Below are 56,592 nucleotides of genomic sequence, written 5' to 3'. Positions count from 1 at the left end.
TAGAAACCAGCATAGAGGTGCGTCGGACGGTGATAAACGAGCTAAAAATCGCTGATAGGTAGAACAAAACTCTTCTTAGGCGACGCCAGCTTCATTGTTTGATCGCCGAAACCAGCGTCAGACAGCGCTCCACGATTGGGCTGATATCGCCCGTACGCCGGCTGAGGATGATCGGTGAGACCGCCTCGGGTTCCTCGATCGCCGCATAAGCGATATCGGCACGGTGCTGTTGCTGAACACAGGCCGGCACCAGTGTTACGCCTAAACCCGCCGCCACCAGACCTATCGCCGTCTGCAATTCATTGGCCCATTGCGACACCTGAATACCCATGCCGTGGTTGGCGAACAACGCCAGCACATGATCGGCATAACTGGGCCTGGGGTTGGCGGGGTACAACACGAAGGGCTCGCGAGACAGCCGTTCAAGCGTCACAGGCTCTTTCAATAACGGATGCCCTACGGGCACTACCGCCACCAATCGATCTTCACTCAATACCTGCTGGTGAATGGCCGGATCGTCGAAATGGATGCGGCCGAAGCCGATATCGATGCGGCCGTTTTTCAGCGCTTCGATCTGCTGCAGGGTGGTCATCTCGTGCAGTCCCAGCTCCAGGTCTGCATCGCTGCGCAGCTGGCGGATCAGCTCCGGCAATGCCGCGTAGAGCGTGGATGGCGCAAAGCCGATCCCCAGCCATTGCCGTTGGCCTTCGCCTATACGGCGTGTGTTTTCGCTGACCTGCTGTAGCTGGCGCAACAGCATGCCGCTCTGCTCGTAGAAATAACGCCCCGCCTCGGTCAGTTGAAGCGGGCGGCTGCGCTCAAGCAATTCAGTGCCGAGAAACTCCTCCAACTGCTGAATCTGTCGGCTCAGCGGCGGCTGGGCGATGTTCAGGCGCTCCGCTGCGCGAGTGAAGTTCAGGGTTTCTGCCACCGCCTGAAAATAACGGACATGCCGAAGCTCCATGATACCTCCTGAGTATGGTGCGAGATAAAAACGATATTGGACCCCGTGAATACGCTAGCGGGATTCTTATCAGCCTGAAACAAGATTTTAGAGGTATCAAGCACCGCTGTGCTTGTGCCGTGTTTTTACTGCGTAAACGGAAGCCAAAATGAATTCAGCCCGGATCGTGAGCCTGGAGTCGATCATCGTCGACCTGCCGACCATTCGCCCGCACAAACTGGCCATGCACACCATGCGCAAGCAGACGCTGGTGATCCTTCGCCTGCGTTGCAGTGACGACATCGAGGGCCTGGGGGAGGCCACCACCATCGGTGGTCTTGCCTATGGCAACGAAAGCCCGGAGAGCATCAAAAGCAACCTGGATCACCACTTCGCGCCGCTGCTGATTGGCCAGGATGCGAACAACATCAACGCAGCGATGCAGCGTCTGGACAAAGCCATCAAGGGCAACACCTTTGCGCGCTCGGCGGTTGAAACCGCACTGCTGGACGCACAGGGCAAACGCCTTGGGCTGGCAGTCAGCGAGCTACTCGGCGGACGCGTGCGCGACTCGTTGGAAGTGGCCTGGACTCTGGCCAGCGGCGATACCGGCAAGGACATTGACGAAGCCGTGCAAATGCTGGAGCAGCGACGTCACCGCATCTTCAAAGTGAAGATCGGCGCCAACCCGCTGGAGCAAGACCTTAGCCATGTCGTGGCGATCAAAAAGGCCTTGGGTGCGCAAGCCAGCGTACGCGTAGATGTCAACCAGTACTGGAGCGAATCCCAGGCTATCCGCGGCTGTCAGGTGCTTGGCGAGAATGGCATCGACCTGATTGAACAACCGATTTCGCGGATCAATCGCGGCGGGCAGATCCGCCTTAACCAGCGCAGCCCGGCGCCGATCATGGCTGACGAATCCATTGAAAGTGTGGAAGACGCCTTCAGTCTGGCCGCCGACGGCGCGGCCAGCATCTTTGCTCTGAAGATCGCCAAAAACGGCGGCCCGCGCGCCGTGCTACGCACCGCGCAAATTGCCGAGGCAGCGGGCATCGCGCTGTACGGCGGCACCATGTTGGAAGGCACCATCGGCACGATGGCCTCGGCTCACGCCTTTCTCACCCTTAACCAGTTGGTCTGGCACACCGAGTTGTTCGGGCCCTTGCTGCTCACTGAAGAAATCGTGCAGCAAGCGCCTGAATACCGCGATTTCGAACTGCACGTACCCAACACGCCGGGCCTTGGCTTGGCCCTGGATGAAGAGCGCCTAGCGCGTTTTCGCCGTCCGTGAACCGAGTTGATCAGGAGAGAACACCATGCTTTTCCACGTAAAGATGACCGTAAAACTGCCCGCCGACTTGGACCCGCAAGTGGCTGCCCGGCTGAAGGCTGACGAAAAAGAGCTCGCCCAGCGTCTGCAGCAAGAGGGCAAGTGGCGCCACCTGTGGCGCATTGCCGGGCATTACGCCAACTACAGCGTGTTTGACGTGGCCAGCGTTGAAGCACTGCACGACACGCTGATGCAACTGCCGTTGTTTCCCTACATGGACATCGAGATTAACGGCCTTTGCCGTCACCCCTCATCGATTCATGCCGACGACCGTTGAAACCTGACTGACTTTGCGCCCCATAAAAACAAGATAAGGACCCAACCATGACCGTACGCATTTCCCACCAGCCCGCTATTCAGCTCTTTTTCGAACAAGCCGCAGGCTACGACAACGACCAAGGTAGCCCGCGGGTAAAACGCATTCTGCTGCGCGTTCTGCAGGACACCGCCAAACTTATCGAAGACCTGGAAGTCACCGACGACGAGTTCTGGAGCACCATCGATTACCTCAACCGTCTTGGCAGTCGCAGCGAGGCGGCGTTATTGATCGCCGGGCTGGGCGTCGAACACTTCCTCGATATGCTTAACGATGCCAAAGATGCTGAGGTTGGCTTGGTCGGCGGCACACCGCGCACCATCGAAGGCCCCCTTTATGTGGCTGGAGCGCCACTGTCTGAAGGTGAGGCGCGGATGGACGATGGCAGCGAAGACGGCGTTGCCACGCCGTTCTTTGTCGAAGGCCAAGTGCTGGATCTGGAGGGCAAACCTATTGCCGGCGCCACTGTCGATCTGTGGCAGGCCGATTCGAAGGGCAACTACTCCTACTTCGACAAAAGCCAGTCTGACTACAACCTGCGCCGGCGGATTATTACCGACGCTGAGGGGCGTTACCGTGCACGCAGCATCGTACCGTCCGGTTATGGCTGCGACCCGCAAGGGCCAACGCAGGAGTGCCTGAATTTGCTCGGCCGCCACGGCCAGCGTCCGGCGCATATTCACTACTTCATCTCCGCTCCGGGCTACCGCCATCTGACTACACAGATCAATTTGTCCGGCGACAAATACCTGTGGGATGACTTCGCCTATGCCACCCGTGACGGTTTGATTGGCGAGGTGACCTTTGTCGAAGACGCGGCGCGGGCTGCCGAACGCGGCGTAGCAGGGCGCTTTGCCGAACTGTCGTTTAACTTCCAACTGCAGAAGGCCGATGACACCACTGACGAGCAACGTAGCCTTCGTCCAAGGGCGCTTCAGGACTAACAGCGCGCGCAGCAAGCAAGCCGCGTAACCCAGCTGTGTTTTCCAGGAGTCGAGGCTGAAGCCTCTCCCACAGTCGATTACCGGTCCTGTGGGAGAGGCTTCAGCCTCGAGTTTTTTACGTCGTATGTGGCACGCACGTCGTTGTATATCGACTCGCGATTACAAACAAAACGACCCAACTGTGCCGCCGATTCGCGCCCTAATCACAGCGCGCCCTCAGGAATAAACTCCCCCCCAGTACTTTTCGAGGGTCAAACCATGCCGCATTCACCTGCTGAGAAAAAACGCGTACTTGGCCGTGTGCGCCGCGTAAGAGGGCAGTTGGATGCGCTAGAGGCGGCACTTGAACAAGGGGCTGATTGCGCGCCAGTGCTTCAGCAGATTGCCGCCATTCGCGGCGCCGTAAACGGCTTGATGGCCGGTGTGCTGGAGAGCCATCTCCGTGAAGAATTCACCGGTCTTGGCGACGTTAGCGAAGCGCAACGCGCGTCCATAGATGACGTCGTGTCCTTAGTCCGCACTTATCTACGTTAGGCGCTGGGAAGCGCCGCGAACCTTTTATTCATTTGGAGAATGCTTATGAAATCTCGTGCTGCTGTGGCTTTCGAGGCTGGCAAACCGCTGCAAATTGTTGAGATCGACGTGGCGCCACCGCGCGCCGGCGAAGTGCTGATCCGCATCACCGACACCGGTGTTTGCCACACAGACGCCTTCACTCTGTCTGGTGACGACCCAGAGGGCCTTTTCCCGGTAGTACTGGGCCATGAAGGTGCTGGCATCGTTGTAGAAGTGGGCGAGGGCGTTACCAGCCTGAAGCCGGGCGACCACGTTATTCCGCTGTACACCGCCGAGTGCGGCGAGTGCCTGTTCTGCAAGTCGGGCAAAACCAACCTGTGCGTGGCAGTACGCGCCACCCAGGGCAAAGGCGTGATGCCCGATGGCACCAGCCGTTTCTCCTACAACGGCCAGCCGCTGTATCACTACATGGGCTGCTCTACATTCAGCGAATACACCGTGGTGGCGGAAGTGTCGGTGGCCAAGATCAATCCGGACGCCAACCCGGAGCACGTCTGCCTGCTCGGTTGCGGCGTAACCACCGGCATCGGTGCCGTGCACAACACTGCCAAGGTTCAGGAAGGCGACACCGTTGCCGTTTTCGGTTTGGGTGGTATTGGCCTGGCCGTCATCCAGGGTGCACGTCAGGCCAAAGCCGGGCGAATTATTGCGGTTGACACCAACCCGTCCAAGTTCGACCTGGCGCGCTCGTTTGGCGCTACCGATTGCATCAACCCCAAAGACCACGAGCAGCCCATCCAGCAGGTGATCATCGAGGCCACCGGCTGGGGCGTGGATCACTCGTTCGAATGCATCGGCAACGTCAATGTGATGCGCTCGGCTCTGGAATGCGCCCATCGTGGTTGGGGTCAATCCATCGTAATCGGCGTGGCCGGCGCCGGTCAGGAAATCTCCACCCGTCCTTTCCAATTGGTCACCGGCCGCACCTGGAAGGGCTCGGCATTCGGTGGCGTGAAGGGCCGTACTCAACTGCCGAAAATGGTGGAAGACGCCATGAGCGGCGAGATTGATCTGGCTCCGTTCGTGACTCACACCATGCCGCTGGAACGCATCAACGAAGCGTTCGACCTGATGCACGAAGGCAAGTCAATCCGCACCGTCATCAAATACTGATCGGCAGCCGGGGCCTTATGCTCCGGCTATTCGGCGGTTTTATAGCCCTGTAACGGAGACTCACTGTGAGCAACGTAAAACTTCATCCAACACTGGATAACGGCTTCGAACAAGGCGCTGAAAACTTTGCAGGCGGCACGCTGCAATGCCTGTGTTCGGCCGATAAGGTCGAAGTCAAAATCGACGCGCAAACGTTGCACAACCATGCCTGTGGTTGCAGCAAATGCTGGAAACCCAAAGGTGCCAAATTCGCCGTCATTGCTGTGGTGCCGCGTGACAAGGTGAGCGTTACCGCCAACGCCGCCAAGCTCGCCATTATCGATGAGAAAGCCGTGATCCAGCGCCACGCCTGCAAGGACTGCGGCGCCCATCTGTTCGGCCGTATCGAGAATAAAGACCATGCGTTCTATGGCCTGGATTTCGTGCACACCGAGCTGTCAGCGCAAAAAGGCTGGTCGGCGCCGGCCTTCGCGGCCTTTGTGTCGTCCATCATCGAAACCGGTACACCACCGGCTGAAATGAAGGCTATTCGTGGGCAACTGCGTTCGCTGAATCTGCAACCCTATGACTGCTTGTCCCCAGACCTGATGGACGCGTTGGCGACCCAAGTGGCCAAGCTGAATGGCGTAAGCGCCGCGAGCTAACACGAGCAAGAAAAAAGCCCGCCATCCGTTTGCATCACGGGTGGCGGGCTTACCTTTATGTGCAGAACGGGCCCATACGAAGGCTTGTTACGTAACCGGATTGACCAGGAAGTAACGGTATGAAAGGAAACGACGTCGGCTATACCGGCATTGCAAAGCTACTGCACTGGGGAATGGCGCTGATCTGGCTCACCAGTTGGGTGATCGGCATTCTTGCCACCCATTGGCGTGACGAGCTGAACCCACAACACGGCCTGACTTTCGCGCACAAGGCGCTCGCCAGCACGTTGGTATTTCTTATTGTTGTGCGAATTGCCTGGCGCCTGATGCACCCGGTGCCAGCTATGCCCAGCACCATGAGCCCGCTTATGCAACGCGGTGCAAAAGTGGGGCACCTGCTGCTTTACGGCATCGCACTGGTCGCGCTGCCCTTGTCAGGTTGGTATTGGAGCTCGGTTGCGGACAAACCGATTCTGGTGGCCACGCTTTTCACCTTGCCGCCTCTGGTTGAGCCCAATAAGGAGCTCTATGACCTGGCCAAAACCATCCACACCTGGACAGCCTGGTTCTGCGGCGCATTGGTGGGCGGCCATGTATTGATCGCACTCAAGCACCACTTCATCGATAAAGACGACATCTTGCTCGGCATGTTACCCAAGCGCCGCGGCTAAGCGAGGCGCAGCCTGTTCAAACCCTTCAATACACGCAATCCAACCTGAGGAAGCACAGACATGACACCGATCAATGGAACCATGGTCACCTTCAACCGGCCCGACGGTGGTGCGCTGCAAGGCTACCTGGCCACGCCAGCGCAGAGCGAAAACGCCCCAGCCGTTGTGGTCATCCAGGAATGGTGGGGCTTGAACGATCAAATTCGCGGGGTGGCTGACCGCCTGGCCGAGTGCGGCTATCTGGCATTGGTGCCGGATCTGTACCGTGGGCAATCTACCGTCGAGCAAGAGGAAGCGCACCACTTGATGGAAGGGCTCGACTTTGGCGACGCGGCTTCACAAGACATCAAAGGGGCGGTGAATTTCCTTTTGAAAAAAACTGCCAACATCGCTGTTACCGGCTTCTGCATGGGCGGCGCGTTGACACTGCTCAGCCTCACCCAATGCCCGGAACTGAAAGCCGGCGTGGTGTGGTACGGCTTCCCGCCGCTGGACTATATCGACGCATCCGCGATTAAAGGTGAAGTGCTGGCCCACTGGGCTACCCAGGATGCCTTCTTCCCGATCGCCACCGTCGATGAGTTGGAAACCAAGCTGAACGGCGCCGGTGTAAAAACCGAGTTTCACCAGTACCTGGCGCACCATGCATTTGCCAACGAAACGGCTGTGGGGCAGGGGAGAATTGAAGGCACCCAATTTGATCCAGTCTGGTCGCAGCTGGCCTGGGACCGTACGCTGACGTTCCTCGGTCGCGTGCTTTGGGCCAAGTGATGCGCACCTGACGCCATGCAGACAGACCTTTTTCTGGCCCAGCCAGAGGACCTGAATCTGCTTCCCATAGACGGCGCCGTGCATAACTACGGCGTCGTCTTGACGGCCAGCGAGGCAGATAGTTTTTTTGCGCGCTTGAAACGGGAAATCGCCTGGGCGCCGGACACCGCCATGGTCAATGGCGAACTGATTCAGAGTGCGCGCCAGGTGGCCTGGCATGCCGACTCACCGCTTAGTTACACACACTCAGGTGTCCAGCGGCAGTCACTACCGTGGGATAAAACCGTACTGAGCGAACTGAGAAACGTGGTCCAGCGAGCCACTGCAACGCGATTCAACTCCTGCGTGCTCAACCTTTACCAGAATGGCTCGCAAGGCATGGGCTGGCACAGTGACCCTGAGGCGCAGGGGCTGCATGACGTGATTGCGTCATTGAGCTTCGGCGCCACCCGCAAGTTTGCGTTCAAGCACAAGGCGTCAGGTGAACGGCGGGATTTAGCACTACATCATGGTCAACTCATTGTGATGCGCGGAGAAACCCAGAAGTACTGGCTACACGCACTACAAAGAACATCGCTGGAGGTTGGGCCACGTGTGAGTCTGACGTTTCGCCAATTCCCAGACGTAAGTTCCGTCTCAAGTTCTGCCACCGCACTCGGAAGTTAAATATCATGCGATCACATTGAGAGGCGGTTGATTAGCTCTCTAAATGCTTGAAAGAGAAATTCAATTAGAGACTAGAGCTTTAAAGACCGCGAAGTTTCGAGTTGGACACGGTCGCGGCAGAAAATTTCTCTAGCAAAGTGAGCAGTACGGTAGATTCTTCTTCGGTAAGCCCTTCAAGTACAAGTCCAGCAGAATCACTGATTTGCGTCATGGCTTGCTCAATCTTTGATTTACCTTCTTCGGTTAACGTCAATAACGTCACACGACCATCCGAAGGCGAGGCTACTTTGGAAATAAGTCCGTCTTTTTCCAAGGTGATTGCGATACCCGAAACACTAGCCCGACTGGCCCCCATGAGACGCGCGGCCATAATCCCTTCAATTGGACCAGTCAACCATATAACCCACATAAGATAGTGGCCCGCGCCTGTCAGCCCGAGAGGTCGCAATATCTTTACCATATGATCATATGTAATAAGATCGCCCACTCGCAACAGCATCAATATCATACGATGTGCTTTCGAGTTCATATGCGGCAGTCGTTTAGAACCTTCTCTAACTGCAACATCTACAAACCCTGCAACGTTATTATCATCCATGAGTTGCAATAACTCATGCTTAGCGTCCTTGATCGAGTTCACTTCTCTGTTTCCCGCAAATAAATGTGGCAGTGATTAAGGTCGCGCAGTGATGTCGTTGGATTGAGCATCTTAAAAAGCGCCTCTACGCCAGATTATCCTGTTCTGGGTACCCACGTGCAAGCTTCCCGAAAGCTTCACGCCCTCTGGAATGCGCCTGCGAGGGCCGAAAAACTTATAGGTAAGACTTGTCCAGCCTGGACCAATGTATCAATTTTCAGCTCTTTGTAAAGGCCTTGACAATAATTGAGTGTTTCGGCAGTCTGCATCTGGCGAATTTCCATCCCGGAGCAGCGAAGAAATGAACACACAACCATTAAGGGTCGTCGCTCTGTCCGCGAACACACGTCGCCCCTCAAGAACAAGATCACTAGTCAATGCCATCGCTATGCGCCTTGCTGAATCGAACAGTGTGCAAGTGCTGCTATACGACTTTGTGGACATCGGCATTGAGTTCGGTATGGCTACGTCACTTGACGAACTCAGCGCTAAAGCAAAAAGCATATTCGATCAGGTTTGCCAGGCAGACGCGCTCATTGTAGGAACCCCTGTATATAAAGGTGCCTATTCCGGACACTTCAAACACTTCTTTGACCTACTTAACCCGGAGTGTCTGATCCATAAACCCGTCTGCCTTGCGGCTAATGGGGGAGGGTCGAAGCATGCATTGGTTGTGGAGCACTCGTTACGTCCGTTGTTTGGGTTCTTTAGCGCAGCAACTACCCCGACGGCTGTTTATGCCTGTGAAGCAGACTTTTTGAATGGTGAGCCGGCAGATGAAGCGCTCATCTCGAGAATAGACCGGGCAGTGTATGAACTAAGAACAGCCTGCAATTTAACCGCAGTATCCAAAATGGTGGTTTAGGAGAGGGTCGATGACAAGCCACAACTTCATGAAGCTGGCAGTTCTATGCAATAACCATCCAGGCTCGATGGGGTGGACATATCCTGGAAATTATTGCGAAGGCGATATGAACTTCGCGATGTACTCTTCGCTGGCCAAGACGTGTGAAAGAGGCAAGTTAGATGTGATGTTCTTGGCGGACGGCGTGGGTGTTCAAACTGCAGGCATCCGTGAAGGCCATTTTGGGCGGGGTGGTACGCATGTTCACTTCGAGCCGACCACGTTGCTTGCGGCGTTGAGTCAGGTAACTTCTCAGTTGGGGCTCGTCGGTACCGTCTCCGCGACCTACCATCACCCCTACACGATCGCACGCCAGATTGCCTCGCTCGACTTTTTGACCAAAGGGCGTAGCGGCTTCAATCTGGTCACTTCGGGTTCTCCGGAAGAAGCTAAAAACTTTGGCCACACCAGTGAGCTTTCCTCGGAAGTCAGATATCGTCGTGCCAACGAATTCATCGACGCAGTCATGGGGCTATGGGACAGTTTCGAGGACGATGCTTTTCTGCGAGATAAAGTGTCGGGCCAGTATTTCGACCCACGCAAGATGCACAAGCTGAACCATGAGGGGGAGTTTTTCCGCATTGAAGGCCCTCTCAACATTCCCCGCCCACCTCAGGGCTATCCCCTTATCTCCCAAGCCGGCATGTCGGATGCAGGTCACGATCTCGCCGCTCGGACCGCAGACATCATGTACGCGAAGTACGGCACGCTAGAAGGCGGCCGAGCTTTCAAAGCCAAAATGCATGAAGCAATGAAGAAGCACGGTCGAGCCGCGGGCGAGCTCGCGATTCTCCCTGGATTTTTCCCCGTAATAGGCGCGACGGAAGAAGACGCGCAAAGAAAATTCAGAGAGCGCCAGACTTACCTTGATGATGGTGGCGGCTTAGCAATGATCAAGGGGCTATGGAAAGTCGACTTGTCTGGCTATGACCTAGACGGCCCGATTCCAGATCTGCCCGAACTGCGAAAGCTCGCGCACGGACAGCAGATTGATTTCAGCCGAGCAGGACGCCGGATGACAATACGTGAGGCCTTTCACTGGTTGGCGAGCGCTTATGCTCACCTGTCAGTCATCGGCACCCCGGAACAGGTGGCAGATGCTATGCAGCTTTGGTATCAGGAAGGTGGGGCTGATGGGTTCAATCTCTACCTGCACGCGATGCCTAACAGCCTGGATGATTTTGTCGACCATGTCGTACCGATCCTCCAGCAACGAGGGGTGATGAAGAAAGAGTATTGCGGTGGAACACTGCGCGAGAACCTGGGGTTGCCCCGGCCAATGTGGCAGTCCCCTACTCGATAAGCGCCATTTGTAAGTGAGGCTCGTACGCCGACGGCGTCGGCGTATGAGTCAACCCGTAGAGCAGTGTTGCTGGTACCTGTCTTCGACGGTCGCTGTCGCCGCTGAGTGGCGCTTATGCGCCGGTGTTAGCGGGGCTGATGTCTCTGAATAATGTCGTCGATCTCTGCTTGCCACAGTCCTCGCAGCCGTGCCTTCTCAGGCTCAGGCATCCATGACGCATCGAGACTATTGAGCGCAAGTTGAGCGAGGGCTCCCAGGGGGAGTCCGAGGGCGAGATATTCTTTGGTCAAATCTGTCTGGAAAAACCCGGGGTCATCGGTGTTGATTGTGACATTCAGACCCGCTGCTATCATTTGATGGATTGCATGCTCGCTAGAGGTCAGCTCCCTCCAGACAGTCGTATGCTTAGTCGTCGTTGGGCAGCAAGTGAACCAGACACCCTGGTCTTTGCAATAAGCCATCAGATCGCTGTCATCAATGACGTGGTAACCATGATCGATACGATCGCAAGATAAACGCTTGAGGCAGGTTTCGACATAGGCTGCCGGACCATCCTCGCCAGCGTGGGCCGTAAGTCGAAGCCCTGTCTTTTTTGCGGTGGCGAACAGTGCGAGGTACAGCTCAGGAGGGTAGTTGCGCTCAGCAAACTCCAAACCTACTCCTACCACTTCAGGAGCAGGGCAGGTCTCCACCAACTTCATGAAGTCAATACCCGCCTCAGCGCCGAGCATTCGGTTGTGCGATGGAATAATCAGGGATGTAACGCCAAAGCGCTCCTCAGCAAGGCGCATTCCGATGCAAATCGCTTCTAGCATCTGCGAATACACTAAGTGCTTGTGCGAACTCGGACTAAAAAAGAACTCCACATGTCTTGCTCCATGTTCGGCGCAGTGTGACAGCATTTCGAAGGTAACTCGGGTGAAGTCTTCTGAGTTGAGCATTACCTGGAAAGCAAACATGGACACTTCTATAAACTCATCAAGGTCACGATATTCCAGCACAGCCTCAGCATGCAGCTTCGAAGGCAATGCCACTTGATGCTTATCAGCCAGTTCAATGAGTGTTGTAAGTGAAATAGAGCCCTCAAGATGCAGGTGGAGCTCGGCCTTGGGTAAGAGCCGAACAGCTTCGGCAGTAGTGAGTGGATTACGGTTACTTCTCATGTGGTGTGTTCTCTTTCTGGTTAGGGCGCGGCGGATTTTGATATATCCGTCATTATTAAAAACATGAACGCCAGCCAAAATCCGCGCGCCACAAGCCCCGACAACTATCTTGTCAAAAGTGTGAATTCAATCAGCTAGGGGAATACAAGGCTGCTTGAGCCAGCAGCAATTGCGGTATTAGAAGTTGTAGCGAGCGACGAACTGCAGCACGCTTTGGTCGGCATCAATGCCAAAGTCCCCGTCTTTAACGCCGTATTTGTTTTTGGCGTAGTCGTAGCCCAACCCGACATAGAGCTTGCGCGGCTCAAACTCCACAAAGCGACCGATGTCATATTTCAGCTGGGTTGCAAGGTGAAAATTTGCGTGAAACGTTTCGTCGTTGTCGGGAATCCAGTCGATATATCCGTCGAACAAAAGTTCAGATCCGGCGAACGGGAAAGTGGCGCCCCATGCAGGCGTTATCTGCCACGTATCGCCGTCTCGATCGCCACTTGGATCACGATGGTAGATATTCAGTTGAAAGAAGTCGAAACCCGGAACAGCCAAGTCTACGCCAACGCCCAGCAGTGCGGTTTCTACTTGTCCTTCGCCAAACTCCTGTGTAGCGGCCAGTAGTACATCGGTAATAGGTCCGAAGCTGAACTTCTTATCGAAAATCTTGTTGAAGCTCAACCTGGGCGAAAACTCGGCGTAATAGGTGAAATGCCCAGCTATGGGATCGCTTGCCCCGTTGAAATAGCTGTTGTCCACAAACCAATAAAGGTCGCCGAAGGACCAACCGCTTGACTGTTCGATGGTGAAAACCTGTTCGATTTCCGGGGTTACCTTGTTGGTTTTTCCGTATCGATAGGCGGCATCGGTTTGCTGCCACTGCAGCAAATCCTCAGCTGATGCTGCCGCTGATAGGAGAGCTAGACCGAGCGTGAACGCAATGCTGTACGCAGATTTCATCTTCCTTCCTTTTTGTTGGTTTAGTGCCACCCGCAAAATCGGGCAAGGAGGCCTACAGCAACGACAGTGCCATTTTTGTAAATGCCTTGACAAAAAGATCTTAAGTTCATTATTTCAATAGGTTAGGAGTGTAAATGATGCTTTAGTCCAGGCCGATTGGGCGCCTTCGATCGCTTTCTAAAATTGACCCAGCGCACAGGTTTTGTGCAAAAGACAGGATGGAGTGAGTCATTGCAGTGCACTTCAAAGAGGTCACAGGGCGAGCTCAAAATAAGCTTTGTAAAGGCCTTGACTATCATCGTTTAGGCACCCTTATAATCGTTCCGGTTCGGTTAAAAACGTAGTGAGGAAAAGTGATGGTTGTGGCTAAGTCAGTAGAGGGCTCCACGCGATACCAGGATTCAGAGACAGCGGTAAAACTTGACGGTATTTCCATGTCTTATCGCGGTAAGGGTGGCGTATCGTCCACTGTACTGGCGGGTATTGATCTTGAAATTAGTCCGGGGGAATTCGTCGCGCTGATTGGGCCTTCAGGGTGTGGCAAGAGCACATTGCTTAAACTTATTGCAGCACTGGAGATACCTACTCAGGGGCGTGTAACTATTTGCGGAGAGGAACCGCGAGAACTGGCGAAAAAGCACCGGCTCGGGGTCGCGTTCCAAGACCATGCATTGCTTCCTTGGTTGTCTATAAAAGAAAATGTAGGTTTGCCTTTTAAACTGGCGCGTCAGGCAGTCGACAATGAAAGAGTTGAACAACTTCTGGAGCTTGTTGGACTGGCGCACTTTGCCAATTCAAAACCATCTCAGGTTTCGGGCGGCATGAAACAGCGTGCATCAATCGCTCGGTCCTTGATGCTTAATCCATCCCTTCTTCTGTTAGATGAGCCCTTTGGTGCACTTGATGCGGTAACCCGCAAGCAGCTTAATATCGAACTTCAGTCGATTTGGACTGAGCAAAAAATCACCACGGTATTGGTCACTCACGGCGTTGATGAGGCCATATTTCTAGCTGATCGGATTATTGTTTTAGAGGCCAACCCAGGGCGAGTTCGAGAGGTGATTAACGTTCCTTTCGAACGTCCTCGTTCATCGAATCTGATGCGTACTGCCGAGTTTCATAAGTTAACGGATTACCTCACCGAACTGTTGGAGCCCGCGAACAATGTCACTTGATATAAAGATGGCCCAGCGCCTCTATGCTGCTCTCGGAATTCTTGTCTTTATCGGCTCAATCCAACTGGTTGGAACGTTTCAGCTCGCCGGCCCGGCGTGGCCTCCACTGTCAACAGTGGTTGAGTACATATTTCAACGGCGAGTAGCGCAAACATTACTTCTGGCCACGGGCAAAACGTCCAAAGTCATCCTCTACGCATACGCAGTCGGAGTGACGCTGGCGATCGTGATCAGCAGCCTCGTTCACCTGTTCCCACTCTATCGGTCAGGTGCCGACAGATTCGTCACCTTCGTGAATGCGATTCCAGCTGTGGCCATTGCGCCCATCCTAATTATCCTCGTGGGCGGGCAGCTGTCTGGCCTAATTCTGGCCGCCATCTATGTATTTTTCGTGGTGTACATGGCTTCGTTATCTGGGCTTGGGCGTCTTAACGCCACGCACGTGGATCTATTTCAAGTTTACGGCGCGTCGAAGTACCAGCGCTTCTTCGCTTACGACATCCTTTATGCAGCGCCTATGGTTCTCAATGGTATGAAACAAGCCGTTCCTGCTGCAGTTGTCGGCGCGGTCTTGGCGGAGTGGTTCAGTGGTCAAGGCGGACTTGGGCTGATGATGCTGAGCGCTATGCGCAATTTTCAGATCCCACTTCTATGGAGTGCGATGCTCTTCGTGGCGTGCTTTGCCTTGGCATTTTATGGCGTTGTCGGGTCTCTTGAAGCATATGCTCGAAAGAGGATCATGCTATGACGACGCGATTTGCTAAAGCTTGGCTTCTGACCAATTTGCCCGTAGCGCTAGTCTTCATCGCTTGGGCGCTGGTGGCACAGGTACTACCCGTCAACGCGATAATCTTCCCGTCACCAGGTTCTGTGCTACAGGACGTGATCGACCATCCTTATGTGTACCTGCATGAAGGCGGTGTCACCTTCAGAGCGTCTGTTTATGGATTGCTACTGGGCGTGCTCATGGGTACCGGCATGGCATTGTTGTCGTGGTGCAGCTTCGTTTTGAAATCGATGCTGCTTCCGGTGAGCTTACTGCTCGCGACGATACCCGTGGTCGCCATCATCCCAATCATCACCCGAATTTTCGGCCCAGGAATGTCTTCGGTGCTGTGTGTAGTGACTGTGGTGACGTTTCTGCCGACATTTGTCGCGGTGAGCTCTGGTTTGCATGCAGTCGAGCACTCTCACGAAAGCCTTTTCAAGGTTTTCGGCGCCAGAAAATGGCAACAACTCCGCTACCTGGCCATACCGGCAGCAGTGCCGCATTTCATGATGGCGCTCGGTATTTCGGCACCTTCATCCGTTATCGGCGCGATGACCGCTGAGTATTTGATTGGATCGGAGGGCCTGGGGTATCAACTGCGTTCGGCTATGGCCAACTTCGCAACTGACAGGGTTGTCGGTGGTGCGCTCCTTTCAACAGTCATGTCCATTTTCTTCCTTTCCCTTGCCCAAAGTGCCTGCACAAGGATCCTTGCGAGGTGGGGGTAGGGTAGGGATCAGAATCGCCCGCAACGCTCGAAGCTGCGCTAGACAGCACACGAGAATTTTTCTATCGACTGCCCTCATGAATCGATCTGGATACTTACCCTATGCGTGAGCAAACCAAACTCTCTCGCCGGACATTCTTGTCGGCAACGTCGATGGCAGCCCTTGCTGCCTGCGTACCGATGTCGTTTTCAAAGACGGCATTCGCAGCTTCAGCCTTTCCACTGACCGTTGCCCTGGACTGGGTTGCAGATGTGGAGTTCTCCAACATTTTTGTCGCCCGGGCGAATGGCTATTTCGCCAAGCATGGGATAGATGTTTCTTATATTCCCGGCGGGCCCTCAGCACCAGATCCCTTGGTTTCACTCGCGGCCAACAGGGCTCAGATTGGACAATGCATCTGGACGCCGTTCTTGAATGCCGTTCAAAAGCAAAATGACTTTGTCATTCTCGGGGCGGCTTTTCCGGTCAATCCTGGTTGCATCATTTCGTTGCCCGGAAAGCCTATCCGTACTGCCGCTGACATCGTCGGCAAAACGCTTTTGATCCAATTCCCGTCCTTGGAAGAAGAGCTGAAAGGGCTTCTCGCGTACAACCAGATTCAAGGCGAATTCACTGTTCGCCCTACCGGATTTACTGCTGATTCGTTGTTCGCCGGCGATGGGGAAGGGTACTTGGCCTACATCACAAACCAACCTCTAGAGCTTGAAGCCAGGGGTATGGTCCGGGGTAAAGACTTCATCGTGACCATGCTATCCGAGATGAACTACCCGTTACCTTCTTCGATCTTTACCGTTAAGCGAGACGTCTTGGAGCGCAACCGTCCTCAACTCGTGTCGTTCTTCAAGGGCGTACTGGAGGGGCAAGCGTTCTCTGCCGAGAACCCCGACAAAGCTGTACTGCAGGTAGTCGAGAATGACGGAAGCGATCTTGGCCTCGACGCCGCAAACCAAAAGCAAGTGCTGGCTGAAAACCTGAAGCTCGCCAAGGCTGGTAATACCGGTGTTCCGTTTCTCATAACCCCAGATCAGCAAGCGGCAATGATCAAGTTTGCCCAGGCTATCGGAGTTTCAGGGCTCAATGCTCCCGAAAGGTTCTTCGACTCAAGCGTGCTAGCAGAGGCTGCGAAGTCACTCGGATACGTTGGCTAGGACATACCTTTACTTTACTTGTCGTTCCAATCGATCAATGAAGCTCCCAGGTTTTGATCGAGATTAGCGAGGCACCCCGGAAGGGGTGTTTTTTTTTGCCGCTACAGCCATCTCCTAGCCGTGCATCAAGCAATGATCGACCGGGTAAGATCAAACCGCGAGCGATTCTCCTTGAGCCATCGGGACCTGAGTACAGGCTTGATCTCACATAGAGCAGTGAATTCCCGATTTTCCCCCGCGATTCGACCCGCTGGCTATAGTTCCTGCGTTCTCGACGCAGCGACTTCAAGTGATCAAATTCGCTGCTTCTTATGGCGCTTGTTCAGCACGATTATTTAAAGGCTTATCGAGTGAGTGAAGGCTTTGGCAAAGACCACGACAAAAACCGGAGACGGCTTGTTATCGAGTTCTTGGAGGACCGGCCAGCCAGCCTGTTGGTTCGAAATCTCTACCTGCTTTAGCTGCTACCTCAAACATGCGCGCTTGCTGCTTACTTCCACGCCCCATCAACGCACGAGCTTGAGCCTCGTACGACGCCATCAAAAAGGTTTCGTGCGTCAACGCATCACGCTGATTCTTCATTTGAAATCCCGCCTGTCTAGGGCCGCTAAATCATTTGGATCGGTCGCTACCGAATAATCAACGCGGCTACTTCATGCTAAAAAGTCTATAACAACGCTGCCTTTATCGCTGAGGCTAGACGTAGACCCCGTATTTTATTTGCTCGAGATATGTAAGCACGGCGTCCAATCCATCTTTGCGCAGCACGAGATCGATTGGTTTCTGGCGATTCAAGCCCCGCGCAGGTCGATGCATCCATGTCCAAGCTAACTCTCGGTCGCCTAGGACTTCGGTTGCCTTCACCATAGCTTTCACGACTCGAAAGGTTGTCTGGGCTTCGCTAATCCAGTAGTCCGTTTCTTTAGTCATTGCGTTACAGCCTCTTTGGAGAGTGTAAGGCCACCTCCAGGATCCCGTTCCGTCGATTTCTCCATTGCGCACCATAGCTGCAATGCGCCAAATATGCTCAATTTGCAGACCTGAAGTCCCTTCGCCCGAACGACGTTGCCGATGATTGTGGAATGACCCGCTCGGCTAGGCTCCTTGTCGCCCTATCGGTTAGCGTGGCCGCTCAGTCCCCACCTTTTTCTAGATATATGAGGCGCCGCTTAGTTAATTCAGAAAGGCCGGTTTCCGGGGACTCTACGTACACGTCCCCATTGAGGACTCGATAGATGCCGCACAGATAGTCGTCGTCTTCAGCAGACCCTTCACTCACCTCGACAAGCGGCTCCATCATCCAGTCAGTGCTTTTGTTCACGTACGGCGGCGTGAGTAGCTGGGTGGACCTGATTCGGCCTCGCAACGCGACCTCTTTGACGACTCTCTCAAACTCCTCAAGCGACCCAATAAGGCAGCGCCTGCTGCGAGTATCATTGCCGGATCCTTCACTCCACTCGACGAAAAAAAGCGGGCAAGCACCCGATATTTCTACCGAGTTCCAATGCTGTGGGCCTTCACGCCCTAGCAACGCCCTGATCGGGATTTCAGCACTCTGATGGGTAAGAAACATGGAGAAGGCTCTCAAAAACGACTCCTTTAGATTGTAGCCCTATAGATTGCAAAAAGGCTTCATCTTTCCTTTTGCCGGATTAGCAAAATGGAATTGAAGAAGGCTGTCGGAGCTACGTTGAAGCAATTTCGCTTGAGCAAAGATTTGAGCCAGGAGGATTTTGCCGACGTCAGCAGTCGGACATACATGAGCACCCTTGAGCGGGGTGTCAAATGCCCAACTCTGGAAAAACTGGAGCAGCTAGCATCAGTGCTAGATGTCCACCCTCTCAGTTTGCTTACAGCGATCTATCTGAGGCGCGGGAATTCGTGCGACGTAGATCACCTGTTCAAGGTCGTGAGGCAGGATCTTTCAGAGCTCTGAACAAGGCGTAGAGAGGAGGGTGGCAGCTTTAAAGCTGCCGGTTCGAAGTGAAACTCCGATTTTGAAAGCTTTATCGACTGGAGCCGAGTTTTGTCGTAGACGGACAGCGAGAGGATCAGGCTTCGTATTTAGGTGGAGACAAGGGTTTGCCGGCTAACACCGAGCCCTCAACCGCAGCGAATGCTTCGATAGCGGCAACGGATAAAAAAGATCGGTAATTTGGCGACGTTTGCATGCGTTGGATTTTCAAACGAGCCTCGGCCAAGGCTCGCATGTAGGTTTCGCTTTTCTCGGCAGACATGGGTGTACCTCTCAGATCCAGGATTATCGTAGGAGACTCAAAGTGGGCGTAGCAAGGTTCTGCAGTTAGCGAGGAGGGCGGCGCTCCCGGAACCCTCAGCTTAAGTACAACAGCGGGTTATCTAAGACCAAAATGCCCTCAACTGAGAATAAATACAAAAATCCTGATGCTGATCCGCGAGGACCCTACTGCTTTACCGATGTAACAGCACTAGGTTTAAGACCCGCACTAAGGTACGACTGCCACGGATGTCTTCCTCCTGAAGAGCGTAGCTGGCGCTTCAAAGAGAGCAGGGCCTTAGAATTAGAAGCAGATGGTCGTATTGGGTTCTTGCGAAATGGCCGGCCTTTGCTAAAACGCTTCTTAAGCGAGCGCTCAGAACAGGTCGCTGAACCAAGGTCAGTAGGAACGCCCCGACTTGAGCTGATCGTTCGGGAGGCAATGAAAGCTATCGCATCTGAAATCGCAAAAAATCCACGTTGCCTCCGAGATGTCGAATGGAGAGATATTGAGCGGGTAATGCGCGAGGTATTTGAGCAGCTCGGCTTCGCAACGAAGTTGACTAGGTCCGGTAAGGATGGTGGATTCGACCTGCAACTCGAAACGATTGAGCATGGGGAGACTCAAGTATTTCTAGTTGAAGTAAAGCACTGGCTGGCTAGCGGTAAAAAACCGGGGACCGGCACGTTAGCCGCGCTTATTGATGTGGTAGCCAGAGCTACTGGACGTCCAAAATGATTGATTCTTTCGTCGTCTGGGTTCACTGGGAATGTCCTTAACGGTATCGTTTCCCTTTGCCAGAGCTATCTTGAAAGCGTGGACGGAATTTGGAGCCCGACCAGCGATCTTTCCCAAATGCTTTTGGAAGGAACAATCTAACGCTCCGAATCGCTCACCATATAGAAACAGGCGAGGTTGCTCAAAGACAATAATAGCGGAGCTTTTCGGTCAAATAATCACAGTAACCGACTGTTTTTCAAGGTTATTGTTTTTAAAGAATAATTCTGGCTTTTAAAGAGTTCCGACAAAATTCCGCAGTAGTCGTATTCCCAAAACCCAATACGAAGGTTCGCATAATGTATATTATGTTAAATCAAGTATAGGGAAATCAAAGGGATAAGCGGACTTCATCGAAACATCCCTTTCACTGCTCACCTATCTCGACATCACTCGCTGCAAGCCCAAGGCAATCAACCCAGTGCCGGCTACACCGTTTACGCCACGTTCAATGCGCAGATAAAACGCTCGCAGCGCTGCTGTGCCAAACACCTGCGTAATCGCCAGATGCCAAGCCAACGACAACGTCGCCACCAACAACACCGTCACGCCGTAGAACCACAACGGCGCGCTGACGGGAAACACCACGGCAAATGCGCTGGTCCAGAATGCCGCGCCTTTCGGATTGGTGACGCCTGTCAGCAATCCGGTCCTGTACGCTGCCCAGCGATTCGCACCGCCCAGGTCCTGCTGCTCACTCACTGTGCGTGCCGGCGCTGGTGAAATCGCCGACCACAGCAACTTCGCGCCATACCAAATCAGATAACTGGCCCCGACCACCCGTAACGCCGACGCCAACCAAGGATGTTGCGCCAACAATGTGGCCACGCCTGCCAAGGCCACCAGCACCCAGAAAATCGAACCGGTGGTAAGCCCCAACACTACATAACGCGCCTCACGGCGCCGGCCTTCCATTGCCATCTGGCTGAGGATAAAAAAATTGGGCCCAGGGCTGGCCAGTACGGCCAGGTAGATGCCGCTTATTAACAGGAGTGACGCCAGGTAAGTCATGGTGATGGTTCAGATCGGTTGCTATGGCCTGACTGTGGCTGGCGAGCATTTTCCCTGTCAAGGCGCGCCGCCAGACAACGCTAAATAAATGGTTTTGCGCCCTCAGATATCCACAATATCTGTGCATAAGTCTGTGCATAGGACGCTACATGTAGCGTTTCCCGGTGCCTGAGCTGGGTTCGCTCAAATAGCGATCAGCGCGCGCTAACCTATTGTATTTCCATATAAAGATAGCGAAATGAGATAAGCGCTTTTGTCCATATTTTCCCAGTAAAAGACTGACAACCCCAGCCGCCAACCGCTCAGCCCCCCTCTCCTACTGCTTCAGCCCAGGCGCTCAATTGCCGCCGCCACGCCCGCGCCATAGGCAGGATCTGCCTGGGTGCAGTTATGGATATGCCGCGCTTTGACCTGCTGCGTGGCGCCGTTGATGGCCCGTGCGGTGTTATCAAACAGCGTCTGTTGCTGCGCCGGCGACATCAGCTGAAAAAGCGCCCGTGGTTGCGAGAAGTAGTCGTCATCCACCCGGTGGTTCCAGTGGTCCGCCGCGCCTTCCAGGCTCAGCGGCGGCTCAAGGAATTCCGGCTGTTCCACCCATTCGCTGAAACTGTTGGGCTCATACGCCAACAGCTGGCCGTGGTTGCCGTCGACGCGCATCTGGCCGTCGCGGTGGTAGCTGTGTACTGGGCAGCGTGGGGCGTTGACTGGAATCGCCGCGTGGTTGACGCCCAGCCGATAGCGCTGCGCATCGCCATAGGAAAACAGCCGGCCCTGGAGCATTTTGTCCGGCGAAAAACTCACCCCCGGCACCACATTGCCTCGGTTGAATGCGGCCTGCTCGACCTCGGCAAACACGTTGGCCGGGTTGCGATTGAGCTCGATGGTGCCCACTTCGATCAACGGGTAATCGCGGTGTGGCCAGACCTTGGTGAGGTCGAACGGGTTGAGGTGATAGCTGCCCGCTTCGCGCTCGGGCATCACCTGGATGTACAGGGTCCAGCGCGGAAATTCTCCGTTTTCGATGCTGCCGAACAGGTCGCGCTGGTGGCTTTCACGGTCGCCGCCAGCCACCTGCGCCGCCTCGGCATCGGAGAAGTTCTGGATGCCCTGTTGCGAGCGCCAGGTGAATTTCACCCAGTGCCGTTCGTTGTTGGCGTTGAGCAAACTGAAGGTGTGGCTGCCAAACCCATGCATGTGCCGGTAGCTGCGCGGGATGCCGCGGTCGCTCATGACGATGGTCACCTGGTGCAGGGCTTCCGGCAGGTTGGTCCAGAAATCCCAGTTGTTCTGCGCGCTGCGCATGCCGGTGTGCGGGTCGCGTTTGACCGCATGATTGAGGTCGGGAAACTTCAGCGGATCGCGCAAAAAGAACACCGGCGTGTTGTTGCCGACCAGGTCCCAGTTGCCTTGCTCGGTGTAGAACTTCAGGGCAAAACCACGTATGTCGCGCTCGGCATCCGCCGCGCCACGCTCGCCCGCCACGGTGGAAAAGCGCACAAACATATCCGTCTGTTTACCCACTGCCGAGAACAACGCGGCTTTGGTATAGCGGGTGATGTCGTGGGTCACGGTGAAGGTGCCATAGGCACCGGAACCCTTGGCGTGCATCCGCCGCTCTGGAATCACCTCACGGTCGAAATGCGCGAGCTTTTCAATAAACCACACGTCCTGCAGCAACGCCGGGCCACGCGGGCCGGCGGTCTGGATGTTCTGGTTGTCTCCGACCGGGGCGCCGAAGGCAGTGGTGAGCTTGTTCATGGGCATGCTCCTTATTGGGTAGACGGTTTACTCGGCAGTCCAGGTGATGGGCGGCGACCCGTTGCCAGCCCGGTCACTGTGGATGCTGCCACCGCCCTCGGGCGTGCCCAGTGCCGCAGCATTGGTCACGCCGCGCAAACGTTTTATGCGGCATTGCGCACATGCTGGCCGAGGTATTCGGCAGTTGAAATCACCGGCGCATAACCGAAACTCAGCGCCGCCATAAAGGCTGCATGCACATGGGCGGCCGGTACTTTTACCCCATCGAATTCAAGGTCGAGGGTGGCGCAGGCGTCGTGCAGCACGGTGGTCCGGTAGCCGAAGTCGACAGCAGCGCGGGTGATGCCGTGCACGCACATATGGCTCATGTTGCCGACCACAATCAGCTCATCAATGCCCTGGGCGTCGAGGATCGGCTTGAGCTCGGTTTCGCGAAACGAGTTGATGAAGTGTTTGAGCACCACCGGCTCTTCCGGCTGGTTGATTACGCTGGGGTGCAGCTTCGCGCCTTCGCTGTGGGGGCGGAAGAATGGCGCGTCGGCGCTGGTGAACTCGTGGCGGATATGCACCACCAGATCACCGCTGTCGCGAAACGCGGCAATCACTTGCGCCGCCTTGGCGGCTGCCGCTTCGACCTTGCTCAGGGTCCACAGGCCGCCGGGGAAGTAGTCGTTCTGGATGTCGACCACGATCAATGCTTTTTTACCGCTCATAGCGATGCTCCTTTCGAGGGGCCCGGCCGTAATGGCCGGGCAAATGAGGGCTCAGCTGCGCAGGAAGGCCAGCAGGTCGGCGTTGAGTTTGTCCTTGTGGGTGTCGGTGATGCCGTGGGGGGCGCCGGGGTAGATCACCAGCTTGGCGTTGCGCACCAGCTCGGCGGATGCCCGGGCGGCGGCGTCCACCGGCACGATCTGGTCATCGTCGCCGTGCAGAATCAGGGTGGGCACGTCGAACTTCTTCAGGTCCTCGCGAAAGTCGGTTTCCGAAAACGCCTTGATGCAGTCGTAGGCATTTTTGTGCCCGGCCATCATGCCCTGCATCCAGAAGGCATCGATGACGCCCTGGGAGGGTTTGGCGCCTGGGCGGTTGTAGCCAAAGAACGGGCCGCTGGCGATGTCCTTGTACAGCTGCGAGCGGTCGGCAATCGAGCCGGCACGAATGCCATCGAACACCGAAATCGGCAGGCCGCCGGGGTTGCTGTCGGTCTTCAGCATCAGCGGCGGCACCGCGGAAATCAGCCCGGCCTTGGCCACTCGCCCGGTGCCATGGCGGCCGATGTAACGGGCCACTTCACCGCCACCGGTGGAGAAGCCAAACAACGCGGCGTCGCGCACATCCAAGTGGTCGAGCAGCTGCGCCAGGTCATCGGCGTAGGTGTCCATTTCGTTGCCGTCCCACGGCTGGCTGGAACGCCCGTGGCCGCGGCGGTCATGGGCAATCACCCGAAACCCGTTGGCGGCCAGGAAGAACATTTGCGACTCCCAGCTATCGGCGTTCAGTGGCCAGCCGTGGCTGAGCACCACCACCGGGCCGCTGCCCCAATCCTTGTAATAAATTTCGCTGCCGTCGCGTGTTGTGATGGTGCCCATGTGGTCTCTCCAGAATCGGGTTGTTGGTCACCCTCAACGTCGCCGCAGGCATGATGGGTTGGAGCACGAGGCTAATCAGACGGCCCGGCGGGGTCCTGTAGAAAAGCTGAAGAAAGCTGATTTTTGTGATTAGCTTACCCAGCGCCGTTGTAGGACATCGTATGCGTCAGTCCGGGCCCGTCAGGTTGTGTGCGTAGTACGCCGTTCCCTTTAACGAGCCAGCCCAGCGCGAGGATGCGCAATGAACTCCCCTACTTCAGCGGGCCTCCTGCGTTTTGGCAGCTGCGAAGTGCTTCCCGGCAAACGCCTGCTGCGCGTGCACGGCCAGGCCGTGGAACTGCATGGCCGCGCCTTCGATGTGTTGCTGACGCTGCTTGAAGCCAACGGCCAGGTGGTCAGCAAAGACGAGCTGATGCAGGCGGTGTGGGCTGGGCGCATCGTCGAAGAGAACACCCTGGAGGCGCAGATTTCCCTACTGCGCAAAGCCCTCGGCGCCGAGCGTGCGGCGATCCGCACGGTGTCCGGGCGCGGCTATCAGCTATCGGCTCACGCGGAACAACCAAGCCCCCGCGACAACCTGTTTATTCCCGCCAGCGTGTCGCGGCTGATTGGCCGCGAAAGCGCCCTGGCAGCCCTTGAAGACAGCATTCGTCAGCAACGCCTGGTCACCCTGATCGGCCCCGGCGGCATCGGCAAAACCCGCTTGGCCCTGGCCTGCGCCCGTAATCTCGGTAGCTTGTTCAGCGACCGAGTGTGCCTGGCCGACCTGGCGCCGCTGTCCACCGATGAATTCCTGGTGCCGACCCTGGCCGCCGCCCTCGGCCTGGCCCCGGCCAGTGGCAGTGCCAGCCTCGAACAGATCGCCGCGAGCCTGATCGGCCAACGCATTCTGTTGGTGCTGGACAACTGCGAGCACCTGGTCGAAGCCGCCGCCACGGCCGTGGAAACCTTGCTGGTGTGCAACCGCAGCCTGCAGGTGCTGGCCACCAGCCGCGAAGCGTTGCGCATCGAGGGCGAACACCTGTTTCGCGTCGCCGCCCTGGAAGTGCCGGCCGCCGACGCCGACCCACACGCCGTGCAAGCCGCCAGCGCCGTACAGCTGTTCGAAGCGCGCCTGGAGCATGGCCACTCCCCGCTCGACGCCGTGCCGATGGCCGTCGAATTGAAAGCGCGCATCTGCCGCCGTCTCGACGGCATTCCCCTGGCCATCGAACTGGCCGCCGCTCAGGTCACCAGCCTGGGTCTGCGAGTGGTGGCCGAGCGTCTGGAAAACCAACTGGACCTGCTCGCCGGTGGCAACCGCTCGGCCCTGCCCCGTCAGCAAACCCTGCGTGCGACCCTGGACTGGAGCTTCAACCTGCTGGCCGACAACGAACGCCTGCTGTTGCGCCGCCTCGGTGTGTTTGCCGGCGCCTTTGGTTTGGAGGCCGCGCTGGCCGTGGGCGTATCCGCCGAACTGAGCGCCGACGCAGTGGTGAAAGGCATTGCCAACCTGGTGGCCAAATCCCTGCTGGCCCTGCAGCACGATCCCAGCAGCGTGAAGTACCGGCTGCTGGAAGTGACCCGCAGCTACGCCAACGAAAAACTCCGCGAGTATGGCGAAACCGCGGCCACCCACCGCCTGCATGCGCTCTATTTACTGGAGGTATTTTCCAGCGCCGCGCCGCTCTGGGAATTCGGCGCTTCACCGCGCGGCGTGGTCTGCGAAGAGCTGCAAGAAGACTTGCGCGAAGCGCTGCGCTGGACCCTCGACGAACAGCGCGCCACGGCCCTGGGTATCGACCTGACCATCGCCGCCCTGTCGTTCTGGCTGCAGCGCTCGCAAGTTAATGAATGCCTGCTCAGCGCCAACCGCGCCCTTGCCCACCTGGCCAGCCCGGAGCTGTTCGAGCGTAAGGTGATGAAGCTCAAAGCCGTGCGCGGCAAAGCCTTGCTCTATACCGGCGCCACCGACGAAACCCGCGAAGCGTTTCTGCACACCCTGGCGATTGCCGAACGCCTTGCCGACCACGACCACCAGGCGCTGGCCATCTGGGGCCTGTGGGCCCACGGCTACCTGAACGGGCCTTATCAGCAGAACCTGCGGATTGCCGAAGACTTCCTCCAGCACGCCAAGCAGCAACCAAACGCTGGCGATGAATGGGTGGCGCTGCGCATGATTGCCCTCTCCAGACTGTGCCTGGGCCAATTGCACGATGCCCGCAGCGGCCTTGAAGACGTGATGCGCGCCTACCCCGACGAGTTGCGGCAACGGCATATCCTTCGCTACGCCTACGACCAGAAAGCCGTGGCCCTGTGCGCGCTGGCTTACACCCTGTGGCTGCAAGGTTTCCCCGACCAGGCCGCCAAGGCCCTCAAAGAAGCCGAATTGCAGGCTGCCAGCACCGGTCACCTGGCCAGCCGCTGGCATGTATTGACCATGAGCACCTGCCCCATCGCCTTGCTAACCGGCGGTGTCGCGGCCCTGGCCCGACCCAGCCAACGCCTGCTGGAAGCACGCAGCTGGCACCAGCTTGGCGCCCATTCGATCGGTGCCGGACAGTTCTGGGGCGGCGAATTCTGGAGTGGTTTGTACCACCTCTGGCAAGGCGATCCGCAGGCCTACGACAGCATCATCAGCCCAGCCCTGGAGCGCCTCGGCCGGGTCCGTCATGCCTCCTACCTCGCGCCCTACACCTCTGCACTCTGCACCCTGTTGGCCCAACGCGAACGCCCGAGCGAAGCCCTGCGCCTGATCCAGATCGCCATAGCCCACGCCAGCAACGCCGACGACCAATCGGCTCTGCCCGAACTGCTGCGCTGCCACGGCGATCTGCTCCTGAATGCCGGCAATGCCGACGGCGAAGCGCTGCTGCTGCGCGCCCGGCAGATTGCCCGGCAACACCAGATGAAATCCTGGGAACTGCGCGCCACCACCAGCCTGGCCCGGCTCTGGGGCAAACAGGGGCAGTCGGCCCGCGCCAACGAAGAGCTGAGCAGCCTGCTGGCCTCGTTTACCGAGGGCTTCGACAGTGCCGACTTCGAGGCGGCGCGGCATGTGCTCAAGGCTTTGGGTTAAGCCAAGCCTGGCAATAGACAAACCTGCGGCGCTTCAGTAGCGTCTCGTCCCTGGCCATGGATGCCCCCACTGAAAAGGATTTTCGATGCTTCCGCTTCTTTCCCCTCTCGCCCTGCTGTGCCTCGCATGAACAACGCCCGTCTGGCCAAGTGGTTCAATGTGCTCATGCTGATCGTGCAAGCCGCGATCAGCATCGCGGGTTTTGCCGTAGCCGGGGCATTACTCGGAATCACCCTTGATGGCTGGCCACAGCCCTACTCCACCATTGTTCTGGCGGTATTGCTGGGGTTCCTGGCCGTTGTCGTGCATGAAGGCGGCCACTGGCTGGGCGCGCGGTTGGGCGGCATGACAGTGCTGTTTGTGCGGGCTTTTGCCCTCGAATTGCAACTGCTGAACCAAGGCGTGCGCTACCGCAAAACCCGGCGCCGCAAAGGCCAGCGCTTCGACGGCTACGTTATCGCCGCGGACAACGCCAATCGTCCGTGGCGGCGCGGGCGTCTGTGGTTTATCGCCATGGGCCCGCTACTGAATGTGCTCACTGCCGCACTCTGCGTACTGCTCGCCCTGCTCACCCTCAACACCTCTACTTCGGTAGCTGGCTGCATGCTGGCGTTTGCCGCCATCAACCTCGGTTTGGGCCTCGCCAACCTGGTGCCCACGCACCGGCAAATACACAGCGACGGCGCCCAGCTACTGGCCTGGTGGCGCAAACCCAACGAGCAGCGCCCTGACTTCGCCTACACCCGTTTGCTGGTCCTCAGCGTCGCCGGCGTCGCCGCAACAGACCTGCCCGCCGCCGATCTGGACTTGCTGGATCAACAACCCATGCCTGCGCCTTTGGTGAGCCTGTCCTATCGACTTGACTTCCTGCAGGCTGCGGGTGATTGGCCTCGCGCAGTGGCCTTGGGCGAGCAGCTGGAGCACCTAATCAATGCCAACCCCGGCGTGCGCGAAGTTGCCGCTGCCGTGATCGCCATCCTGCGCGCCGAATTGGCCTTTTGCCGAGCGATGCTGCAGCGCAACGCTGCCGGTTTGAATGTGCTGCCACGCAACCGCGATATCGACTGGTACGCCCCCACCATCGCCCCCTGCAGCCGCGCTCTGGAGGCGGCGCTAGCGGGAGACCGAGCGAGCATGGAACGTGAGTTACAGCTGGCCGAACAGCTCGCCGGCAACTCGCGAATAAAATCCGGCGTGGCCATGCAGCATGCGTTGGCGGGACATGTCAGGGCTGTGCTTCAGCCGCTGATGCGCGCCTCGGATGAGGCACTAACCGAGGCTTAAAACCTGATCTCATGACTCACCACCTCCCCCTGCGAGCGCAAGCGGCTCTGCATCTCGGTGGCAAAGCGTAAAAACACGTTCCAGAAAATGTCCTGCTTGTTGATGTTCGACCAGAAGTTCTGGCTCTCAAGGCACTTGCTGGCGTAGTAGCCGAACATGTAATAGGCCAGGTCGGCGGAGATCAGGCCGCTGTTTTTCAGTACCGCGATTTCTTCGAAGAAGGTCAGATAGGCGCGTTTTTCTTCGAAGCTCAAGCCCTGCAGTGTGGGGTCATCGAATTCCAGCAGGGCTCGAATGTCGTTGAAGGATTTGTTGCCGAAGTACTCGCCCTGTTTCTTCAGAAACATATCCGCGCGCTTCTGCGTGCCTTGCAGGACGAACTCGGTGAAGCACTTGTACAGGCCCCAGAGCGCGGCGATCACGCCGAGGCAGGTGGCCAAGTTTTTGATCAGTTCCATGGAGTTTCTCCCGCTACAGCGTTGCAGTTGACGCGGGCCGCTTACGGCGTCCACTCCACGCCATGTTCTTGCAGATAACTATCCACCGCGGCGCCAACGGTGGGCTGGAAAATGTCGCTGCCGATCTGCTCCAGCACTTCCAGGCGCAGCAGTTTGTCGCGCACCGGGTCTTTCAGTTCGGCGAAGCGCAGTTCGATGCCGGCGGCGCGCAGCTGTTGTTCCAGTTCGATCAGCATGTCAGCCGAGGTCACGTCGACGCTGGTCACCGGTTCGGCGGCAACAACGATGCGGCGCACCGGGCTGCTGGCTTCGGCAATGGCTTGCAGGACGCAGGTCTGGAACAGTTCGGCGTTGGCGAAGAACAGCGGCGCGTCCCAGCGGAACAACACCAGGCCGGGCACCCGGCGGGCGTGGGGGTAGCGGGACAGGTCGTGGTAACCACGAATGCCATCTACCCGGCCGAGCACGGCGTAATGGGGGCGCCAGCCGTCCCAGAGAAACTCGATCACCGCGATCACCACCGCCAAGCCAATGCCGGGCACCGCGCCGAGTATTGCCACGCCAACGAAACAGGTGATCGACAGCCAGAACTCCCACTGCTGAATGCGGTAGATACGGCGCAGGTCTTTGAACTCGAACAGGCCGATGGCAGAGGCAATCACCACGGCGGCCAAGGCGCTGTTGGGCAAGTGCTGGAGCAAGTTGGGGGCGAACACCAGCAGGAGGGCCACCCCCAGGGCACCGAATACGCCCGTCAGCTGCGTGCGCGCACCGGCCGCTTCAGCCACGGGTGTGCGCGACGAGCTGCTGCTGATGGGAAAGCCCTGGAACAACGCCGTTGCCAGGTTGGCCGCGCCCAGCCCGACCATTTCCTGGTTGGGGTCGACAACGGTGCGGGTTTTCGCCGCGTAGGTGCGTGACAGCACACTGGTGTCGGCGAAAGACACCAGCGCCACCGCCCCGCCGCCGATCAATACCGCGCTGAGGTCGGCCAGGTCGAACCAGGGCCAGGCAAAGCTGGGTAGCCCTTGTGGCAACGAGCCGACCACCTTGACGCCGTAGCTGGCCTGCAAATCGAACAGGCTGGCGACTGCGGTTGCTGCCACCACCGCGATGAGCATGCCCGGCACCCGCTCGAAGCGTTTCAGCAACAGGATGATGCCCAGCGTGCCGGCCCCCACGGCAAACGCGTACAGATTGCCTTGGCCGTGGAACAGCGCCTGCACCAGGGCCAGGGTGTCGCGCCCGGGCCCCTGGCTGTCGATGGAGATGCCAAACAGCTTGGGTGTCTGGCTGATCAATACCGTCAGGGCAATGCCGTTCATGTAGCCGTAGCGAATCGGCTTGGACAGCAGCTCGGTGATAAACCCCAAACGCAACAGCCCGGCGCCGATGCAGATCAGCCCTGACACCAGCGCCATGCCACTGGCCAAGGCGATGGCGCGCAGCGGGTCGCCGTCGGAAAGCGGCAGCACCACGGCGATAATGATCGCTACCAACGCCGAATCGGGGCCCAGTACCAGAATGCGGCTGGGGCCGAACAGTGCGTAGGCCAGCAGCGGCACTATGGTCGCGTACAGGCCATAGATGCCCGGCACCCCCGATGCTTCGGCATAGGCAATCCCTACTGGCACCAGCATGGCAGTGAGCACAAGGCCGGCGAGCAGGTCGTTCGGCAGCCAGCCGAGCTGATAATTACGCAGCACCTGCAGGCCGGGCAACCAGCGTTGCCAGCCGCTGTTCGGGATTGGGCTCATGGGCACGGCTCACCTCGTGGCGCTATCGGGGTTAAACCTGGGCGGGCCATGCGTCCACGCTTTTCTCCAGCTCCTGCATCACCTGCAGTGCCTCGTCGAAGTCGAACTGCTCGGTATGCTGGGCCACGCGGCGCAATTGGTCGGCCACGGTGGGGTCGGCAGTCTGGCTTTGCAGCTGACGCAGCGCGGCCAGCACTTCGGTGTCGCTCTCGGCCAGCAAGTGACGCACGGTGGCCAACTGGGCACGCAACTCGCTGCTCAGGGGTTGGGCGGCCGCTGCCGGCACGGCCGCCTGCACCTCGCCCAACACGGCCAGCCCCGCCAATACGGGCGCCAGGTAACGTTCGACCTCCTCTAACAACGTTGGCACCTGCTGCACGTCGCCGGTCTGGCTGGCGTGCTCCAGTGCTGCCGCTGCGGTGGCCACTTGCTTGGCGCCGATATTACCGGCGGTGCCGCGCAGGGTATGGGCCACGCGCGCCGCTGCGGTGCTATCGGCACTGTTGCTGGCGGCAAGGAAATCACCGCGGAAATCGCGCTGACTGGCGCGGAATTTACGCAGCAGGCGCAGGTACAGCTCCGTCTTGCCCACGCAGGTGGCCAAACCGGCAGCCAGGTCGATGCCGGGCAACTGCGCGGGCACTGTCAGTGCTGGCGGTTGAGCCACGACGGCGCTCGCCGGAACGGCGCGTTTGGCGGCCGGGTGAATCCATTTGGCCAGGGTGGCAAACATCGCGGCAACGTTGAGTGGCTTGGAAATATGGTCGTTCATGCCGCTGGCCAACGCCTGTTCGCGATCACCGTCCATGGCGTTGGCGGTCATTGCCAATACCGGCACGTCGGCAAAGCGGGCCTGCTCGCGGATGCGTTGGGTGGCGGTGTAGCCATCCATGACCGGCATCTGGCAGTCCATCAGCACGCCGTCGATGTCGCCATCCTGCTCGAGCCAATCCAGAGCCTGTTGGCCGTCGAAGGCCAGGCACACTTCAATGCCGGCATCGCCCAACAGCTCAATGGCCAGTTCGCGGTTCAATTCGTTGTCCTCCACCAACAATACCCGTGCTCCGCGCAGGCTGGTCAGCGCCTGGGCGCTCTCCTCGCCCCGCTCGTTGGCGCGGCTGTCACTTGGCACGCCACGGCCGAGGGCCTGGCCGATGGCCTCGAGCAGGGTCGAGGGGGTAACCGGTTTGGTCAGCACCTGGGGCAGCTCCACGCCCTGGCGCTCGGCCTGTTCGCGCACCTCTTCGCGGCCGAAGGCAGTGACCATGATCACCGACGGTGTATTAGGCAGGTTGGCGGCGTGCATCTGCCGCACCGTCTCCACCCCATCCATGCCCGGCATGCGCCAGTCCATCAGGACCAGGTCGTAGGCCAGGTGTTTTTCTTCGGTGTCCATCAGCATGCGCAAGGCGGTGCGGCCGCTGTCGGCGACGTCCACCTCGACACCAAAACTGCTGGCCATGCTGGAGAGAATTTCGCGGGCGCTGGCGTTGTCGTCCACCACCAGCACGCGCACCCCCAGTAATTCGTCGACGGTGAACATGCGCCGCGGTTGCGCCTCGCCCAGGCCCAGGGTGACACGGAAGAAAAAGGTCGAGCCGCTGCCTAGGGTACTCTCCACCCAGATTTCGCCGTCCATCAGCTCCACCAGGCGTTTGGAAATGGCCAAACCCAACCCGGTGCCGCCGTATTTGCGGGTGATCGAGCTGTCGGCCTGGCTGAAGGACTGGAACATGCGCGCGCACTGCTCGGCGCTCATGCCGATACCGCTGTCGCGCACCGAGAACTGCAGCTCCACCTGATGCTCGTCGCCCCCTACCCGCTCGACGCTGACCACAATTTCGCCCTGCTCGGTGAATTTGCTCGCGTTGTTGCCCAGGTTGAGCAGCACCTGGCCCAGGCGCAGCGGGTCGCCCACCAGCGCCGTGGGCAGATCGGCCTGGGTGCGGAACAGCAGTTCCAGGCCTTTGTCCTCGGCCTTCAGGCCGACCATGCTGGCGAAGCTTTCGAGCACATCCTCGAGGCGGAACGGGATGACTTCCAGACCCATCTTGCCGGCCTCGATTTTGGAGAAGTCGAGGATGTCGTTGATGATTCCCAGCAGGTTCTCGGCCGAGCGATGGACCTTTTCGATGTAATTGCGTTGGCGGTTGTCCAGGTCGGTGCGCAGCGCCAGGTGGCTCATGCCGATGATGGCGTTCATCGGCGTGCGGATTTCGTGGCTCATATTGGCGAGGAACTCGCTTTTGGCCTGGGTGGCTTCCTCGGCGACGGCCCGTGCCTGTACCAGCGCCGTGACGTCAATGTTCACCCCAGTGGCGCGCACCGGTGTGCCGTGTGCATCGCGGGTGAAGCGGCTCAGGGACTTGAACGTGCAAACGGCGCCATCGTTTTTGCGCACGATGCGAAAGTCGAATTCCACGCGGTCGCTGCCGCTTTGAATGGCGTTGTCGAAAACCGTGCTGGCGTGGTCCACGTCATCGGGATGCACCAGGGCTTGCCAGTGCGCCAAGGTGCCGCCGAATTCGCCGGTTTGCAGGCCGAACATTTTTTCCAGCTGCGGCGTCCAGTAGTTGCTGCCGCTGACCAGGTCGACGTCGAACAAGCCGATATCCCCCGCTTCCTGGGCCAGGTTGAGGCGCTCGCTGGCGGTACGCAGCCGGCTTTCCATGGCCCGCCGCTCGCTGACGTCGCGCACCGAGGCGCACACGCACACACCTCGCCCTTCCAGACGCGGCAGGTGCGACAGACCGATTTCCACCGAGAACAGGCTGCCGTCCTTGCGCACACCGTGCAGGTCTTCGGCGTCGCCGCCCATCTGCCGGGTGCCGCCGCTGGCGATAAAACCATCGCGCAAGCCCACGTGCCGCTCGCGGGCGCCTTGTGGCACCAGGCGCTCGATGCTGGCGCCGATCAACTCGCCGGGCTGGTAGCCAAACAGCGTGTCCAGTTGCGGGTTGCTCATCAGAATGCAGCCGTCGGCGCCGATCACCAACATGCCATCCGGTGCCGCCTCGAGAATGCCGCGGTACCAGGCTTCAGTGGCGCGCAATGCCACTTGCTGGGCCTCCAACGCCTGCGCCTGGTGTTCCAGTTGCAGGGCCTGGGCGCCCATTTCGTCGGCTTGGCGGCGGGTTTCCAGCAACAGGATCTTGGCCGCTTCACTGCGCTCCATAATGGCGATGGCGCCGGCCAGGCGCGGCAACACTTCTTGCAGCAGCAACGCCTGGTGATCTTGCAGGGGGCGAAAACCGGACATTTCCAGCACCCCAAGCAACCGCTCGCCACGCAGCACCGGCTGAATCAGCAAATAGCTGGCCGGGGCGGCGCCCAGTTGTGCGCGCACCTGCCAGAAGGCGTCGGGCAGATCGCTGAGTTGGCGCGGCTGGTGGTCTTGCGCGCATTGGCCCAGCAAGCCTTCGCCAAGCCCGACTTCGCCAGCCAGTGGCTGCTCGCTGTCCACCGCGTAACCACCGAGCAGGTGCAGGCGTGGCGCGCCTTCATACAGGGCGTACAACGCGCCCTGGCACATGTCCAACTGCGGCGCGATATGGCAAAAGAACGCTTGCGCCAGTTCCTCCGGCGTTTCCGCCTGTTGCAGGTCCACTTGCAGTGCCGAGGTATGGGTTTTCACCCAGCGCTGGCGCTCCAGCTGCTGCGACTCGGTTTGCAGCTTGGCAATCGCCCGCGCCAGGTCGCCGGTTTCATTCTGAAAATCGGTGTGCGGGATGTAACGATCCAGCCGCCCCTCCGCCAACTCATCCACCGCATTGCGCACGCGATTCAGCGGCTGGCGAATCGAGCGGCTGGCCAACCACGACATCAGCAGCGCCAGAGTCAGCCCGCCCAACAGCAGCACATAGGTGTTGAGGGCGCTGCGTTCGGCAAAGTCGGCAATTTCCATCGCCGTGTCGTGAATAAAGTCTTCTTTGGTTTTTGCCATCTCGCCCAGCAGCGTGTCGGCCTTGCGGCCCATGCTCTGGAACTCGTCACTGTTGAGCAGCACCAGAGCCTGGCCCTGATAACCCTTGCCGGCCAGTTCGAGGGCCTGTTCGCCATCACGCTGCAGCCGCTCGGCGAGCACTTCAAACTCCGCCAGGCGCACCAAGCTAACCGGCAGGCGCAACGTCGGCCGCGCCTGAGCCAGCGCTTGCTGCAAGCGCTGCTGGGCGTCGTGCAACTGCTCCAGCGCCTCCACCCGTACCTCACCACTGTTGGTGGACACTGCACGCTGCATGGCATGCAGCAGATGCGGCAACTGCACCCGGGCTTCGTGCAAATGCTCGAAGCCGACCAGGTCCTGGCGATACAGCTTTTGCATCTCCCGCTTCAACGACTCCTGGGTGCGCAGGCTCTGCACGCCAAGGACCAGTACCAACAACAGCAAGGCAGCAAAACTGAGCACCAGCTTGTGGAGCAAGGGTTGGCGTTCCAGCAAAGCGAGCAATCTGGCCATGGAGCTTCCTTAGTGACCGACGCTGAACAAGTAATTAACGGCGCGCGCGTTAGCTAAAGCGCTAGGGCAGTTCGGCGATACGCTCCAGCGCAGCACGCTGTTTGGCCATATCCAGATCGCTATCGGAAAAGCGCTCGGCGATGGCGCGGAATTGCTCGGTACTGCTCAAAAAGGCGTCGCAGATATCCGGATCAAAGTGCGAACCGCGGCCCTGGCGGATGATCTCCACCGCCTGCTCATGGGGCATGCCGGGCTTGTACACGCGGCGACTGATCAGCGCGTCATAGACATCGGCCACCGCCATCATCCGGGCACTGATGGGAATGTCGTCGGCCGCCAGGCCTTCGGGGTAGCCACTGCCGTCCCATTTTTCCTGATGGCCGTAGGCGATCTCTTTGGCCAGGTTGAGGAAATCCACGGAAATGCCCAATTGATCCTCGGCATGCTGAATGGCATCGCGACCGAGGGTGGTGTGGGTTTTCATCACCTCGAACTCCTCCTCGGTGAAACGCCCGGGTTTGAGCAGGATATGGTCGGGGATGCCGATCTTGCCGATGTCATGCAGCGGCGCCGATTTGAACAACAGCGCAATGGTTTCCTCAGTAAGAAAGTGGCGAAAGCGTGGGTGCTCGCGCAGCAGTTCGGCCAGCAGCTTGATGTAGTGCTGGGTGCGGCGGATGTGGTTGCCGGTCTCGTTGTCGCGGGTTTCGGCCAGTGAGGCCATGGCCTGGATGGTGACGTCCTGAATCGCCGCCACTTCGCGGGTTCGGCGCCGCACCTCCTGCTCGAGAAAATCGTTTTGATCGCGCAGAAAATCTGCCGCCGCCTTGATCTTCAGCTGAGTCTCGACCCGCGCCATCACCAGCGGCGGGCTGATCGGCTTGGTGATGTAGTCCACCGCGCCCAGCTCCAGGCCCTGGATTTCATCGGCCAGCGACGCCAGCGCGGTAAGAAAGATGATCGGAATGTCGCGGGTGCGCGGGTCCAGTTGCAGCTGTTGCGCCACCTGATGCCCCGACATCCCCGGCATCATGATGTCGAGCAGGATCAGATCTGGCAGCGACCCACCCTGCAAAATACGCAAAGCCTTCTCACCGCTGTTGGCTGCCTTGACCCGGTAATGGTCCTTGAGCAGCTCAGTCATCAGCATCAGATTGTCGGGGGTATCGTCGACCACCAGAACGGTGGCCGGTTGGAACGGGCTGGGCGAACTGTCCATTGCGGCGGGCTCCTTTTCCAGAAAGGAGCGACCACTCGCAATGCCACTCCGTTGGCAGGGAGCTTAGTTCTGTTTTAGCCCTGCTGCTATCACTGCTTACAAGCCTGGACGCTGTTCTTTCAGCACCCTGAACCGCGCCAAAAAAGGCCAAACTCTCCTGTTGATGCATTCCATGCAGGAATGGGATAGATAAAAATACAGAATTTTTGTTATCAAATGGATCGGTCTAGAGTGGCCCCAGCCCACCACCCTGGAGATCGGCCTTGCTTACCCCTGCCAGTAAATTCGACACCAGCCGCGCCAACGAATACGCCCGCCAAAGTCGCATTGCCCTCGCCGGCTACGACGCCTGCCACGAACTGGCCGCCTGCATGCTCGCCGCCAGCCTGGAAGGCAGCCAAACGGCGCGCATTCTGGTGGTTGGCGTCGGTGGCACCGCACAGGAAATCATCACCCTCGCCGCCCTTGAACCAGCCTGGCAATTCACCGCGGTCGACCCTTCCCCACCGATGCTGGAAACCGCCCGCGAACACCTGCAAGCCAACGGCTTGTTAGCCCGCACCGAACTGCTGCTGGGCACCGTCGACGACCTGCCAAGCGAACCCACCTTCGACGCCGCCACCCTGATTGGCGTACTGCACCACATCCCCGGCGACGAGCCGAAACAACAATTACTGCGCGCCATCCACAGCCGCCTGAAAACCAATGCGCCATTAATAGTGGCCGCCAACCACCACGCCTACGCCAGCCAACCGCTGCTGCTTAACGCCTGGGGCCAGCGCTGGCGACAGCAAGGCGCCAGCGCCGATGAAGTGCAGGCCAAACTGGGCAAGATTCTGCAAGGCGCCGATCCGCCCCACTCCGAAGCGGCCGTGCAGCAGTTGCTGCAGGAGAGTGGCTTTGGTGAGGGGCTACGGTTTTTCAGCAGTTTGTTTTGGGGGGCGTGGCTGACGTATAAAAGCTGACTGGATCTGGACCGTCGCTAATCAATTGGCGACCTGAGCACTTTTGAACATGGAGCGTTTTATGCCCGCACGTTTTGCTTGCCGAGCCCTGCTCGCTGCACCGTTTTTTGTCCTGCTAACCGGTTGTATCACCTACCGCATCGAGCAAACCGCCATCGATGAAACGGTTGCCGCCAAGGTAACCCGCGACTCCGAGCTTCAGGTCAGCAAAACCAGCAACCTCCACAGCGGCATGCAGTGTTTTGAGCCAATGTTGATGGTAGTGACGTTCGGAATAATCCCCGCGCAATGCGTGAACACCTACGAGGCTCGGCTGCTGGCCCCAACCGGCGCCAGCAGCCAAGCGTTGGGCAGTTACGCCGTTACCAGCTACAACGGTTGGGTGGCGTTGTTGATGGCGCCGTTGCCGCAATGGCAATACGGCCACATGGGTAAGGCGGATGTGGCGATCAAGCAGTGGGTTCTGAGCTGGCGCGACGGCGAGTAATTGGCCGTCTCGAGATTAGGACGGCGCACCAGCTACTACAGCGGAGACAAGTTCGAGTCGTTCTCCACGCCCATTGAAGCCTGACGAATTGCGAGACGATACGTCGCGAAAACGGTGCTCAGCATTACGAGTAGCGCTACAAGCATCGTGACCACAATACCGGTGGTGCTAAGTAGAAACTTAAGCGTGGGGTCCATGCCAGGGGTGGCCCCAGCTTGGCGAGCAAGAACGATTGCTCGGGCTTTGGTTGCAACCTCCACCTTCATCAGTCCATAGGCGGCACGTTTGATGTTCTCGCCCACACCATTGTTCGGGACCTCAATAAAGGTGTCTTTGTACAAAGCCACAGCCTGCTGGCAGATGTAGTCCTTGTTGACGTCACCGCTCTTGGTCGCGTCGATGCACAGCGTCAGATAGTCGATTGTTTTCCGGTCGCGGTTTTCGGCGCTCAACGAGCCGTACCGATCGGTGTGTTCGTCGGAGATTCTGCTGTACTCGCTGACGAGGTAGGTAAGGTAGGTGACGTAACTAGCCAACACCAACATGCCGACGACAGCCACGAACAGCACCCGGCTCCACGCGCGTTTTGCGGCCTTCGCAGCAACCAGCTGACCTACTCTCGCCACTTCCGCAGCATCTTCACTCCAGTCTTTCAAATTTCCCATGACACTCTCTTATCCGTTGAGTTGCTGATCATCGATTATCTGAGATCGGAGGCGCTACTCGTTTGAGCGCCCTGATGAGTAAAGCGACCCCGCATGCAGAAGGATTAAACTGCCGTCGTGGTTGAGTTAGCGTGAGCGGATTTCTTAGCAGCCGCTGACTGCCAAACCCTCGCTAGCCAAGAGAGTCTGGCTAGTTGCGAACTCGGAACGTGCGTGAATAACTAATCTCCCCCGTCCAACCGTATCAACCCATCCACCGCCACACTCCCCCGCTCCCCCACCAACAACGGATTCACATCCAGCTCCAGCAACTGCCCTACGTTTTCACAGGCATAGTCAGCAACGGCACCAATCGCCCTTACCAGGGCATCCATATCCGCCACCGGCCGCCCGCGAAACCCTTGCAGCAGCCCCACGCTACGCAACCCCAACAATGCCGCGCGAATCGCTGCTTCGTTGGTCGGCAAGAGCAAGCTACGGCTGTCCTTTAGCAGTTCTACCAACACCCCACCCGCGCCAATCACTAGCGCCAGGGCAAAGCCGTTTTCGCGTTTAACGCCGATGATCAGTTCCGCCAGTGGTGCTGCCGCCATGGGTTCCACCAGCACCTGGTCGAACGCCACTCCCGGCGCATAGGCAGCGATGCGACCGCGCATTTCTTCCAGGGCAAGTTGCAGCGCTTGCGGGGTGGCGAGGTTGAGGGCCACGGCGCCGGCTTCGGTTTTGTGTGGCAGGTGGCTGCTGACGGCTTTGAGCACCAGGGGGTAGCCGACCCGTTGGGCGGCGGCCAGGGTGCGTTCGGGGGTGGTTAGTTCGCCAGCTGGAACCGGCAGGCCAAAGGCGCTTAATGCCTGTTTGGATTGCCATTCGTTGAGCACCACGCCCTCGCCGGCCAATGGCTGCGGGCACAGGGGCAGCAGCGCCGATTCGCCACGGGCCAGCAGCAGCTGGCGGTTGCTTTGGTAGTGGGCGATTTTGCCCCAGGCGGCCAGGCCGTCTTCGACGCCTTGCAGGGCGGCGATGCCTAGTTGATGCAGGCGTTCGCGGGCGCTGGCGGGGAGCAGTTCGGGGAAGGCCGAGGTAACGAAACCGACTTTGCCGTGGCGGGCCAATGCCTCGCTGTAGAGCTGCAGCAGCAGGTCGCACTCGTTGCGCTCGCCAGTGGTTTCGCTGGGGTAGTCGAGCACGAGCACCGCAGCGTCGGCGTCCGTGCGCAGGGTGCTGTCGAGCATCTGTTGCAGGGCTTCGCCGTCGCCCCAGATGGCGGTGGTGAAGTCCAGTGGGTTGACCAGGTTGGCGTAGCTGGGCAACACCTGGGTGAGTTCGCTGCGTTGGCCGTCGTCCAGCGCCGGCAGCTGCAGGCCATTGCGTTCGCTGTAGTCGGCGAGCAGGCCGGCGTCGCCGCCGGAACAGGCCAGGGCGATCAGGCGGTTGCCGGCGGGCAGGTTGCCGCAAGCGGCGGCTTTGAGGGTTTCGACGAAGCTCACCGGGCCGCTGACGCGGATTACCCCGAGGCGTTCGAACAGGCTGTCGTAGAGGGCGTCGGAGCCGGCCAGGGAGCTGGTGTGGCTGAGCGCCAGTTGTGCGCCGAGCTGCGACACGCCAGTTTTCAGGGCGATGATCGGGATGCCTTTGACCAGGGCCTTGTGCGCCGCCGCAGCAAAACCGGGGACGTTTTTCAGGCCTTCGAGGTGCAGGCCGATGGCGGTGACGCGCGGTTCATCCAGCAGCACGTCCATCAGCTCGGCGACGCCGATTTGCGCCTGGTTGCCGACCGAGGCCATGTAGGCGATCGGCAGCGAGCGGTCGCTCATCGACAGGTTGTAGGCGAAGTTACCGCTCTGGGTCAGTACCGCCACGCCCTTCTCCACCGGTTTGCCGCCGTGGGCCACGGGCCACAGGGCCGCGCTGTGCAGGTAGTCGAGCAGGCCGTAGCAGTTGGGGCCGAGCACGGCCATGTCGCCGGCGGCGTGCAGCAGTTGGTGTTGCAACGCGGTGCCCTCTTCGCCGGTTTCGGCAAAACCGGAGGCGTAGCAGATGGCGCCACCAGCACCTTTGGCGGCCAGTTGCGCGACGCAGTCGAGGGTCAGTTCGCGGTTGGTGGCGACGAATACGGCGTCCGGGCCGCAGGGCAGTTCAGCGACGCTGGCGACGCAGGGCACGCCCTCCAGTTCAGGGTGTTGCGGGTTGACCAGCCACAGCTCGCCGGGATAACCGCCGTCGCGGCAGCGTTTGAGGGCGCGGGCCATGCTGCGCCCGCCGATAAAGGCCAGGTGCCGTGGGGCCAGCAGGCGTTTGAGGTTGTCACGCAGGCTCATGTTCGCTCCCCCTTTATCAGCGCAGCAGCGGCCGCAGCAGTTCGCGGGAAATGATGTGGCGCTGGATTTCCGAGGTGCCTTCCCAGATCCGCTCGATCCGCGCGTTGCGCCAGATGCGCTCCACCGGGCCTTCGTCCATCAGGCCCATGCCACCAAAAATCTGCACCGCCTCATCCGCCACTTTGCCCAGCACTTCGCTGGCGAACAGCTTGGCCATGCCGGCTTCGCCATCGGTCATGCTGCCCTGGTCCATTTTCCAGGCGGTGTGCAGGGTCAGCAGTTCGGCGGCGCGAATCTGCGTGGCCATGTCGGCGAGCTTGAACGACACGCCCTGGTAGCTGCCGATAGCCTGGCCAAACTGTTTACGGTCGGCGGCCCATTGCAGCGACACATCGAGGGCGCGCTGGGCCTGGCCCACGCAGTTGGCGGCGACCATTACGCGGCCAGCGGTGAGCCAGGCGTTGGCCACTTCCCAGCCTTTGTCGACTTCACCGAGCACCTTGCTGGCCGGCACGCGGCAGTCGTCGAAGAACATTTCGAAGGTGTGGTAACCACGGTTGCTCACGCACTTCGGGCCGCGGCGGATGGTCATGCCGGGGGTGTTGCGGTCGACCAGAAACGAGGTCACGGCGTTACGTTTGCGGCCGTTGTGCTCGTAGCTGTCGGTGACGGCGAAGACGATGGCGAAGTCGGCATGCCCGGCGTGGCTGATGAAGTGCTTGCTGCCGTTCAGAATGAAGTCATCGCCGTCACGCACGGCGCGGGTTTTTATCGCGTTGGCATCCGACCCTGCGCCCGGTTCGGTGAGGGCAAAGCAGTCGACTTTTTCGCCCTGCACGCACGGCAGCAGGTAGTCCTCGATCTGTTGGCCCTTGCAGGCCATCAGGATTTTCGACGGCCGGGCGACAAACACATGCACGGCCCACGAGACCTTGGACAGCTCGCGCTCGATCAGCGCCTGCGACAGGTAATCGAGGCCGCCACCGCCCACTTCCTCCGGCATGTTGAAGGCGTAAAAGCCGGCGGCGATGGCTTTGCCGCGGATCTCGGCAGCCAGTTCCGGCGACACTTCATCGGCGCGGTCGACGGCTTCTTCGTGCGGCAGCAGCTCTTTGGCGACAAAGCTGCGCACGGACTCGACCAACATTTCTTGTTCTTGCGTGAGTTGGAAATTCATAACGTCCCCGGCTGTTTCACGAGTTAGCGGTTGTTCGAATCAGCGGCCGATAAAACGCGGCGCACGTTTTTCCAGGCTGGCGCGCAACGCTTCGGCACCGTCGGCGCTGCGCCCACACAGCAGGCCAGCGGCTTGCTCGGCGTGCAGGTGCGCTGGCAGGTCGCGGTGGGCGCCGTCGCGGATCAGTTGTTTGGTTTGCGCGAAGGCGAAGGTCGGGCCGTTGGCCAGGCGTTGCGCCAGTTCGGCAACCACCGCTGGCAGTTGCTCATCGGCGCACAGCTCGCCGACCAGACCGGTCGCCAACGCACGCTCGGCGCCCCACAGTTCATCGAGAAACAGCAGCCGTTTGGCTTGCTCGCTGCCGATCAGCCGTGGCAAGTGCCAGCTGGCGCCGGCATCCGGGGCATAGGCCATGCTGGTGTAGCCGGCCTTGAAACGTGCCGACTGCGCGGCCACGCGCAGGTCGCAGCACAAGGCCAGGTCCATGCCGGCGCCGACGGCGGTGCCGTTGATGGCGGCGATGGTCGGTTTGTTCAGGCTGTGCAGGCGCGCCATCAGGCGGTGCGCGGCTTCGGTCCAGCCGTAGCTTTCCAGCTCACCACGGGCCTCGGCGGCGGCCCATTCGGCCAGGTCGGCACCGGCGCAGAAGCTGCGGCCGTTGCCGGTGAGCACGACAACGCGCACCTCGGGGTCATCGTTCAGTGTTTGCAAGGTGTCGTGCAGGAAGTTAAGGGTTGGAATGTCGAGGGCGTTGCGTTGCTCGACGCGATTGAGGGTCAGGTGGGCTATGCCGGCTTCTTTTTGGCAAAGCACAGCGAGCTGCGTGGTCATAGGCGGCCTCGAAAAAGTGGGTCTGGTAAAGGGTGCGTGGCGCGGTGGGCGTCAGCCCTGGCGTAACCAGTCGATGAACTGGGCGAACAACTCCGCTTGCGAGTTGACCCCCAGTTTCAGGTACAGGTTTTTGCGGTGCATGCGCACGGTTTCCGGGGAGATCGCCAGCTCATAGGCCGCAGACTTCACCGAATGGCCGCGCAGCACCATATGCGCCACTTCGCGCTCGCGTTCGGTGAGCAGGTCACAACCAAAATTGTTGAACGCCACCTGAATGCGCTGGCTGAGCACCGCGTGGTCATGCTCAGAACCGGCATCCGCAGCGACGCTCTGTTGCAACCAATGGCGGCCGAACTGGGCCAGTACTTCGCGCACCATCGGCTGCATCGCGCGCAGCAGGTTGAGTTGCTCGGGCGCCAGGTTTTGCGCGCCCATGCCCTGGAACAGGCTGACGGAAATCTTGCTGTGGCTGTCGAGGTTGACGATGTAGTAGCTGTCTTCCGCGCAGCCGATTTCCAGGTAGTAGTTCTTGTAGTACTCGCTGCTGAAAAAATCGTCCGGGGCGATTTCGGTCAGGTGGTAGAACCCCTCGGCCAGGCCGCTTTCCACGGCCAGGCAGAACGGGTCGAGCAGGTAGCCGCCGGAGAAATAACGGTTGATCATCCAGTCGCGGTACCGCTCGGGAATGCCTTGCTGGTAAAGCAATTGCGGTGGCTGGTCCTGGCGTTCCAGGCTGATCATCAGCGACTGCACCGGCACCAGGTGGCCCAGGGCATTGGCCAGGTGCGTGAGCGCCTGTAAGCCTTCGACCTGGGTCAGAGCCTGTTGCAGTTCACTGTGCCACTGGCGCAAGGCGCTCAGCGGCAGCGAAACCATAGAGTCATCGGCGTTATTCATGGCCCGCAGTCTATGCAGGCGCTCGGAGTGCCGTAAAGCCATGGATACACTCATGGTCACTGCCCCGCGTACTGGCCAGCGAGGCTCAGCTCATCGGCCACTTCGAGAATGCACTCGCGCAAGGTTTCAACGATCTCGTCAACCTGGGCGCGGGTGATGATCAGCGGCGGCGACATCACGTTGAGGTGCACCATCGGCCGTACCAGCAGGCCGCGAGCCTGGGCCTTGGTGTGAATCTTCTCGCCGATGTTCAGCGCTTCCGGGAACAGCGCCTTGCTGCGTTTATCCGCGACGAACTCGACACAGGCCATGAGTTTTTTGCAGCGCACATCGCCCACCAACGGCAACTCGCGCAGGGTCGCCAGGCGCTGCTCCAGGTAACCACCGACATCATTGACGTGGGCCAGCAGGTTTTCCCGCTCGATGATCTCGATGTTCTTCAGCGCCGCGGTGCAGCACACCGGGTGGCCGCTGTAGGTGAAGCCGTGGGTGAAGCAGCGGCCCTTGCCCGGCTCGTCGATCACCTTCCAGATGCGCTCGGAGAAGATGCACGCGCCCAGTGGCAGGTAGGCCGAGGTCAGGCCCTTGGCGGTGGTGATGATGTCCGGCTGCACACCAAACAACGCCTCGCTGGCGAAGAAGGTACCGAGGCGGCCAAAGGAGGTCACCACTTCGTCTGCCACAAACAGAATGTCGTAGGTCTGGCACACCTCCCACATGCGTTTCAGGTAGCCGGCGGGCGGGATGATCACGCCACCGGAGCCCATGATCGGCTCGGCAAAAAACGCCGCTACCTTGTCGGCGCCGATGCTGAGGATCTTGTCTTCGAACTCGGCGATCAGGTAGTCAACAAACTGCTCCTCGTTCATCCCCTGGGGTGCGCGGTAGGGGTTGGGGTTTGAGATGTGGTGAATACGCTCGTTGCCGTAGTCGAACTCCGGCACGCGGTCGGCGGCCTTGTTGCCGATCTGCATGCACAGCGTGGTGGAGCCGTGGTAGGCGTTGTAACGGGCAATGACGTGTTTCTTCTCCGGCTTGCCGCGGCAGTTCTGGTAGTACTGGATCAGCCGGTAAGCCGTGTCCACGGCGGTGGAGCCGCCGGTGGTGAGAAACACATGGTCCAGGTCGCCCGGTGCCAGGCTGGCGAGCTTTTTACACAGGTCGATGGCGACGTTGTTGGCCATGTCGCAGAACGGGTTGGCGTAGGCCAGCTTGCGCACCTGGTCGGCAATTGCCAGGGCCATTTCTTCACGGCCCAAACCGATGTTGGTGCACCACATGCCACCCACCGCATCGAGGAAGCGGTTGCCAGCAGTGTCGTAGATATAGGCGCCCTCACCGGCCACAATGTTCAGCGCGCCCTGTTCACGGTGCTCATCGAACACGTGGTAGCCGTGCATGTAGTGCGCCTTGTCGGCTTCGACCAGGTCCGCGTTTGCAAAGCCATCAAAAAAAGCCTGAGTTGGAGTAGCCATAACCGTTACCTGCACAACCAATAATTGAGGGTTTGAAGCGTTGCAACGACTGGCTTACATGCCGGTCTTGATGGTGTTCCACACCCGCGTGATGGCGCGGCTTTCCTTGGTGTTGTGGGTTTTCTGCGGGAACAGGCGTTCGCGGGTTTGCGCATCGGGGTAGATCGCCTGGTCGTCACGCACATCTGCATTCAGCAAGGCAGTGGCCTTGGCGTTGCTGTTGGCGTAGTGGATGTAGTTGGACACGTCCGCCATCACCTGCGGCTGCAGTAAGTACTCGAGAAACTTGTGGGCGTTGGCGGTATGCGGCGCGTCTGCCGGGATGTACAGGTTGTCGAACCAGATCAGCGAGCCTTCCTTGGGAATGAAGTACGCCAGCTTGATCTTCAGCCCGGCTTCCTCGGCGCGGGCCTGGGCGGTGGCATAGTCGCCGGACCAGGTCATGGCCATGCACACATCGCCATTGGGCAGGCTGTTGAGGTAGTTCACCGAGTCGAATTTGCGGATGTACGGGCGCACGCTGAGCAACAGTGCCTCTACCGCCTTGAGGTCGTCCGGCTCGGCGCTGCGCGGATCGCGCCCCAGGTATTGCAGGGCCAGGGGGATGACTTCGGTGGGCGCAGACAGCAGCGTCACGCCGCAGTCGGCGAAGCGCGACACCACCTTGGGGTCAAAGATCATCGCCAGCGAACCGATGGGCGCATCGGGCATGCGCTCTTTGATCTTGTCGACGTTATAGGTAACGCCGTTGCTGCCCCAGGTATAAGGCGCCGAGTAGGTCAGCTGTGGGTCGTAGCCCTGCAGGTTCTTCACCACCTCCGGGTCGAGGTTGGCCAGGCTCGGCAGCTGCTTTTTATCCAGCGGCTGGAACACCTTGGCACTGATCAAAGGCGGCACCAGGGAGGCATTGAGCATCACCAGGTCGTAGCCGGAACGGCCGGTAAGCAGCTTGGCTTGCACGGTTTCGTAGGCGTCGAAGGTGTCGTAAATCACCTTGATGCCACTGGCCTTCTCGAAATCGGCCAGGGTGTTTTCGCCAATGTAATCGGCCCAGTTGAACAGCCGCAAGGTATTGGCGCCCTCCTCCTGCGCAGCAAACGCCGGCGCGGTGAGGGTCACACAGAGGGAACAGCGAACGACAAACGCCAACACCTTACCCATAGTCATTTCACCTTGTGAGTGTCATCTGCCCAGGATGAGCGAGTGACAGCACTATTGAGGGAAATGGATGGGGGGACCATACCCTGAATGGGTAGGTTCGCTGCCGCAGCCTCTTCCACAGTGACGCACGCTGCCTGTGGGAGAGGCTTCAGCCTCGGTGCTTTTCAGGCGGTAGTTCCCTGCCAATGCTCAGGGAAAACCAGCGCTCAAGGCGCCGCCATACGTTCCAGTTGCTCGGTGAGGTAACGCGCATGGCGGCTGGTTACGAGTGGCGCCAGCGGCTTGCCGGAGTTACCCACGCGCCCGGACTTGCCGCTGTTGAAGTCGCCGAGGGCGGCGCGCACGTATGACCAATTGGCCTGCAGACGCGACGCTTGTTGTGGCTGGCGTTGCTCCATCAGCGGCAAGGCCTGAGCCATCTCCGCATCCAGTTCCGGCAACAGCACGGTTTCGTTCTGGTTGACGTAGCGCTCACCGCGCAAGGGGTTGACGTCGAGGTAGCCGAAGTACGCCAGGGCGCTGTATTGCAGGGTGAGAAACTCCAGTTTCAACGCGGTGTGCAGCAACGGATCGGCCTGTTCGGCGCTGCGCTGATCGGCCGCCTCCAGGAAGGTCAGCAGCGCCTGGCCCAGTTCACTGGGGTAACGCCAAGGCATGTCATCTTCGTGCGGGCCATAGCGGCGCCCCTCAGCCAGCACACTCAGCAGGTACTGGTAACTGGGCGCCAATGCGCTGTGCTGGTCGGGCGGCAACTGCTCGAAGCTCGCCGTCAGCCCCTGCAGATCCTGCTCGAAGGTTGCCACATCGGCGTCTTGCACCCCTTCGCCGCGCATCAGCAAAAAGCTGTTGATGCTGCGGCAGGCATTCAATTGCACCGACTCCAAAGACGCCGAACCCTGGGCCATGACATTGGCGCTCAGGCTCAAACTGAGGGCGCCCAACACAATCGCAAACAAACGCATGGCTTCTGTTCCTTGAATCGAGCAGCAAGAGGGAGTGGTGTCCGTGAGGTTGCGCCTCGATTCTATGAGCGCCCCGGGCGCCGGCCCTTATCCTGATATTTCATAGCCATGCCCGGCGGGAATAGCAGCCGGGTGCGCGCACGCACCGCACGCGTTTGCCGGCCAATGGGGTGATAATGCCGCCGCGCATTCACCCCGGAGCCCTGCCCCATGTTCGAAATCCAGCCCTTCAACCCCGAAACCTACCGCCAGCAAACCCGTCGCAGCACCTTGATCGTGGCAGTGATCTTCATTGCCCTGGCCATGTTGCTGTCGAGCCTGGCGGTGCTGCTGTTTGGCACCCCCGGTGGCGATAACTTCCGTTGGAACGCGGGCGGCGTAGTGGCGGCGGTGCTGGCGTGTGCGGCGTTATTCAAACTCAAGCTGTGGTCGCAGCCTTGGATGAGCGCGGCGGTGTATGGCTGGCAGTTGAAGCGCGCGTTGATGAGCGTGACCAATGTGATGCACCAGGTTGAAGTGGGGGTTAAAGCGCAGAACCCGGACGCGATGAAGCTGCTGCGTTTTTATCACCAGGGGCTGACGCAGATGTACCTGCTGGAGGCCAACACCAGCTCCCTGAGCCAGATGACCCACGAGATCGATGCCCATAAAGACGCCATGCAGGCGCTGGGGCTGGATACCGATCAACCCCGTCTGCAGCCGCAATGGCTGGCGACGGTCAAGGGCCTGAGCAAGGCGTAAACCGCTAATCAGACACTGAATTTTTCTTCGAACCATTTTTCGCACCAGCCGCTCTGATCTGGTGCCGAGCCGTATTACCTGTCCATTCATCGTGGCTTCGGTCTGAAAGGACTCATCATGAGCAGCCCCTTCCCTGACACGTTGACCGCCGCTGTGGAGCGCTGTGCCGACGAGCCGATTCATATCCCCGGCGGTATTCAGCCCCACGGTTTCCTGCTGGTGGTAGCCGAAGCCGACCTGCGGGTGCTGCAAGTGAGCGCCAATGTCAGCACCTGGCTCGGCCTGCAAGCGTCCAGTCTGTTGGGGCTGGCGCTGCCCGAGTTGATTGACGACCCCGAGCTGCCGGCGCGCCTGGCCGGGTTGTCGAGTGATGACCTGAACCCCTTCCACCTCGGTGATGTGCGGTTTTTCCAGGGCACGGCGCAGGCACGCAGTTTCGCCCTGATGGGTCACCGCCTGGGGCAGCAACTGATCCTCGAATTCGAGCAGGCCAGTAACCCTGGCGAGGCTTACGGCATTCTCTACCCGCTGATGCGCACCTTTGTTGCCGAGCTGCATGCGGCCAAAGACCTTGAAGCGATCTGCCAATTGGCGGTCAACGAGCTGAGCCGGATCAGCGGTTTTGGCCGGGTCAAAGCCTACCGCTTCGACGACGATGGCAATGGTGAAGTGCTCGCCGAACGGGCTGAGCCTGAGTACGCCAGCTACCTCGGCCACCGTTTTCCGGCCTCGGACATTCCCGCCCAGGCCCGCCAGTTGTATTGCAAGAACCTGATCCGCCTGATTCCGGATGCCACCTACCAACCCTCGCCGATGGTGCCCGAGCTCAGCCCGCTCGACCAGCAACCGCTAGACCTCAGTTTTGCCTCCTTGCGCAGCGTATCGCCGGTGCACCTGCAGTACATGCGCAACATGGGCACGCTGGCGTCGATGTCGGTGTCGATTGTGGTCCGCGACCGCCTTTGGGGGCTGATCTCGTGCCACGACGCCAACCCGCGCCAGCTCAGCCACAAGACCCGCACCACCTGCGAGTTGCTGGCGCGCATTCTGGCGCTGCAGATCGACGCCACTGAAAGCGGCCGACAGGCCCAGCGCAAACTCGAACTGCGCCACCTGATCGTGCGCCTGTTGGCCGGCATGGCCGACTACGACAGCGTCACCGACGGTTTCCGCAACCTGCCCGATGTGGTGCTGGCGTTTGCCAAGGCGCAAGGCGCGGCGGTGGTTACCGCTGATACCTGCGTGAGCGTTGGTGCTGCGCCGGCGGACGAACAGATCATCGCCCTGGCGCACTGGCTCGGCAGCCAGGAGCGTGGCCCGCTGTTCAGCAGCGACAACATTGGCCGCGACGTACCGCAGTTGCCCGAGCTGGCCGCGCACAGCGCCGGGGTGCTGGCGGTGTCGATTTCCAAGCTGCATGCGCACTACCTGATCTGGTTCCGCCAGGAACAGGTGCAAACGGTGAAATGGGCCGGGCAGCCGAACAAACAGCTCGACCAGGCCAGCGGCGCCCTCTCCCCCCGCCACAGCTTCGACACCTGGCGCGAGGTGGTGCGAGGCTACAGCGCGCCGTGGGAAGCAGCGGAATGTGAAGGCGCGCTGGAGCTGCGCAACGCGGTGCTCGGCATCGTGCTGCGCAAGGCCGAGGAAATGGCCGCGCTGGCCGGTGAGTTGCGCGAGAGCAACAAGGAGCTCGAATCGTTCTCCTACAGCGTGTCCCACGACTTGCGCGCGCCACTGCGCCATATCGCCGGTTACACCGAACTGCTCGGTGAGCTGGAAGGCGAACAGCTGAGCGAGCGCGGCAAACGTTTTCTGCTGAATATCAGCGAGGCCGCGCGGTTTGCCGGGGTGCTGGTGGACAACCTGCTGAGTTTTTCGCAGATGGGCCGCTCGGCGCTGCACCTGTCGGATGTCGACCTCGACGCCATGGTCAGCTCGATTCGCGAAGAAATGCGCCCCGACTACGACCAGCGCCAGGTCGAGTGGCGCATTCAGCCGCTGCCGGTGGTGGTCGCAGACGCCTCCTTTTTGCATATGGTGCTGCGCAACCTGCTGAGCAACGCCCTCAAATACAGCAGCCGCCGCGAGCAGACGATCATCGAAATGGGCGCCACCCAGGATGCCGACGAAACCGTGGTGTTTATCCGCGACAACGGCGTCGGCTTCGACATGCAGTACGCCAACAAACTGTTCGGCGTGTTCCAGCGCCTGCACCGCATGGAAGAGTTCGAAGGCACCGGCATTGGCCTGGCCAGCGTGCGGCGGATTATCGAACGCCATGGCGGCCGGGTCTGGGCCGACGGCCGCATCGACCAGGGCGCGACCTTTTTCTTTGCACTGCCACGATTGACCTACACCACTCCACCTGATGACCGGAACACCTAAATGCTCAAACCCATCCTTCTCGTTGAAGACAACCCCAACGATCTGGAACTGACCCTGGTGGCGCTTGAGCGCAGCCAGTTGGCCAACGATGTCGTGATCAAACGCGACGGCGCCGAAGCCCTCGACTACCTGCTGCGCCGTGGGGAATACCAGAACCGCGCCGACGGCAATCCGGCGGTGCTGTTGCTTGACCTCAAGCTGCCGAAAGTCGACGGTCTGGAAGTGCTCAAGACCGTGCGCGAAACCCCGGCGCTGCGCAGCATTCCGGTGGTCATGCTGACCTCCTCGCGGGAGGAGCCCGACCTGATGCGCGCCTACGAAATGGGCGTTAACGCCTACGTGGTGAAGCCGGTCGAATTCCGTGATTTTGTCGCCGCCATTTCTGATCTCGGGGTGTTCTGGGCGGTGCTTAACGAACCGCCACCCGGCTCCTTGCGCCTGAAACGCCCGCGCAAGCCCGATGAATCGCACGACTGAACTCAGGACGGTCAATGCCCCTGCCCAACCCCATCAGCCTGTTGCTGATAGAAGACAGCCCGCACGACGCTGAACTGGCGCAACTGGCGCTTGAACGCGCCGGTTACAGCCTGAATACCGAGCTGGTCTACGACCATGCCGGGGTGATCAACGCTCTTGAGCAGCGCGAGTTCGACCTGATTCTGGCCGATTTCATCCTGCCCGGTTTTTCCGGCAGCCAGGCCCTGGCAGAAGCCCAGCGCCTGGCGCCGAAAACGCCGTTCATTTTTCTCTCCGGCGTCTATGGCGAGGAAAACGCGGTGAACATGATGCGCGCCGGCGCCGTCGACTATGTGTTGAAACAGAACCTGTCGCTGCTGCCCAAAGCTGTTAATCGCGCCCTCGCCGAGGTCAACGAACGACGTCGTCGCCAGCAGGCCGAACAGGCCCTGCAGGAGATCGGCGCCCGCGCCCGCCTGGCGGTGGAAGCTGCCGGCCTGGGCATGTGGGACTACGAGCCCCGCAGCGGCCAACTGCGCTGCGACCACCGTTACCGTGCCATGTGCGGCCTGGAAGGTGATGAGCCGCTGGACATGGGCCTGTTCGAGCGCCTGTGCCATGCCGACGATTTGCCGGCGCTGCGCGCCAGCATCCAGGCGGTCACCAGCGACCCGCACCACCCTGACTTTGCCATGCCCTATCGCATCCACCTGCCCGATGGCCGTCAGCGCTGGCTGGAAATGCGCGGCCAGGCGTTTTTCGACCAGGGCCAGTGCAGCCGTTTTGTCGGCGTGGTGATGGACATCACCGAACAGCGTGCGGCCACCGAAGCGCTGCGGCAGCTGAACGAAACCCTCGGTGAGCGTGTGCAGGAGCGCACCCGAGAACGTGACCGCACCTGGGAGCTGTCGCGCGACTTGCTGGCGGTGACCACCTTCGATTCCACCACCCTGGCCGTCAATCCAGCCTGGCAGAGCATTCTCGGCTGGCACCCGGAAGAGCTGCTGGGCCTGCCATTGGTGGCCATGACCCACGCCGATGACGTGCGCAGCAGCCGCGTGGCGATGGCCACCGTGCGCCGCGGCCAGGTCGCCGACCGCTTCGTCAACCGCCTGCGCCACCGTGACGGCAGTTACCGCTGGATCGCCTGGAGCGCCGTGCCGGACGCCGGCCGCGCCTATGTGGCGGGCCGCGATATCAGCAATGAAATCGCCAACATCGACAAACTGGCCAACGCCAACACCGCCCTGCGCCAACAGATTCAGGAACGGGAAAACGTCGAAGCCACCTTGCGCCAGATGCAGCGCCTGGAAGCGGTCGGCCAGCTCACAGCCGGCGTCGCCCACGACTTCAACAACTTGCTCACGGTGATCCTCACCAGCGCCAACTTTCTGCAGCGCGACCTCGAACGCGGCACCCCGGCAGAAACCAGCCTGCGCCGGGTCAACCACATCATCACTGCTGGCGAGCGTGGCGCCACCCTCACCAGCCAGTTGCTCGCCTTCGCCCGCCGCCAGCAGCTGGCACCGGCGCCGCTGGACCTCAACGAAACCCTGAACAACCTGCACACCCTGCTGAAAAGCACCCTCGGCGGGCGCATCAGCGTGGCGATTCAGGCGCAGACCGACCTCTGGCATGCGCTGGTCGACCCGACGCAGATCGACATGATCATCCTCAACCTGGCGATCAACGCCCGCGACGCGATGAAAGATGGCGGCCAACTGGCCCTCGCCACGGCCAACGTGACCATCACCCAGGCCGCACAAAGCGCCGAAGAACCCGGCCCGGGCGACTACGTGATGCTGTCGGTATCGGACACCGGTACCGGCATGAGCCCGGACGTCCTGCAAAAAGCCTTCGAGCCGTTCTTCACCACCAAGGAAATCGGCAAGGGCTCGGGCCTTGGCCTGGCCCAGGTGTTCGGCTTTGCCAAGCAGTCGGGTGGTGGTGCGCGGATTTTTACCGAACAAGGCGTCGGCACCACCGTGCAGGTGTACCTGCCACGCACCGCCGCCAACGCAGCGAGCAGTAGCACGGCCAGCGCAGAAGATACCGCTGAGGTGCTCAGCGGCGGGCAGCGCATTCTATTGGTTGACGATGACCCCGCCGTGCGCGACGTCACCGCGCAGATGCTGCGCCGCCTGGGCTTTCAGGTGACCGAAGCCGACTCAGGCGCCCGCGCCCTGCACCTGCTGACCACCACCGAGGTCGACCTGCTGCTGGCCGACTTCGCCATGCCCGGCATGAACGGTGGCGAACTGGCGCGGGTGGTGGCCGTGCAGCAGCCGCTGCTGCCTATCGTGTTTATCAGCGGCTATGCCGACCTTGAATCGCTGGGGCTTGGCGACAGCCCGGTGATTCAGAAACCCTTCAGCGAGGAACAACTGGTGAGCAAGATCGTTCAGGCCCTGCGCTCGGTGGCCAAGCATGGATAACCTGCGCCAGCGTCTACGCCTGTGGGGCGGCGCGTTGCACCATCAGGTCGACACGGCGTTTTCCGCCCTTACCCTGGAAACCGCAGAGGGCTATCGGCAGTTTCTTCAGGCCCACGCGGCGGCCCTGTTCAGCCTGGAGGACTGCCTGGCGCAACAAGGCGTCTCGCAGTTGCTCGACGACTGGCCGGCACGCCAACGCAGCAATGCCCTGCGCGCCGACCTGCAGGCGCTGAACTGCGAACCGGCGCCGGCATTGACCATCACCCCACGGGGCGGCCCCGGTTGGTGTTGGGGCGCGCTGTATGTGCTGGAAGGCTCGCGCCTGGGCGGCAAACTCCTGGCCCGCCGCCTGCAAGCGGCGCAACCCGGCGCCCCCATGCACTACCTCGACCACGCCGCTGACCAGGGCCTGTGGCCAGGCTTTTTGCAGCGCCTGGAAAGCCAGGCGCACGGCTGCGATGAGAGGGAGTTGCAGCAAGGCGTGGAGGATGCGTTTGGCCTGTTTATTCGCGCCGCATCCGCCAGCGCTGAAGCTAAACTCTGACAGGTACGGGGCATTCCCCATTTGAGAGTACTGCCATGTTCACATCACGCACACGAATTGCCCTGGCCAGTTGCCTGGCCCTGCTGATTGCCTCGACCTCGGCCCTGGCTGATCCCGGCAACGGCAAGGGCAAGGACAAAAACAACGGCAACAGCCACTCCGGCCAGGGCGGCAAAAACGACAAAGGCGGCAGCAACGACTGGAGCGGCGGCCCGAGCATCGACCGCAATAACATCTTCGGCGTGATCGGCGGCTACCGCGACTACTGGACACCCACTTCGTCGCTACCGCCCGGCATCCAGAAGAACCTCGCCAGAGGCAAACCACTGCCGCCCGGCATCGCCAAGAAACTCGACGGCCGCCTGCTGGGCAAACTGCCCCGCTACGACGGCTACGAATGGCAACAAGCCGGCACCGACCTGATCCTGGTTGCCATCGCCACCGGGATCATTTACGAGGTGCTCAACGGCGCCTTTGATTGAGGTTCAGATCGTGGCCTGGTTGACCCGTTTCGACAGCGCTTCAGCCGTCTCCTTGCGCTCCGAATAGCGGTCGACCAGGTCCGGCCGCCCACGCAGCAACAGGGTGAAGCGCACCAACTCCTCCATCACATCCACCACCCGGTCGTACAGCGCCGACGGCTTCATGCGGTCCTGCCCATCGAACTCGAGAAAGGCCTTGGGCACCGACGACTGATTGGGGATGGTGAACATGCGCATCCAGCGGCCCAGCACACGCATCTGATTCACCGCATTGAACGACTGCGAACCACCGGACACCTGCATCACCGCCAAGGTCTTGCCTTGCGTGGGACGGATGGCACCAATGGCCAACGGCACCCAGTCGATCTGCGCCTTGAACACCGCCGACATCGCGCCATGGCGCTCCGGCGAGCACCAGACCTGGCCTTCCGACCACTGCATCAGCTCCAGCAGTTCCTGCACCTTGGGGTGGTCGCTAGGTGCGTCGTCAGGTAGCGGTAAACCGGACGGATTGAAGATGCGCGTCTCAGCACCAAAGTGCTCGAGCAGACGCGCCGCCTCCTCCACCAGCAGCCGGCTGAACGAGCGTTGCCGGGTGGAACCGTACAGCAACAGAATCCGCGGCGGCTGGCCTTCGGCGCTACCGGCGACAGTTGCGTTGATCAGGTGATGGTCGAGGTTGGGCAGATCGCTGGACATGGCTACTCCTGAGCTCGCAGCGTGCCGATACGGGTCAATTCAGCCTGCAGACTGGCCCGATCCAGGGTTGAAAATGGCAACGCCAGAAAGGCCTGGCAGCGCCGTTCGATAATTGCCAGGGTGGCGTTAAACGCGGCGCTCACCTCCTCCGCGCTACCGCTGACATGGGACGGATCGGCCAAGCCCCAATGCGCCTTCAGCGCGGTGCCGAAATACACCGGGCAAGCTTCACCGGCGGCGTTGTCGCACACGGTGATGACGATATCGGGCGGGCTGTCGGCAAAAGCGTCGTTACCTTTGCTGTACAGCCCCTCGACGGCAATGTTGGCCTCGCGCAGGGTCTGCAAGCTTTGTGGCAACACCTGGCCCTTGGGGAAACTGCCGGAACTGACCGCCACAAAAGGTGGCGACGCCAGGTGATTGAACACCGCCTCGCTGAGGATGCTGCGGCAGCTATTGGCGGTACACATAAACAATACTTTCATCGAGTCAGATTCCATCACGGGGTGAGGTTGGCGATCAGCAGCAAACGCTGCGCACAGGGCGATCGCTCATGTGTTGCAAGCGGCTGAGGTTGTCTTCCAGCCAGGCGGCATTGCCCTCCAGCGAAGTGTTCAGCACCGCCAGCGCCCAGCCCGGCAACTGCGGATTGAGCCGGTAATACACCCACAGCCCCTGGCGCCTATCCAGCAACAAACCGCTCGCCCGCAACTGCGCCAGATGACGCGACACCTTGGGCTGGCTGTCATTCAACGCACTCATCAACTCGCACACACACAACTCGCCCTCACGCACGATCAACAGCACCGCGCGTAGCCGTGTTTCATCGGCCAGAGATTTGAATAGCGTGGTGGGAGTCATTCGGGCAGGACCTGCTTGCTACATACGGGAAACCGAATATATGGAAATTCGCATATAAGGTAAACCCCTAAGCATTGCGCATGATCCAGTCAGCCTATTTTCAGCGTGCCCAAGCCAAGGCCGAAGGCACATGAGGGGTGGCATTCCTAACCGCTGCAGGCGCTTAGTCCTCATACCGCGAGCTCGGGTCACGATCACCCTCGTAATGACGTTTAAACGGAAACGCCGGCAACCAGGCTTCGCGCCGCACCATCCAATTTTCGTAGGTGGGGGTCAATTGATCCGGCGCGTCCAAGGCGCCGAGGTTCACTTCCACTTCATCACCGCTGCGGGCAAACACCGAGGAGCCGCAGCGTGGGCAGAAATGCCGCCCGGCGTAGTCACCAGTTGCGCCTTCGACGGTCACCGCTTCCTGGGGAAATACCGCTGAGGCATGGAACAACGCGCCGTGGTGTTTGCGGCAGTCCAGGCAGTGGCACAGGCCCACTCGGTACGGTTGGCCGAACGCCACAATTCGCACGTCGCCGCACAGGCAACCGCCGCTGTAGTGCTGCATGGTGTGTGGTACTCCGTTATTTTCAGTACTACGCGCAGAACGCCGGCTTAACCGATCTCCAGCAAGATCGCCGAGTGGTCAGACATCAACTCCCAACAATCCTGCGCTCCTCTGCCACAGTCGCGGGTCAGATTGT

54 protein-coding genes (1 of these 54 only partly in view) are annotated in these 56,592 nt (G+C 59.7%); 27 read left to right on the top strand and 27 right to left on the bottom strand.

The annotated features are described in order from the left end of the window. Positions 1-91 precede the first annotated feature (91 nt). Entirely contained in the window at positions 92-964 is an 873-nt protein-coding gene (locus tag C8K61_RS03805) for a LysR family transcriptional regulator (RefSeq protein ID WP_108094833.1), read from the bottom strand. A 148-nt stretch (positions 965-1,112) separates the two neighbouring features. Here C8K61_RS03805 and C8K61_RS03800 point away from each other — a divergent pair, with 148 nt between their 5' ends. From C8K61_RS03800 to C8K61_RS03760, 9 genes are all read left to right on the top strand, one after another. Beyond that, a complete protein-coding gene (locus tag C8K61_RS03800) occupies positions 1,113-2,234 on the top strand; it encodes a muconate cycloisomerase family protein (protein ID WP_108094832.1) in 1,122 nt (373 codons plus the stop codon). Between the two features lie 25 nt (positions 2,235-2,259). Then, entirely contained in the window at positions 2,260-2,550 is a 291-nt protein-coding gene (catC, locus tag C8K61_RS03795; RefSeq protein WP_108094831.1) for a muconolactone Delta-isomerase, read from the top strand. Positions 2,551-2,597: 47 nt separating this feature from the next. Continuing rightward, entirely contained in the window at positions 2,598-3,533 is a 936-nt protein-coding gene (gene catA, locus C8K61_RS03790) for a catechol 1,2-dioxygenase (RefSeq protein ID WP_108094830.1), read from the top strand. A gap of 258 nt (positions 3,534-3,791) precedes the next feature. Next, complete coding sequence (frmR, locus tag C8K61_RS03785) at positions 3,792-4,067, top strand: formaldehyde-responsive transcriptional repressor FrmR (protein ID WP_108094829.1); 276 nt, start codon at positions 3,792-3,794, stop codon at positions 4,065-4,067. 45 nt (positions 4,068-4,112) lie between these two features. Beyond that, complete coding sequence (locus C8K61_RS03780; protein WP_108094828.1) at positions 4,113-5,222, top strand: S-(hydroxymethyl)glutathione dehydrogenase/class III alcohol dehydrogenase; 1,110 nt, start codon at positions 4,113-4,115, stop codon at positions 5,220-5,222. A gap of 65 nt (positions 5,223-5,287) precedes the next feature. Beyond that, positions 5,288-5,866 (top strand): S-(hydroxymethyl)glutathione synthase, encoded by a 579-nt coding sequence (gene gfa, locus C8K61_RS03775; protein WP_108094827.1) that lies wholly within the window; start codon positions 5,288-5,290, stop codon positions 5,864-5,866. Between the two features lie 119 nt (positions 5,867-5,985). After that, positions 5,986-6,537: a cytochrome b gene (locus C8K61_RS03770; protein ID WP_108094826.1), complete on the top strand. Its 552-nt coding sequence runs from the start codon at positions 5,986-5,988 to the stop codon at positions 6,535-6,537. A gap of 60 nt (positions 6,538-6,597) precedes the next feature. Then, the gene (locus C8K61_RS03765; protein WP_108094825.1) at positions 6,598-7,308 is read left to right on the top strand and encodes a dienelactone hydrolase family protein; all 711 of its coding nucleotides are present in this window, start codon (positions 6,598-6,600) and stop codon (positions 7,306-7,308) included. A 15-nt stretch (positions 7,309-7,323) separates the two neighbouring features. Then, positions 7,324-7,974 carry an alpha-ketoglutarate-dependent dioxygenase AlkB gene (locus tag C8K61_RS03760; protein WP_108094824.1) on the top strand — a complete coding sequence of 217 codons (651 nt, stop codon included), beginning with the start codon at positions 7,324-7,326 and terminating at the stop codon, positions 7,972-7,974. A 79-nt stretch (positions 7,975-8,053) separates the two neighbouring features. On the opposite strand, the gene C8K61_RS03755 is transcribed toward C8K61_RS03760, so the two are convergent. Beyond that, complete coding sequence (locus tag C8K61_RS03755; RefSeq protein ID WP_108094823.1) at positions 8,054-8,614, bottom strand: MarR family winged helix-turn-helix transcriptional regulator; 561 nt, start codon at positions 8,612-8,614, stop codon at positions 8,054-8,056. Between the two features lie 298 nt (positions 8,615-8,912). Here C8K61_RS03755 and C8K61_RS03750 point away from each other — a divergent pair, with 298 nt between their 5' ends. Together C8K61_RS03750 and C8K61_RS03745 are read left to right on the top strand one after the other, a co-directional pair. Then, entirely contained in the window at positions 8,913-9,476 is a 564-nt protein-coding gene (locus C8K61_RS03750) for an NAD(P)H-dependent oxidoreductase (protein WP_108094822.1), read from the top strand. A 10-nt stretch (positions 9,477-9,486) separates the two neighbouring features. Next, positions 9,487-10,818 (top strand): LLM class flavin-dependent oxidoreductase, encoded by a 1,332-nt coding sequence (locus C8K61_RS03745; protein ID WP_218277793.1) that lies wholly within the window; start codon positions 9,487-9,489, stop codon positions 10,816-10,818. A gap of 125 nt (positions 10,819-10,943) precedes the next feature. On the opposite strand, the gene add is transcribed toward C8K61_RS03745, so the two are convergent. Together add and C8K61_RS03735 are read right to left on the bottom strand one after the other, a co-directional pair. Continuing rightward, a complete protein-coding gene (gene add / locus C8K61_RS03740) occupies positions 10,944-11,981 on the bottom strand; it encodes an adenosine deaminase (protein ID WP_108094821.1) in 1,038 nt (345 codons plus the stop codon). Positions 11,982-12,158: 177 nt separating this feature from the next. Further along, positions 12,159-12,932: an outer membrane protein OmpK gene (locus C8K61_RS03735; protein WP_108094820.1), complete on the bottom strand. Its 774-nt coding sequence runs from the start codon at positions 12,930-12,932 to the stop codon at positions 12,159-12,161. Between the two features lie 356 nt (positions 12,933-13,288). Here C8K61_RS03735 and C8K61_RS03730 point away from each other — a divergent pair, with 356 nt between their 5' ends. From C8K61_RS03730 to C8K61_RS03715, 4 genes are all read left to right on the top strand, one after another. Then, positions 13,289-14,107: an ABC transporter ATP-binding protein gene (locus C8K61_RS03730; protein WP_108094819.1), complete on the top strand. Its 819-nt coding sequence runs from the start codon at positions 13,289-13,291 to the stop codon at positions 14,105-14,107. Between the two features lie 7 nt (positions 14,108-14,114). Then, a complete protein-coding gene (locus tag C8K61_RS03725; RefSeq protein WP_158272498.1) occupies positions 14,115-14,855 on the top strand; it encodes an ABC transporter permease in 741 nt (246 codons plus the stop codon). Beyond that, the gene (locus tag C8K61_RS03720; protein ID WP_108094817.1) at positions 14,852-15,604 is read left to right on the top strand and encodes an ABC transporter permease; all 753 of its coding nucleotides are present in this window, start codon (positions 14,852-14,854) and stop codon (positions 15,602-15,604) included. Before C8K61_RS03725 ends, C8K61_RS03720 begins: the two co-directional genes overlap by 4 nt. Positions 15,605-15,705: 101 nt before the next feature. Next, positions 15,706-16,752: an ABC transporter substrate-binding protein gene (locus tag C8K61_RS03715; RefSeq protein WP_108094816.1), complete on the top strand. Its 1,047-nt coding sequence runs from the start codon at positions 15,706-15,708 to the stop codon at positions 16,750-16,752. 696 nt (positions 16,753-17,448) lie between these two features. On the opposite strand, the gene C8K61_RS27155 is transcribed toward C8K61_RS03715, so the two are convergent. After that, a complete protein-coding gene (locus C8K61_RS27155) occupies positions 17,449-17,619 on the bottom strand; it encodes an antitoxin Xre/MbcA/ParS toxin-binding domain-containing protein (RefSeq protein WP_371919965.1) in 171 nt (56 codons plus the stop codon). A 793-nt stretch (positions 17,620-18,412) separates the two neighbouring features. On the opposite strand from C8K61_RS27155, the gene C8K61_RS03700 reads away from it, so the two are divergent. Further along, positions 18,413-18,688, top strand: coding sequence for a helix-turn-helix domain-containing protein (locus tag C8K61_RS03700; protein WP_108094813.1), 276 nt, complete (start codon positions 18,413-18,415; stop codon positions 18,686-18,688). Positions 18,689-18,803: 115 nt separating this feature from the next. On the opposite strand, the gene C8K61_RS03695 is transcribed toward C8K61_RS03700, so the two are convergent. After that, positions 18,804-18,989 (bottom strand): hypothetical protein, encoded by a 186-nt coding sequence (locus tag C8K61_RS03695; protein ID WP_108094812.1) that lies wholly within the window; start codon positions 18,987-18,989, stop codon positions 18,804-18,806. Positions 18,990-19,430: 441 nt separating this feature from the next. Here C8K61_RS03695 and C8K61_RS26730 point away from each other — a divergent pair, with 441 nt between their 5' ends. Next, positions 19,431-19,727: a restriction endonuclease gene (locus C8K61_RS26730; protein ID WP_158272496.1), complete on the top strand. Its 297-nt coding sequence runs from the start codon at positions 19,431-19,433 to the stop codon at positions 19,725-19,727. Positions 19,728-20,144: 417 nt separating this feature from the next. On the opposite strand, the gene C8K61_RS03685 is transcribed toward C8K61_RS26730, so the two are convergent. From C8K61_RS03685 to C8K61_RS03670, 4 genes are all read right to left on the bottom strand, one after another. Further along, on the bottom strand, positions 20,145-20,777 hold the full coding sequence (locus C8K61_RS03685) for a LysE family transporter (RefSeq protein ID WP_108094810.1): 633 nt from the start codon (positions 20,775-20,777) through the stop codon (positions 20,145-20,147). 324 nt (positions 20,778-21,101) lie between these two features. Continuing rightward, positions 21,102-22,535, bottom strand: a complete 1,434-nt coding sequence (locus C8K61_RS03680) for a catalase (RefSeq protein WP_108094809.1) — start codon at positions 22,533-22,535, stop codon at positions 21,102-21,104. A gap of 143 nt (positions 22,536-22,678) precedes the next feature. Then, positions 22,679-23,248 (bottom strand): cysteine hydrolase family protein, encoded by a 570-nt coding sequence (locus C8K61_RS03675; RefSeq protein ID WP_108094808.1) that lies wholly within the window; start codon positions 23,246-23,248, stop codon positions 22,679-22,681. Positions 23,249-23,299: 51 nt separating this feature from the next. Continuing rightward, positions 23,300-24,124 (bottom strand): alpha/beta fold hydrolase, encoded by an 825-nt coding sequence (locus C8K61_RS03670; protein ID WP_108094807.1) that lies wholly within the window; start codon positions 24,122-24,124, stop codon positions 23,300-23,302. 241 nt (positions 24,125-24,365) lie between these two features. Between C8K61_RS03670 and C8K61_RS03665 the strand changes: the two genes are divergently transcribed. Then, positions 24,366-27,182 carry a winged helix-turn-helix domain-containing protein gene (locus tag C8K61_RS03665; protein WP_108094806.1) on the top strand — a complete coding sequence of 939 codons (2,817 nt, stop codon included), beginning with the start codon at positions 24,366-24,368 and terminating at the stop codon, positions 27,180-27,182. A gap of 126 nt (positions 27,183-27,308) precedes the next feature. After that, positions 27,309-28,466 (top strand): hypothetical protein, encoded by a 1,158-nt coding sequence (locus tag C8K61_RS03660; protein ID WP_108094805.1) that lies wholly within the window; start codon positions 27,309-27,311, stop codon positions 28,464-28,466. On the opposite strand, the gene C8K61_RS03655 is transcribed toward C8K61_RS03660, so the two are convergent. The 4 genes from C8K61_RS03655 to C8K61_RS03640 all read right to left on the bottom strand — a co-directional run bounded on the left by C8K61_RS03655 (position 28,463) and on the right by C8K61_RS03640 (position 36,356). Further along, positions 28,463-28,924 (bottom strand): hypothetical protein, encoded by a 462-nt coding sequence (locus C8K61_RS03655; protein ID WP_108094804.1) that lies wholly within the window; start codon positions 28,922-28,924, stop codon positions 28,463-28,465. The two genes, C8K61_RS03660 and C8K61_RS03655, sit on opposite strands and share 4 nt — an antisense overlap. 41 nt (positions 28,925-28,965) lie before the next feature. Beyond that, entirely contained in the window at positions 28,966-30,681 is a 1,716-nt protein-coding gene (locus tag C8K61_RS03650; RefSeq protein WP_108094803.1) for a SulP family inorganic anion transporter, read from the bottom strand. A 31-nt stretch (positions 30,682-30,712) separates the two neighbouring features. Then, positions 30,713-35,137 (bottom strand): response regulator, encoded by a 4,425-nt coding sequence (locus C8K61_RS03645; RefSeq protein WP_108094802.1) that lies wholly within the window; start codon positions 35,135-35,137, stop codon positions 30,713-30,715. 61 nt (positions 35,138-35,198) lie between these two features. After that, entirely contained in the window at positions 35,199-36,356 is a 1,158-nt protein-coding gene (locus C8K61_RS03640) for a two-component system response regulator (RefSeq protein WP_108094801.1), read from the bottom strand. Between the two features lie 263 nt (positions 36,357-36,619). Here C8K61_RS03640 and C8K61_RS03635 point away from each other — a divergent pair, with 263 nt between their 5' ends. Continuing rightward, positions 36,620-37,321 (top strand): class I SAM-dependent methyltransferase, encoded by a 702-nt coding sequence (locus tag C8K61_RS03635; protein WP_108094800.1) that lies wholly within the window; start codon positions 36,620-36,622, stop codon positions 37,319-37,321. Positions 37,322-37,382: 61 nt separating this feature from the next. Beyond that, on the top strand, positions 37,383-37,808 hold the full coding sequence (locus C8K61_RS03630; protein WP_108094799.1) for a hypothetical protein: 426 nt from the start codon (positions 37,383-37,385) through the stop codon (positions 37,806-37,808). Between the two features lie 35 nt (positions 37,809-37,843). On the opposite strand, the gene C8K61_RS03625 is transcribed toward C8K61_RS03630, so the two are convergent. From C8K61_RS03625 to C8K61_RS03590, 8 genes are all read right to left on the bottom strand, one after another. Continuing rightward, positions 37,844-38,473 carry a hypothetical protein gene (locus tag C8K61_RS03625; protein WP_108094798.1) on the bottom strand — a complete coding sequence of 210 codons (630 nt, stop codon included), beginning with the start codon at positions 38,471-38,473 and terminating at the stop codon, positions 37,844-37,846. A gap of 221 nt (positions 38,474-38,694) precedes the next feature. Next, entirely contained in the window at positions 38,695-40,791 is a 2,097-nt protein-coding gene (locus C8K61_RS03620; RefSeq protein WP_108094797.1) for an acetate--CoA ligase family protein, read from the bottom strand. 16 nt (positions 40,792-40,807) lie between these two features. Continuing rightward, positions 40,808-41,968 carry an acyl-CoA dehydrogenase family protein gene (locus C8K61_RS03615; protein WP_108094796.1) on the bottom strand — a complete coding sequence of 387 codons (1,161 nt, stop codon included), beginning with the start codon at positions 41,966-41,968 and terminating at the stop codon, positions 40,808-40,810. A gap of 39 nt (positions 41,969-42,007) precedes the next feature. Then, positions 42,008-42,799: an enoyl-CoA hydratase/isomerase family protein gene (locus tag C8K61_RS03610; protein WP_108094795.1), complete on the bottom strand. Its 792-nt coding sequence runs from the start codon at positions 42,797-42,799 to the stop codon at positions 42,008-42,010. A gap of 51 nt (positions 42,800-42,850) precedes the next feature. Continuing rightward, entirely contained in the window at positions 42,851-43,696 is an 846-nt protein-coding gene (locus C8K61_RS03605) for a response regulator transcription factor (RefSeq protein ID WP_108094794.1), read from the bottom strand. 56 nt (positions 43,697-43,752) lie between these two features. After that, the gene (locus C8K61_RS03600; protein WP_108094793.1) at positions 43,753-45,171 is read right to left on the bottom strand and encodes an aminotransferase; all 1,419 of its coding nucleotides are present in this window, start codon (positions 45,169-45,171) and stop codon (positions 43,753-43,755) included. Between the two features lie 54 nt (positions 45,172-45,225). Further along, the gene (locus tag C8K61_RS03595; protein ID WP_108094792.1) at positions 45,226-46,332 is read right to left on the bottom strand and encodes a polyamine ABC transporter substrate-binding protein; all 1,107 of its coding nucleotides are present in this window, start codon (positions 46,330-46,332) and stop codon (positions 45,226-45,228) included. Positions 46,333-46,538: 206 nt separating this feature from the next. Continuing rightward, the gene (locus tag C8K61_RS03590) at positions 46,539-47,294 is read right to left on the bottom strand and encodes a hypothetical protein (protein ID WP_108094791.1); all 756 of its coding nucleotides are present in this window, start codon (positions 47,292-47,294) and stop codon (positions 46,539-46,541) included. 210 nt (positions 47,295-47,504) lie between these two features. On the opposite strand from C8K61_RS03590, the gene C8K61_RS03585 reads away from it, so the two are divergent. The 6 genes from C8K61_RS03585 (at position 47,505) to C8K61_RS03560 (ending at position 54,340) form a co-directional block, all read left to right on the top strand. After that, positions 47,505-48,035, top strand: a complete 531-nt coding sequence (locus C8K61_RS03585; protein ID WP_108094790.1) for a DUF3087 family protein — start codon at positions 47,505-47,507, stop codon at positions 48,033-48,035. A gap of 117 nt (positions 48,036-48,152) precedes the next feature. After that, positions 48,153-50,423: an ATP-binding protein gene (locus tag C8K61_RS03580; RefSeq protein WP_108094789.1), complete on the top strand. Its 2,271-nt coding sequence runs from the start codon at positions 48,153-48,155 to the stop codon at positions 50,421-50,423. Continuing rightward, complete coding sequence (locus tag C8K61_RS03575; protein WP_108094788.1) at positions 50,424-50,900, top strand: response regulator; 477 nt, start codon at positions 50,424-50,426, stop codon at positions 50,898-50,900. 14 nt (positions 50,901-50,914) lie between these two features. Further along, entirely contained in the window at positions 50,915-53,314 is a 2,400-nt protein-coding gene (locus tag C8K61_RS03570; protein WP_108094787.1) for a hybrid sensor histidine kinase/response regulator, read from the top strand. Further along, on the top strand, positions 53,307-53,858 hold the full coding sequence (locus C8K61_RS03565; RefSeq protein ID WP_108094786.1) for a biliverdin-producing heme oxygenase: 552 nt from the start codon (positions 53,307-53,309) through the stop codon (positions 53,856-53,858). The genes C8K61_RS03570 and C8K61_RS03565 overlap by 8 nt, the downstream gene beginning before the upstream one ends. 35 nt (positions 53,859-53,893) lie before the next feature. Beyond that, positions 53,894-54,340 (top strand): anti-virulence regulator CigR family protein, encoded by a 447-nt coding sequence (locus tag C8K61_RS03560; RefSeq protein WP_108094785.1) that lies wholly within the window; start codon positions 53,894-53,896, stop codon positions 54,338-54,340. Between the two features lie 3 nt (positions 54,341-54,343). On the opposite strand, the gene arsH is transcribed toward C8K61_RS03560, so the two are convergent. The 5 genes from arsH to C8K61_RS03535 all read right to left on the bottom strand — a co-directional run. Then, complete coding sequence (gene arsH / locus C8K61_RS03555; protein WP_108094784.1) at positions 54,344-55,039, bottom strand: arsenical resistance protein ArsH; 696 nt, start codon at positions 55,037-55,039, stop codon at positions 54,344-54,346. Positions 55,040-55,041: 2 nt separating this feature from the next. Continuing rightward, complete coding sequence (locus tag C8K61_RS03550) at positions 55,042-55,524, bottom strand: arsenate reductase ArsC (protein ID WP_108094783.1); 483 nt, start codon at positions 55,522-55,524, stop codon at positions 55,042-55,044. A 34-nt stretch (positions 55,525-55,558) separates the two neighbouring features. Next, a complete protein-coding gene (locus C8K61_RS03545) occupies positions 55,559-55,900 on the bottom strand; it encodes a metalloregulator ArsR/SmtB family transcription factor (protein ID WP_108094782.1) in 342 nt (113 codons plus the stop codon). A 163-nt stretch (positions 55,901-56,063) separates the two neighbouring features. Beyond that, the gene (locus C8K61_RS03540; RefSeq protein WP_108094781.1) at positions 56,064-56,456 is read right to left on the bottom strand and encodes a GFA family protein; all 393 of its coding nucleotides are present in this window, start codon (positions 56,454-56,456) and stop codon (positions 56,064-56,066) included. A 47-nt stretch (positions 56,457-56,503) separates the two neighbouring features. Then, positions 56,504-56,592, bottom strand: the 3' portion of a protein-coding gene (locus tag C8K61_RS03535) for a hypothetical protein (protein WP_108094780.1). Its footprint extends 919 nt past the window's final position; 89 of the gene's 1,008 nt are visible here — the last part of the coding sequence; its start codon lies beyond the right edge, outside the window — the gene reads right to left on this strand; its stop codon occupies positions 56,504-56,506.

This window comes from Pseudomonas sp. GV071, assembly GCF_003050835.1.
Lineage (GTDB): Bacteria > Pseudomonadota > Gammaproteobacteria > Pseudomonadales > Pseudomonadaceae > Aquipseudomonas.
This window is presented reverse-complemented; position numbering and strand designations above follow the sequence as displayed.

Excerpts from the sequence above, each read along its gene's own strand:
- C8K61_RS03805 (WP_108094833.1), bottom strand. The coding sequence starts at position 964 with ATGGAGCTTCGGCATGTCCGTTATTTTCAGGCGGTGGCAGAAACCCTG.
- C8K61_RS03800 (WP_108094832.1), top strand. The coding sequence starts at position 1,113 with ATGAATTCAGCCCGGATCGTGAGCCTGGAGTCGATCATCGTCGACCTG.
- catC (WP_108094831.1), top strand. The coding sequence starts at position 2,260 with ATGCTTTTCCACGTAAAGATGACCGTAAAACTGCCCGCCGACTTGGAC.
- catA (WP_108094830.1), top strand. The coding sequence starts at position 2,598 with ATGACCGTACGCATTTCCCACCAGCCCGCTATTCAGCTCTTTTTCGAA.
- frmR (WP_108094829.1), top strand. The coding sequence starts at position 3,792 with ATGCCGCATTCACCTGCTGAGAAAAAACGCGTACTTGGCCGTGTGCGC.
- C8K61_RS03780 (WP_108094828.1), top strand. The coding sequence starts at position 4,113 with ATGAAATCTCGTGCTGCTGTGGCTTTCGAGGCTGGCAAACCGCTGCAA.
- C8K61_RS03770 (WP_108094826.1), top strand. The coding sequence starts at position 5,986 with ATGAAAGGAAACGACGTCGGCTATACCGGCATTGCAAAGCTACTGCAC.
- C8K61_RS03765 (WP_108094825.1), top strand. The coding sequence starts at position 6,598 with ATGACACCGATCAATGGAACCATGGTCACCTTCAACCGGCCCGACGGT.
- C8K61_RS03760 (WP_108094824.1), top strand. The coding sequence starts at position 7,324 with ATGCAGACAGACCTTTTTCTGGCCCAGCCAGAGGACCTGAATCTGCTT.
- C8K61_RS03750 (WP_108094822.1), top strand. The coding sequence starts at position 8,913 with ATGAACACACAACCATTAAGGGTCGTCGCTCTGTCCGCGAACACACGT.
- C8K61_RS03745 (WP_218277793.1), top strand. The coding sequence starts at position 9,487 with ATGACAAGCCACAACTTCATGAAGCTGGCAGTTCTATGCAATAACCAT.
- add (WP_108094821.1), bottom strand. The coding sequence starts at position 11,981 with ATGAGAAGTAACCGTAATCCACTCACTACTGCCGAAGCTGTTCGGCTC.
- C8K61_RS03735 (WP_108094820.1), bottom strand. The coding sequence starts at position 12,932 with ATGAAATCTGCGTACAGCATTGCGTTCACGCTCGGTCTAGCTCTCCTA.
- C8K61_RS03730 (WP_108094819.1), top strand. The coding sequence starts at position 13,289 with ATGGTTGTGGCTAAGTCAGTAGAGGGCTCCACGCGATACCAGGATTCA.
- C8K61_RS03725 (WP_158272498.1), top strand. The coding sequence starts at position 14,115 with ATGGCCCAGCGCCTCTATGCTGCTCTCGGAATTCTTGTCTTTATCGGC.
- C8K61_RS03720 (WP_108094817.1), top strand. The coding sequence starts at position 14,852 with ATGACGACGCGATTTGCTAAAGCTTGGCTTCTGACCAATTTGCCCGTA.
- C8K61_RS03715 (WP_108094816.1), top strand. The coding sequence starts at position 15,706 with ATGCGTGAGCAAACCAAACTCTCTCGCCGGACATTCTTGTCGGCAACG.
- C8K61_RS27155 (WP_371919965.1), bottom strand. The coding sequence starts at position 17,619 with ATGGTGAAGGCAACCGAAGTCCTAGGCGACCGAGAGTTAGCTTGGACA.
- C8K61_RS03700 (WP_108094813.1), top strand. The coding sequence starts at position 18,413 with ATGGAATTGAAGAAGGCTGTCGGAGCTACGTTGAAGCAATTTCGCTTG.
- C8K61_RS03695 (WP_108094812.1), bottom strand. The coding sequence starts at position 18,989 with ATGTCTGCCGAGAAAAGCGAAACCTACATGCGAGCCTTGGCCGAGGCT.
- C8K61_RS26730 (WP_158272496.1), top strand. The coding sequence starts at position 19,431 with ATGAAAGCTATCGCATCTGAAATCGCAAAAAATCCACGTTGCCTCCGA.
- C8K61_RS03685 (WP_108094810.1), bottom strand. The coding sequence starts at position 20,777 with ATGACTTACCTGGCGTCACTCCTGTTAATAAGCGGCATCTACCTGGCC.
- C8K61_RS03680 (WP_108094809.1), bottom strand. The coding sequence starts at position 22,535 with ATGAACAAGCTCACCACTGCCTTCGGCGCCCCGGTCGGAGACAACCAG.
- C8K61_RS03675 (WP_108094808.1), bottom strand. The coding sequence starts at position 23,248 with ATGAGCGGTAAAAAAGCATTGATCGTGGTCGACATCCAGAACGACTAC.
- C8K61_RS03670 (WP_108094807.1), bottom strand. The coding sequence starts at position 24,124 with ATGGGCACCATCACAACACGCGACGGCAGCGAAATTTATTACAAGGAT.
- C8K61_RS03665 (WP_108094806.1), top strand. The coding sequence starts at position 24,366 with ATGAACTCCCCTACTTCAGCGGGCCTCCTGCGTTTTGGCAGCTGCGAA.
- C8K61_RS03660 (WP_108094805.1), top strand. The coding sequence starts at position 27,309 with ATGAACAACGCCCGTCTGGCCAAGTGGTTCAATGTGCTCATGCTGATC.
- C8K61_RS03655 (WP_108094804.1), bottom strand. The coding sequence starts at position 28,924 with ATGGAACTGATCAAAAACTTGGCCACCTGCCTCGGCGTGATCGCCGCG.
- C8K61_RS03650 (WP_108094803.1), bottom strand. The coding sequence starts at position 30,681 with ATGAGCCCAATCCCGAACAGCGGCTGGCAACGCTGGTTGCCCGGCCTG.
- C8K61_RS03645 (WP_108094802.1), bottom strand. The coding sequence starts at position 35,137 with ATGGCCAGATTGCTCGCTTTGCTGGAACGCCAACCCTTGCTCCACAAG.
- C8K61_RS03640 (WP_108094801.1), bottom strand. The coding sequence starts at position 36,356 with ATGGACAGTTCGCCCAGCCCGTTCCAACCGGCCACCGTTCTGGTGGTC.
- C8K61_RS03630 (WP_108094799.1), top strand. The coding sequence starts at position 37,383 with ATGCCCGCACGTTTTGCTTGCCGAGCCCTGCTCGCTGCACCGTTTTTT.
- C8K61_RS03625 (WP_108094798.1), bottom strand. The coding sequence starts at position 38,473 with ATGGGAAATTTGAAAGACTGGAGTGAAGATGCTGCGGAAGTGGCGAGA.
- C8K61_RS03620 (WP_108094797.1), bottom strand. The coding sequence starts at position 40,791 with ATGAGCCTGCGTGACAACCTCAAACGCCTGCTGGCCCCACGGCACCTG.
- C8K61_RS03615 (WP_108094796.1), bottom strand. The coding sequence starts at position 41,968 with ATGAATTTCCAACTCACGCAAGAACAAGAAATGTTGGTCGAGTCCGTG.
- C8K61_RS03610 (WP_108094795.1), bottom strand. The coding sequence starts at position 42,799 with ATGACCACGCAGCTCGCTGTGCTTTGCCAAAAAGAAGCCGGCATAGCC.
- C8K61_RS03605 (WP_108094794.1), bottom strand. The coding sequence starts at position 43,696 with ATGAATAACGCCGATGACTCTATGGTTTCGCTGCCGCTGAGCGCCTTG.
- C8K61_RS03600 (WP_108094793.1), bottom strand. The coding sequence starts at position 45,171 with ATGGCTACTCCAACTCAGGCTTTTTTTGATGGCTTTGCAAACGCGGAC.
- C8K61_RS03595 (WP_108094792.1), bottom strand. The coding sequence starts at position 46,332 with ATGGGTAAGGTGTTGGCGTTTGTCGTTCGCTGTTCCCTCTGTGTGACC.
- C8K61_RS03590 (WP_108094791.1), bottom strand. The coding sequence starts at position 47,294 with ATGCGTTTGTTTGCGATTGTGTTGGGCGCCCTCAGTTTGAGCCTGAGC.
- C8K61_RS03585 (WP_108094790.1), top strand. The coding sequence starts at position 47,505 with ATGTTCGAAATCCAGCCCTTCAACCCCGAAACCTACCGCCAGCAAACC.
- C8K61_RS03580 (WP_108094789.1), top strand. The coding sequence starts at position 48,153 with ATGAGCAGCCCCTTCCCTGACACGTTGACCGCCGCTGTGGAGCGCTGT.
- C8K61_RS03575 (WP_108094788.1), top strand. The coding sequence starts at position 50,424 with ATGCTCAAACCCATCCTTCTCGTTGAAGACAACCCCAACGATCTGGAA.
- C8K61_RS03570 (WP_108094787.1), top strand. The coding sequence starts at position 50,915 with ATGCCCCTGCCCAACCCCATCAGCCTGTTGCTGATAGAAGACAGCCCG.
- C8K61_RS03565 (WP_108094786.1), top strand. The coding sequence starts at position 53,307 with ATGGATAACCTGCGCCAGCGTCTACGCCTGTGGGGCGGCGCGTTGCAC.
- C8K61_RS03560 (WP_108094785.1), top strand. The coding sequence starts at position 53,894 with ATGTTCACATCACGCACACGAATTGCCCTGGCCAGTTGCCTGGCCCTG.
- arsH (WP_108094784.1), bottom strand. The coding sequence starts at position 55,039 with ATGTCCAGCGATCTGCCCAACCTCGACCATCACCTGATCAACGCAACT.
- C8K61_RS03550 (WP_108094783.1), bottom strand. The coding sequence starts at position 55,524 with ATGAAAGTATTGTTTATGTGTACCGCCAATAGCTGCCGCAGCATCCTC.
- C8K61_RS03545 (WP_108094782.1), bottom strand. The coding sequence starts at position 55,900 with ATGACTCCCACCACGCTATTCAAATCTCTGGCCGATGAAACACGGCTA.
- C8K61_RS03540 (WP_108094781.1), bottom strand. The coding sequence starts at position 56,456 with ATGCAGCACTACAGCGGCGGTTGCCTGTGCGGCGACGTGCGAATTGTG.